49 protein-coding genes (2 of these 49 running past the window's edge) are annotated in these 57,070 nt (G+C 73.4%); 20 read left to right on the top strand and 29 right to left on the bottom strand.

Features of this window, described 5'->3' with window-relative positions; translation table 11 throughout:
- The 3 genes in view from OF819_RS11935 to OF819_RS11925 are tightly spaced (at most 28 nt apart) and all read left to right on the top strand, a layout consistent with a single transcriptional unit that may run on beyond the window.
- Positions 1-711, top strand: partial view of an ATP-binding protein gene (locus OF819_RS11935; RefSeq protein WP_267243425.1) — the end only. Its footprint begins 2,199 nt before the window's first position; 711 of the gene's 2,910 nt are visible here — the last part of the coding sequence; the start codon falls outside the window, past its left edge; its stop codon occupies positions 709-711.
- Positions 708-1,832 carry a trypsin-like peptidase domain-containing protein gene (locus OF819_RS11930; protein ID WP_267243424.1) on the top strand — a complete coding sequence of 375 codons (1,125 nt, stop codon included), beginning with the start codon at positions 708-710 and terminating at the stop codon, positions 1,830-1,832. The genes OF819_RS11935 and OF819_RS11930 overlap by 4 nt, the downstream gene beginning before the upstream one ends.
- A 28-nt stretch (positions 1,833-1,860) precedes the next feature.
- Positions 1,861-2,925: a trypsin-like serine peptidase gene (locus OF819_RS11925; protein ID WP_267243423.1), complete on the top strand. Its 1,065-nt coding sequence runs from the start codon at positions 1,861-1,863 to the stop codon at positions 2,923-2,925.
- A gap of 30 nt (positions 2,926-2,955) precedes the next feature.
- Here OF819_RS11925 and OF819_RS11920 read toward each other — a convergent pair whose 3' ends face one another.
- The 5 genes from OF819_RS11920 to OF819_RS11900 all read right to left on the bottom strand — a co-directional run bounded on the left by OF819_RS11920 (position 2,956) and on the right by OF819_RS11900 (position 10,520).
- The gene (locus OF819_RS11920; RefSeq protein WP_267243422.1) at positions 2,956-3,204 is read right to left on the bottom strand and encodes an SCO4226 family nickel-binding protein; all 249 of its coding nucleotides are present in this window, start codon (positions 3,202-3,204) and stop codon (positions 2,956-2,958) included.
- Positions 3,205-3,505: 301 nt separating this feature from the next.
- Positions 3,506-5,947 carry a SpoIIE family protein phosphatase gene (locus OF819_RS11915; protein ID WP_267243421.1) on the bottom strand — a complete coding sequence of 814 codons (2,442 nt, stop codon included), beginning with the start codon at positions 5,945-5,947 and terminating at the stop codon, positions 3,506-3,508.
- The gene (locus OF819_RS11910; protein ID WP_416370511.1) at positions 5,944-8,484 is read right to left on the bottom strand and encodes a SpoIIE family protein phosphatase; all 2,541 of its coding nucleotides are present in this window, start codon (positions 8,482-8,484) and stop codon (positions 5,944-5,946) included. The genes OF819_RS11915 and OF819_RS11910 overlap by 4 nt, the downstream gene beginning before the upstream one ends.
- Positions 8,485-8,605: 121 nt before the next feature.
- Positions 8,606-9,484, bottom strand: a complete 879-nt coding sequence (locus tag OF819_RS11905) for a CBS domain-containing protein (RefSeq protein WP_267243420.1) — start codon at positions 9,482-9,484, stop codon at positions 8,606-8,608.
- A 151-nt stretch (positions 9,485-9,635) separates the two neighbouring features.
- Positions 9,636-10,520, bottom strand: coding sequence for a universal stress protein (locus OF819_RS11900; protein ID WP_267243419.1), 885 nt, complete (start codon positions 10,518-10,520; stop codon positions 9,636-9,638).
- Positions 10,521-10,690: 170 nt separating this feature from the next.
- On the opposite strand from OF819_RS11900, the gene OF819_RS11895 reads away from it, so the two are divergent.
- A complete protein-coding gene (locus tag OF819_RS11895; protein ID WP_267243418.1) occupies positions 10,691-11,113 on the top strand; it encodes an Hsp20/alpha crystallin family protein in 423 nt (140 codons plus the stop codon).
- A 78-nt stretch (positions 11,114-11,191) separates the two neighbouring features.
- Here the strand turns inward: OF819_RS11895 and OF819_RS11890 are convergent, their stop codons facing one another.
- Both OF819_RS11890 and OF819_RS11885 read right to left on the bottom strand, forming a co-directional pair.
- The gene (locus OF819_RS11890) at positions 11,192-12,547 is read right to left on the bottom strand and encodes a phosphoribosyltransferase family protein (protein WP_267243417.1); all 1,356 of its coding nucleotides are present in this window, start codon (positions 12,545-12,547) and stop codon (positions 11,192-11,194) included.
- 150 nt (positions 12,548-12,697) lie between these two features.
- Positions 12,698-13,621: a universal stress protein gene (locus OF819_RS11885; protein WP_267243416.1), complete on the bottom strand. Its 924-nt coding sequence runs from the start codon at positions 13,619-13,621 to the stop codon at positions 12,698-12,700.
- 321 nt (positions 13,622-13,942) lie between these two features.
- On the opposite strand from OF819_RS11885, the gene OF819_RS11880 reads away from it, so the two are divergent.
- From OF819_RS11880 to OF819_RS11870, 3 genes are all read left to right on the top strand, one after another.
- Positions 13,943-14,611, top strand: coding sequence for an OsmC family protein (locus OF819_RS11880; protein ID WP_267243415.1), 669 nt, complete (start codon positions 13,943-13,945; stop codon positions 14,609-14,611).
- 35 nt (positions 14,612-14,646) lie between these two features.
- Positions 14,647-16,038, top strand: coding sequence for a nicotinate phosphoribosyltransferase (locus OF819_RS11875; RefSeq protein ID WP_267243486.1), 1,392 nt, complete (start codon positions 14,647-14,649; stop codon positions 16,036-16,038).
- 139 nt (positions 16,039-16,177) lie between these two features.
- Entirely contained in the window at positions 16,178-17,059 is an 882-nt protein-coding gene (locus OF819_RS11870) for a universal stress protein (RefSeq protein ID WP_267243414.1), read from the top strand.
- 44 nt (positions 17,060-17,103) lie between these two features.
- Here OF819_RS11870 and OF819_RS11865 read toward each other — a convergent pair whose 3' ends face one another.
- The gene (locus OF819_RS11865; protein ID WP_267243413.1) at positions 17,104-17,430 is read right to left on the bottom strand and encodes a DUF1876 domain-containing protein; all 327 of its coding nucleotides are present in this window, start codon (positions 17,428-17,430) and stop codon (positions 17,104-17,106) included.
- Positions 17,431-17,671: 241 nt separating this feature from the next.
- Here OF819_RS11865 and OF819_RS11860 point away from each other — a divergent pair, with 241 nt between their 5' ends.
- From OF819_RS11860 to OF819_RS11850, 3 genes are all read left to right on the top strand, one after another.
- Entirely contained in the window at positions 17,672-18,931 is a 1,260-nt protein-coding gene (locus OF819_RS11860) for a Tm-1-like ATP-binding domain-containing protein (RefSeq protein WP_267243412.1), read from the top strand.
- A gap of 106 nt (positions 18,932-19,037) precedes the next feature.
- Complete coding sequence (locus tag OF819_RS11855) at positions 19,038-20,741, top strand: serine/threonine-protein kinase (protein ID WP_267243411.1); 1,704 nt, start codon at positions 19,038-19,040, stop codon at positions 20,739-20,741.
- Positions 20,738-21,469: a hypothetical protein gene (locus tag OF819_RS11850; protein ID WP_267243410.1), complete on the top strand. Its 732-nt coding sequence runs from the start codon at positions 20,738-20,740 to the stop codon at positions 21,467-21,469. The genes OF819_RS11855 and OF819_RS11850 overlap by 4 nt, the downstream gene beginning before the upstream one ends.
- Before the next feature lie 261 nt (positions 21,470-21,730).
- Here the strand turns inward: OF819_RS11850 and OF819_RS11845 are convergent, their stop codons facing one another.
- Genes OF819_RS11845 through OF819_RS11830 form a run of 4 tightly spaced genes read right to left on the bottom strand, consistent with a single transcriptional unit; the run spans position 21,731 to position 25,972 of the window.
- Positions 21,731-22,918 carry an ABC transporter ATP-binding protein gene (locus OF819_RS11845; protein WP_267243409.1) on the bottom strand — a complete coding sequence of 396 codons (1,188 nt, stop codon included), beginning with the start codon at positions 22,916-22,918 and terminating at the stop codon, positions 21,731-21,733.
- Positions 22,919-22,956: 38 nt separating this feature from the next.
- Positions 22,957-23,790, bottom strand: a complete 834-nt coding sequence (locus OF819_RS11840) for a carbohydrate ABC transporter permease (RefSeq protein WP_267243408.1) — start codon at positions 23,788-23,790, stop codon at positions 22,957-22,959.
- Positions 23,790-24,734 carry a carbohydrate ABC transporter permease gene (locus tag OF819_RS11835; protein WP_267243407.1) on the bottom strand — a complete coding sequence of 315 codons (945 nt, stop codon included), beginning with the start codon at positions 24,732-24,734 and terminating at the stop codon, positions 23,790-23,792. Before OF819_RS11835 ends, OF819_RS11840 begins: the two co-directional genes overlap by 1 nt.
- Positions 24,731-25,972 (bottom strand): ABC transporter substrate-binding protein, encoded by a 1,242-nt coding sequence (locus OF819_RS11830; protein WP_416370518.1) that lies wholly within the window; start codon positions 25,970-25,972, stop codon positions 24,731-24,733. Before OF819_RS11830 ends, OF819_RS11835 begins: the two co-directional genes overlap by 4 nt.
- Positions 25,973-26,349: 377 nt before the next feature.
- On the opposite strand from OF819_RS11830, the gene OF819_RS11825 reads away from it, so the two are divergent.
- The 4 genes from OF819_RS11825 (at position 26,350) to OF819_RS11810 (ending at position 30,941) form a co-directional block, all read left to right on the top strand.
- Positions 26,350-29,001, top strand: coding sequence for a SpoIIE family protein phosphatase/ATP-binding protein (locus OF819_RS11825; protein WP_267243485.1), 2,652 nt, complete (start codon positions 26,350-26,352; stop codon positions 28,999-29,001).
- A gap of 219 nt (positions 29,002-29,220) precedes the next feature.
- Positions 29,221-29,886, top strand: a complete 666-nt coding sequence (locus OF819_RS11820; RefSeq protein ID WP_267243405.1) for a hypothetical protein — start codon at positions 29,221-29,223, stop codon at positions 29,884-29,886.
- A gap of 191 nt (positions 29,887-30,077) precedes the next feature.
- On the top strand, positions 30,078-30,488 hold the full coding sequence (locus tag OF819_RS11815) for a hypothetical protein (protein ID WP_267243404.1): 411 nt from the start codon (positions 30,078-30,080) through the stop codon (positions 30,486-30,488).
- A gap of 42 nt (positions 30,489-30,530) precedes the next feature.
- Positions 30,531-30,941: an SHOCT domain-containing protein gene (locus tag OF819_RS11810; protein ID WP_267243403.1), complete on the top strand. Its 411-nt coding sequence runs from the start codon at positions 30,531-30,533 to the stop codon at positions 30,939-30,941.
- A 159-nt stretch (positions 30,942-31,100) separates the two neighbouring features.
- On the opposite strand, the gene OF819_RS11805 is transcribed toward OF819_RS11810, so the two are convergent.
- Positions 31,101-31,301, bottom strand: a complete 201-nt coding sequence (locus tag OF819_RS11805; protein ID WP_267243402.1) for a hypothetical protein — start codon at positions 31,299-31,301, stop codon at positions 31,101-31,103.
- A 120-nt stretch (positions 31,302-31,421) separates the two neighbouring features.
- A complete protein-coding gene (locus OF819_RS11800) occupies positions 31,422-34,217 on the bottom strand; it encodes a LuxR C-terminal-related transcriptional regulator (protein ID WP_267243401.1) in 2,796 nt (931 codons plus the stop codon).
- 250 nt (positions 34,218-34,467) lie between these two features.
- Here OF819_RS11800 and OF819_RS11795 point away from each other — a divergent pair, with 250 nt between their 5' ends.
- Complete coding sequence (locus OF819_RS11795; RefSeq protein ID WP_267243400.1) at positions 34,468-35,394, top strand: glutamate ABC transporter substrate-binding protein; 927 nt, start codon at positions 34,468-34,470, stop codon at positions 35,392-35,394.
- Positions 35,395-35,461: 67 nt separating this feature from the next.
- Here the strand turns inward: OF819_RS11795 and OF819_RS11790 are convergent, their stop codons facing one another.
- The 6 genes from OF819_RS11790 to tkt form a co-directional block, all read right to left on the bottom strand.
- A complete protein-coding gene (locus OF819_RS11790) occupies positions 35,462-35,902 on the bottom strand; it encodes a PRC-barrel domain-containing protein (RefSeq protein WP_267243399.1) in 441 nt (146 codons plus the stop codon).
- Positions 35,902-36,462 (bottom strand): PRC-barrel domain-containing protein, encoded by a 561-nt coding sequence (locus tag OF819_RS11785; RefSeq protein WP_267243398.1) that lies wholly within the window; start codon positions 36,460-36,462, stop codon positions 35,902-35,904. Before OF819_RS11785 ends, OF819_RS11790 begins: the two co-directional genes overlap by 1 nt.
- On the bottom strand, positions 36,459-36,659 hold the full coding sequence (locus OF819_RS11780; RefSeq protein WP_267243397.1) for a hypothetical protein: 201 nt from the start codon (positions 36,657-36,659) through the stop codon (positions 36,459-36,461). Before OF819_RS11780 ends, OF819_RS11785 begins: the two co-directional genes overlap by 4 nt.
- Before the next feature lie 23 nt (positions 36,660-36,682).
- The gene (locus OF819_RS11775; RefSeq protein WP_267243396.1) at positions 36,683-39,151 is read right to left on the bottom strand and encodes a glycoside hydrolase family 65 protein; all 2,469 of its coding nucleotides are present in this window, start codon (positions 39,149-39,151) and stop codon (positions 36,683-36,685) included.
- Positions 39,152-39,227: 76 nt separating this feature from the next.
- Positions 39,228-39,971 (bottom strand): HAD family hydrolase, encoded by a 744-nt coding sequence (locus OF819_RS11770; protein ID WP_267243395.1) that lies wholly within the window; start codon positions 39,969-39,971, stop codon positions 39,228-39,230.
- Positions 39,972-40,137: 166 nt separating this feature from the next.
- Positions 40,138-42,213, bottom strand: coding sequence for a transketolase (tkt, locus tag OF819_RS11765; protein ID WP_267243394.1), 2,076 nt, complete (start codon positions 42,211-42,213; stop codon positions 40,138-40,140).
- A 160-nt stretch (positions 42,214-42,373) separates the two neighbouring features.
- On the opposite strand from tkt, the gene OF819_RS11760 reads away from it, so the two are divergent.
- Both OF819_RS11760 and OF819_RS11755 read left to right on the top strand, forming a co-directional pair.
- On the top strand, positions 42,374-42,982 hold the full coding sequence (locus OF819_RS11760; RefSeq protein WP_267243393.1) for a TetR/AcrR family transcriptional regulator: 609 nt from the start codon (positions 42,374-42,376) through the stop codon (positions 42,980-42,982).
- A 306-nt stretch (positions 42,983-43,288) separates the two neighbouring features.
- Positions 43,289-44,200 (top strand): AfsR/SARP family transcriptional regulator, encoded by a 912-nt coding sequence (locus OF819_RS11755; RefSeq protein ID WP_267243392.1) that lies wholly within the window; start codon positions 43,289-43,291, stop codon positions 44,198-44,200.
- Between the two features lie 144 nt (positions 44,201-44,344).
- Here OF819_RS11755 and OF819_RS11750 read toward each other — a convergent pair whose 3' ends face one another.
- From OF819_RS11750 to OF819_RS11715, 8 genes are all read right to left on the bottom strand, one after another.
- A complete protein-coding gene (locus OF819_RS11750) occupies positions 44,345-44,893 on the bottom strand; it encodes a flavin reductase family protein (protein WP_267243391.1) in 549 nt (182 codons plus the stop codon).
- A 12-nt stretch (positions 44,894-44,905) separates the two neighbouring features.
- Positions 44,906-47,059 (bottom strand): tetratricopeptide repeat protein, encoded by a 2,154-nt coding sequence (locus tag OF819_RS11745; protein ID WP_267243390.1) that lies wholly within the window; start codon positions 47,057-47,059, stop codon positions 44,906-44,908.
- 39 nt (positions 47,060-47,098) lie between these two features.
- Positions 47,099-48,322: a hypothetical protein gene (locus tag OF819_RS11740; RefSeq protein ID WP_267243389.1), complete on the bottom strand. Its 1,224-nt coding sequence runs from the start codon at positions 48,320-48,322 to the stop codon at positions 47,099-47,101.
- A 397-nt stretch (positions 48,323-48,719) separates the two neighbouring features.
- On the bottom strand, positions 48,720-49,361 hold the full coding sequence (locus tag OF819_RS11735) for a protein-L-isoaspartate(D-aspartate) O-methyltransferase (RefSeq protein ID WP_267243388.1): 642 nt from the start codon (positions 49,359-49,361) through the stop codon (positions 48,720-48,722).
- 103 nt (positions 49,362-49,464) lie between these two features.
- Positions 49,465-49,944 carry an NUDIX hydrolase gene (locus OF819_RS11730; RefSeq protein WP_267243387.1) on the bottom strand — a complete coding sequence of 160 codons (480 nt, stop codon included), beginning with the start codon at positions 49,942-49,944 and terminating at the stop codon, positions 49,465-49,467.
- 9 nt (positions 49,945-49,953) lie between these two features.
- The gene (gene lnt, locus OF819_RS11725) at positions 49,954-51,585 is read right to left on the bottom strand and encodes an apolipoprotein N-acyltransferase (protein WP_267243386.1); all 1,632 of its coding nucleotides are present in this window, start codon (positions 51,583-51,585) and stop codon (positions 49,954-49,956) included.
- Between the two features lie 211 nt (positions 51,586-51,796).
- Positions 51,797-52,345, bottom strand: a complete 549-nt coding sequence (locus OF819_RS11720) for a hypothetical protein (protein WP_267243385.1) — start codon at positions 52,343-52,345, stop codon at positions 51,797-51,799.
- A gap of 27 nt (positions 52,346-52,372) precedes the next feature.
- Positions 52,373-53,158 (bottom strand): glutamate racemase, encoded by a 786-nt coding sequence (locus OF819_RS11715; protein WP_267243384.1) that lies wholly within the window; start codon positions 53,156-53,158, stop codon positions 52,373-52,375.
- Between the two features lie 58 nt (positions 53,159-53,216).
- On the opposite strand from OF819_RS11715, the gene OF819_RS11710 reads away from it, so the two are divergent.
- The gene (locus OF819_RS11710) at positions 53,217-54,488 is read left to right on the top strand and encodes a glycosyltransferase (RefSeq protein WP_267243383.1); all 1,272 of its coding nucleotides are present in this window, start codon (positions 53,217-53,219) and stop codon (positions 54,486-54,488) included.
- Between the two features lie 45 nt (positions 54,489-54,533).
- Here OF819_RS11710 and OF819_RS11705 read toward each other — a convergent pair whose 3' ends face one another.
- Positions 54,534-55,817: a TerD family protein gene (locus OF819_RS11705; protein WP_267243382.1), complete on the bottom strand. Its 1,284-nt coding sequence runs from the start codon at positions 55,815-55,817 to the stop codon at positions 54,534-54,536.
- A 378-nt stretch (positions 55,818-56,195) separates the two neighbouring features.
- On the opposite strand from OF819_RS11705, the gene OF819_RS11700 reads away from it, so the two are divergent.
- Entirely contained in the window at positions 56,196-56,678 is a 483-nt protein-coding gene (locus tag OF819_RS11700) for a DUF6643 family protein (protein WP_267243381.1), read from the top strand.
- 171 nt (positions 56,679-56,849) lie between these two features.
- On the top strand, positions 56,850-57,070 hold the 5' end (the start) of the coding sequence (locus OF819_RS11695) for a right-handed parallel beta-helix repeat-containing protein (protein ID WP_267243380.1). It continues 2,248 nt past the right edge of the window; only the first 221 of its 2,469 coding nucleotides appear in the window; its start codon is at positions 56,850-56,852; the stop codon falls past the right edge of the window.

The following is a 57,070-nucleotide window of genomic DNA, read 5'->3' as shown; positions in this document are numbered from 1 at the left end:
GACGCCGCGGAGCGGACCCGGAGCGCGGGCTGCGCGGGGCGGCGGCTGGAGTTGCTGCTGCTGGCGGCGCGCCTGGACGAGGAGGCGGGGGAGGTGACGGGCGCGGACCGCAGGCTGCGTACGGCCGAGGACCTCGCCGTGAGTCTCGGCCAGGATCTGGAGGCGATGGGGGCGCTGCTGGCGCGGGCACGGCTGGCCGCCCGGGTCGCCGCGGGCGACCACGAGGCGGAGGGGCTGCTCGCCCGGCGGCTGCGGATGCTGCCGGACTCCGTGCTGGCCGGTCAGCCGGCGCTGGTGCGGGCCGTCGCCTCCCAGGTCTATCCGCAGGATCCCGGCGCGCTCGGCCACGCGGTGGGTCTGGTGGGGCTGCCCGAGGACGACGGGGCGCTGGAGCTGCTCGGCGGTGCGCTGCGGCGGGCCCTTGAGGCGCGGCCGGGGCTGCTGGGCGCCCTGATGGAGGCGCTGGAGGCGGCGGGGGCGGGCGGGACACGGCAGGCGGAGGGGGTGGAAGGACCGGAAGGGGCGGAAGGGGCGGCGCCGGCGGATGTGACGGACATCCTGCGGCTGGCCCGCGACCGGGGCGCGCTGAACGATCTGGCGCGGCGGCTGCTGGCGCTGCCCGACGACAGCGGGGAGATCGCGGCCGGGGTGGCGGCCGCGATGTGCTGGGGGAGCGAAGGGGACGGCCCAGCCGGGCCTGGTGGGCCATGACCGCGTATCTGTCCCCCGAGGCGCTGCTGCGGGTGCGGGACGCGGCGCTGGAGAGCGGGCTCGCCGACCCCTCGGTGCGGCCGCTGCTCTTCGACGGCATTCTGCCCCGCTACCGCGGCACGCTGCCGCTGCACGCCGCGCCGGGCCGTCAGGTGCACTCGGATCTGACGGAGATGAACCGGGTGGAGCGGCTGATCGACGGCTCGGTGCCGCTGGAGATCTGGCTGCGCAACGCCGTGGCGCAGACCGCGGAAGCGGGACCCGCGGCCGTGCTGCAGCAGGCGCTGGACGATGTCGCGCGGGACGCGGGCGGCGAGCCGGATGTGCTCGCGGGGCGGGCGGCGCCAGAGATCAAAGAGCAGATCATCCACCGCGACGACACCGTCCCGTTCGCGTTTCTGCGGAGCGGCGACCTGGCGGGCGCGGCCGTCGCCCGCGTCAGGGTCCCACCGTACGAGGGCGGGGCGCCGTTGCAGCCGGCCGGCCATCCGCACGCGGGCACGGGCTGGCTCATCGCCCCTGACCTGCTGGTCACCAACCACCATGTGGTCAACGCCCGCACCTCAAGCGGCGGCGCCCGGGTCCTGGCGACGCCGGACGACCTGGCCCTCCAGGCGCGGCACACGCATGCGCGGTTCGACTACGAGGGCGAGGACGGCGAGACCGAGGAGGCGCGGGCCGTCGGGCTGCTCGCCTCCGACCCGCAGCTGGACTACGCGGTGCTGCGGATGGCCCCTGGCCCCTCGCGGCCGGTGCTCTCACTGGCCGCGGCCCCGCTGAAGGTCGCCGCGGGGGAGGTGGCCGCCGTCAACATCATTCAGCATCCGGGCGGGCTGCCGAAGCGGGTCGCCCTGCGCAACAACCTCGTCTACGAGGCGGACGAGCGCGATGTGCGGTACTTCACCGACACACGCGGCGGCTCCTCCGGATCGCCCGTCATGACGGACGACTGGAAGGTCGTGGCCCTGCACCGGGGCACGCGGCGCGTCGAGAACGTCTCCTTCCAGGGCAGAAGCACCGCGTTTGTCAACGTAGGAACGCAGATCAGCGCGGTGCTCGCGCATCTGGCGCAGCACGCGCCGGACGTGCACGCCGAGATCCTGGCGGCACAGCGGAACTGAGCAGGCGGACGTGAGGAGGTCGAGGTCCATGGCCAGGAGAAGCAGATCGCCGGTGGCGGCGACAGCCCAGGAGATCTTCGCGGACCCGCGGGAGGTCGCGCGGCGGGTGCGGGAGCGGGTGCTGCAGGAGGTTCCCGAGTCCTCCCGGCAGCTGCACACCGACGACGCCCCCGCGGGGCAGATCGCCCACTTCGCGGAGCTGGAGCGGGCGCGGGTGCTGGAGGCGGGAGCGAGCGGCCTGGACAAGCTCGCCGCCGGGCGGGCCGACGAGATCGGCGACGACGAGTCGTTCGGCATCGAGGCCATCGTCCTGCTCGAAGGCAGGCCCGCGATTCTGGTGCAGGGCGGCGACTTCCCGGTGCAGCAGGGCGACTGGGCGGTCCTCGAAGACCACCGGGCCGCCATCCGCACCTCGCTGGCGCGCGTCGGCCGGGTGGAGGTGTCGGGCCATGTCAATCTGGACTGGGTCGGCACCGGGTTCCTCGTCGGCGCCGATGTGATCATGACGAATCGTCATGTCGCGGTGGAGTTCGTCCGGGGGGACGCCGCGGGGTGGACCTTCCAGCAGGGCGTGAGCGCCGAGCTGGACTTCGCCGAGGAGTTCGGCACACTGCCGGGCGCCGCCTCACCCACGTTCACGATCACCGAGGTGCTCGGCGTCCATCCGGAGGCGGACATGGCGCTGCTGCGCATCGCGCCCCCGGTGAACGGCACCGCACTGCCGACGCCGCTCGCCGTGGCGGCGGACGCGCCGGCCGATCTGCCAGGGCGTCCGGTGTACTGCGTGGGCTATCCCGCATGGGACGGCCGGCGCAATGAACCCGAATCGATGCGCAGGATCTTCATGGACGTCTACAACGTCAAACGCCTCCAGCCCGGGACCGCGACCGAACTCGTCCCCGGGCAGAATGTGATGAAGCACGACTGCTCGACCCTCGGCGGCAACAGCGGCTCGCCGGTCTTCGACCTGGCCGACCACCGGGTGCTCGGTCTCCACTTCGGCGGCCGCTACGGCTTCGGCAACTACGCCGTGCCGCTGTGGCAGCTGATGGACGATCCGCTGCTGAGCCGCGCGGGGATCAACTTCGTCTGAACGCCATGCGGGTGCGGGTGCGGGTGCGGGTCACACGGTGATCGGCACCGGGTGCACCTCGTCGGCCTTGTGCCCGGCGCGTTCGTGAACGCGCTGCACCGCCTCCGGGGAGGGGGCCTCGGACAGGCAGTACACCGTCCCCGACTCCGGGTCGGCCCAGGCCCGCTCGAAGTGCACGCCCTCGTCCTTCTCGACGGCGAGGTCGGCTTGGTGGGCGGCCTTCAGCTGTTCGGCGGTGATGCCCTTCATTCCGTGGTGGACGTCCATGTACTTGGCCATGGTGCAAACACCTCCGCGGTGTGCCGTGCGGGTTGCGGGGCGTTGCCTTCCCGAAACTGGGGGCTCCGCCCCCAGACCCCCGCGCCTCAAACGCCGGCGGGGCTGGATTGTGCTGGCCCTCGCGCCTCAAACGCCGGTGGGGCTGGGATTTGGCGCAGCCAAATGAAGCCCGTCCGGCGTTTGAGGACACGGCCGTCAGGCCGTACCTGGGGTCTGGGGGCGGAGCCCCCAGTACCGCCCGAAACGCCCCGGTTCTCCCTTCCATGCTGCACCCGTTCCGCCCGCCCCGCGCGACCGCGGCCTACAGCTGCTGCTCCGCCCAGATCGTCTTGCCCGTCGGCGTATAGCGCGTGCCCCACTGCTGCGTCAGCTGGGCGATCAGGAACAGCCCCCGGCCGCCCTCGTCCTCGCTGCCCGCGCGGCGCAGATGCGGTGAGGTGTGGCCGGTGTCGGAGACCTCGCAGATCAGTGTGCGGTCGCGGATGAGGCGTACCTGGATGGGGCCTCCGGCGTATCGGATGGCGTTGGTGACCAGCTCGCTGACCACCAGTTCGGTGGTGAACGCATGCTCGTCCAGGCCCCACTCGCGGATCTGGCGTCCGGCCTCGGCGCGGGCGAGGCCCACGACCTCGGGGTCGGCGGCGAGCTCCCATACGGCCACCTGGTGCCGGTCGAGGATGCGGGTGCGCACCAGCAGGAGCGCGGCGTCGTCGTCGACCGCGCCGTCGGGCAGCAGCCGGGCGACGGCGCGGTCGCACAGCGTCTCAAGGGGCTGTGCGACATCGGCGAGGGTGTCGCGCAGGGCGTCCAGGCCGGCGGCGGGGTCCCGGCCGCGGCCGCGGACGAGACCGTCGGTGAACAGTGCGAGGACGCTGCCCTCGGGGAGCTCCATCTCCATGGATTCAAACGGCAGGCCGCCCAGACCCAGCGGCGGGCCGGCGGGGATGTCGGGGAAGTCGACGGCGCCGGACGCGGGGTCGACGACCGCGGGCGGCGGATGGCCGGCCCGCGCCATGCGGCACAGCGCGGAGACCGGGTCGTAGACGGCGTACAGGCAGGTCACGCCGACCGCTTCGTCCTCGGTGGGCTCCTCCGGTGCCGGCTGCCGCGGTTCCCCGGCCTCGCGGAGGTGGTCGGGGATCTGCACCACGAGGTCGTCGAGGCGGGCCAGCAGCTCGTCGGGCGCGAGGTCGAGCTGGGCGAGCGCCCTGACGCTGGTGCGCAGCCGCCCCATGGTGGCGGCGGCCGTCAGCCCGTGGCCGACGACGTCGCCGACGACGAGGGCCACGCGGGTGCCCGACAGGGGGATGACGTCGAACCAGTCGCCGCCCACCCCGGCCTTGCTGTCCGCGGGCAGATAGCGGTAGGCGAGTTCGGCCGCGGTGAGCCGGGGCAGCCTGCGGGGCAGCAGGCTGCGCTGGAGCAGCAGGGCGGCGGAGTGCTCGCGGGTGTAGCGGCGGGCGTTGTCCAGACAGACCGCGGTCCGCGCCACCAGCTCATGTGCGACGGCCAGCTCGGCGGTGTCGAAGGGGTCGGGGTGCCGGGTCCGGGTGAAGGTGACCACCCCGAGGGTGACTCCTTCGGCGCGCAGCGGCACGGCCAGCAGGGACGCCGTCGCCGCCAAGGTCCCCGCGGCCCCTTCGGCGCCTTCGCCGGGGTGCTCCAGCACATGGTGGCCGGTGGCCAGGCTGCGTGCCTGGGGTGCGTCGGGCGGGTACGCGGTGTGTCGTCTGCCGGGGGGCCGTCCGGCCGGCGGCGGGGACGTCGTACGGCCACTGGTGTCCCACACCCGTACCAGGCCGGTGGCCGGGACCGGGCCGGGCGGGGGCAGTTCGCCGTCCAGGACGGCGGCGAGGACGTCGACGGCGGCCTCGTCGGCGAAGCCGGGGACCGCGACGGAGCACAGCTCCCGGGCGGTGCGGTCCATGTCCAGGGTGGTGCCCACGCGCCCTCCGGCCCGTACCAGCAGATCGAGGCGCTGCTGGGCGAGATAGCGGTCGGTGATGTCCACCGTCTCCTCGCAGACGCCGAGGGTGACGCCTGCCGCGTCCTGGAGCCGGTAGTAGGAGCAGGACCAGACGTGGTCGCGGTCGGGGTCGACGGGCGGGCGGCCGCGGTAGTGGAGCTCGATGACCGGCTCGCCGGTGGCGAGCACCTCCCGCATGGTCTCCTCCAGGGTGCCCGTGCGGCGGGCGGAGAGGATCTCGCCGTGGGTGACCATGTCGTCGGGGCCGACGCCGTGGTAGTCGGCCGGGCCCATCTCCTCGTACAGGGCGGCGTTGGTCCACACCACCTTCAGCCGGGTGTCGTAGATGGCCAGGCCGACGGGCGACTGGGTGGCGAGGCCCTTGAGCATCGACTGCAGCGCCTCCCACTGCTCGGTCTCGTCCGCGGCGGCGAGGGCGAGCAGCCGGGCGGGGCCCGCGCCGTGGTGGGCGAGGGCGAGCCGGGCGGCCGCGATGCGCAGGGGGTGGCCGTCGCGGTGCCGCAGCACCAGCACCCGGTGGCGGTGCGCGGCTTCGGCTGCCGGGTCGGCCAGGACGTCGCCGTGGGCGTTGCGGGAGGCCAGCAGCGCGGCGGCGGGGCGTCCGAGGATCTCCCCGGGCCCGTAGCCGAGCAGGCGCTCGGCGGCGGGGCTCCAGCCGACGATCACGCCGTCGGCGTCGAGCACGGCCGTGGCGGCCCGGGTGACGTCGAGAGGGCCGTGCACATCGACTTCTTCGGCCGGGTTGACCGTGCTCATGCGGCGTCCCCCTCGTCGGCGGGCGCGCCATCGTCCTGCCAGCGGGCGGCGAGCAGCAGCGCGATGTCGTCGGGCCGGTCCGCGGTCTGCCTGGCCTCGCGGATCACCCGGTCGGCGGTCTCGGCGAGCGACAGCGAGGCGGTCGCGGCCAGCGTGGCGCGCAGCCGCTCCACGCCGACGTCGATGTCGACGCCGGGCTGTTCGACGAGCCCGTCGGTGTAGAGGGCCAGCATGTCTCCCGGCGCCAGCCGCAGCTCGGTGACCGGATAGGACGCTTCGGGGTCGACGCCGAGGACCACCCCGCCCGGCAGGTCGAGGACGTCGGTGACGCCGTCGGGGCGGCGGAGCAGCGGCTGCGGGTGTCCGGCCCGCACCGCGCGGGCGCGGCCGCTCGCCGGGTCGAGGACGACGTAGCAGCAGCTGGCGAACTGGCCGGGGTCGAGGTCGATGAGCAGCCGGTTGACGCCGCTCATCACGGCCTGCGGCTCCTGCCCGCTGAGCGCGAAGGAGTGCACGGCGCTGCGGAGCTGTCCCATGGTGGCCGCCGCGGCGACGCCGTGGCCCTGGACGTCTCCGATGACCAGGGCGAGGCCCTGGTCGGTCTCGACGACGTCGTACCAGTCGCCGCCGACGTCCATGTCCTGGGTGCCGGGCAGATAGCGGCCGATGGTGTCGACGTGCCGGACGGCGGGCAGCCGGTGGGGCAGCAGGCCGTCCTGGAGTCCGCGGGCGAGCGCGGCCTCGGTGTCGTACCGGCGGGCCCGCTGGAGGGCCTGGGCGATCAGTCCGGCCAGCGCGGTGAGCACGGTGCGTTCTTCGGGGCTGAAGCCGCGGGGCTGGTCGAAGCCGAGGATGCAGGAGCCGACGGGGCGGCCGGAGGCGATCAGCGGCAGAAAGGCGCGGGCGCCGACGTTGGCGTCTATGGGGATGCCGGGGTAGGCGGTGGCCAGGCGCTGCATGGATTCGAAGAAGATGGGGCGGCCGGTGGTGAGCGTCTCGACGCCGGGCAGCCGGGCGTCGAGGCCGACGCCGTCGAAGCGGTCGAGGAAGCCCTGGGGGAAGCCGGTCTCCCAGGCGAGGTAGAGACGGCGGTCGCTCAGCAGGTAGATCGCGAGCTGGCGGCCGCCGAAGGCGGGCAGCAGCTCCTCGGTGACGACGGCGGAGACCTGGCGTGCGGTGACGGCCTCGGTGAGGGCGATGGCCAGGGCGACCGGGCGGTACAGCGCGGAGGCGCGGTCGGCCGGCGAGCCGAGGCCGGTGCCGGGGGCGGCGGCTGAGGTGGGCAGATAGGCGGGCCGCTCCGTCTGGGCAAGCATGGCGGTCAGCCCGTCGTGGCCGGGGTAGAGCGACACGGACAGCCAGCCGTCAAGGTCGCTGCGGGCCATGAAGTGCACGGGTTCCTGCGAGATCATGGCGGCCCGGCAGTGCTCCTCGTAGGCGGGGTGGGCGAACCAGGGCAGGACGTCCCACAGCACGTGCCCGGTCAGCTCGGCGCGCGGGCGGCCGAGCAGCGCCTCGGCCTCGTCGTTGACGTAGGTGATCCGGCCGAGCCTGTCCAGTGAGAACACGCCGTGCGGCATGCGGTCGGTGGCGTCGGCGACGATCGGGTAGGCCCCGAGGTCGACGAGGCGGCCGACGAGGCGTCCCGACGCGCCCTGCTTGGAGGGCGGGCGGGTGCCGTGTCCGGTCAGTTCGATGCGGTGGGGCCGGCCGTCCGGGCCGAGGAGCCGCATGGCGCGTGTCACGGGGCGGTCGGAGGCGGCGGTCTGCCGGGCGAGCGTCCACAGCCCGTAGACGTCTTCGGGCGCGAGCCGGACGGTGAGCGCTTCGATGGTGCCGGGGAAGTCCTCCGGGGCCACGCCGAGGACGGCGCAGACGTCGTCGTCGGCGGTGACCGCGCCGGTGTCGAGGTCCCAGTCGAGGCGACCGATGCGGACGGCGGGCAGGGCGGCGCCGGGGAGCTGGACGCCGACAGGTTCGCCGTCCCAGGCGACGTCCAGGCCGTCGGCGTGCAGGGCGCCGAGGCCCGCGCCCAGGCGGCGGGCCGCGATCTGCATACGGCGTCGGTCGGCGTGTCCGACGGGCCGGCCCGGGGTGGCGGCGCGCAGCACCACCAGCACGCCGAACCGCTCCTGGTCAGCGAAGACGGGGGCGTACAGCGATCCGAAGGGGAAGGGCAGCCCCGCCATGAGCTGCGGGAAGCGGCGCATGGCCTCCTCGGCGTCGGCGAGGTGGACGGGGTGCCCGGTGCTGAATGCCTCGGCCACGGGGAAGGGCCGGTTGACGTGCATCCGCCACCAGGGCCGGAACAGCGGCCCCGGCAGTCCGCCGAGCACGGCGAGCCGCAGCAGTCCCGGGGTGCGTGAGCGCAGATAGACGCCGCCCGCGTAGCCGCCGACGGCCTCGGTCGCTCCTACGGCGGCCTGTGCGAGCACCAGGGCCAGTTCGTCCGGGACGCGGCTGTCACTGCTGTCTCGGCCGGGCAGCGCCGTGCTCTCACTCGGCGGGATGTGCCCGGCCGAGCGGTACCGGGTCACAGTGCCAGGATGCTCCACGGCTCAGGGGAGGCGCACCTTGTGCGCATCACGCCCGCGGCGGCGCGGCCGCCGTGCGCCTGCGCGTACGACCGCGCTGCCCGTACGGCGCTTCACCGCCGTCTCACGCGGCGGTGAGGCGGTTGCGGACATCGATCACATCGTCGATGTCCTCGATCCGCACGATCAGTTGCTTGGCGTCGGCCTCGGCCATCCGGCCGCTGAGGTCGACCACGCCGTCGCGGACGGCGACGGTGACATGGCCGCGGGCGGCCGGGAAGTCCGCGGCGAGGATCTGGCTCTCGATCTCCCAGCGGATCTGGTCGTCGTCCCGCAGCAGGGCCTGGAGCAGCGCATTGCGGTGCACCACGCCGACCAGGCGTCCTTCATGGTCGGTGACCGGCATCCGCTTGAGGCGGGAGAGGGCGGCCAGCCATGCCGCCTCGGCGACCGGCGTGCCGGGGTACACCGCGATGGCGGGGCTGGTCATCAAGGCCTCCGCGGTCTGACCGCGGGCCTTTTCATGGAGCCTGCGCTCCCTGGCACGGCCGATGAGGGCCGGCCGCCGCCCGGATGCCGCGATCGCGGCCTTGGCGAGGAGATCGGACTCCGAGACGACGCCCATCACCCGGTCCTCCTCGTCGACGACGGCCACCAGCCCCGTCCGCTCCCGGCTGAGCACGCGGGCGATGTCCGGGAACCGCAGCTGCCCCGGAACGGAGGGCGCGGGCACGTCCATGACGTCGCGGACTTCGAGCGGGCCGGGCCCGGGGGGCTGCTGGGGCTGCTGCTCGGGCGGCTGTACGCCGGGCTCCTCGGCTGCCGGCTTCTTCGGCTCCGCCGTACGCGCCGGCGTGCGCTGGGCGGCCTGCTGGGCGGAGGCCGCGGTGACCGCGCCGAGGTAGCGCAGCAGCGAGTCCTGGTGCGGGGATGCGCCGGGCCGGGCCGCGGCGGCCGGCCGGCGGGCCGCGGCGCCTGCGGAGAAGTTCGAGTGTTCGTTCACCGTGGGCTCCTCACTCCGGCTGCTCGTGTGGTCTGCGTGGTCTGGGTGGTCTGTGTGGTCTGCGTATCCAGTCTTCGTCGCGCACGGCCGGATTCTCAGGGCCGGTCGGCCCCGTACCGTGCGGCGGTCGGCCCTGCCGGGGGAGAGGCGGTCAGATCTCGTCCTGGCCCTCCGGCGCCGGGACCGTGATCACCGGGCACTCCGCGCGCTGCAGCAGACCGTACGAGACGGAGCCGAGCAGCATGCCGCGGAAACCTCCGCTGCCGCGGCGGCCGACGACCAGGGCCAGCGCCCTGCCGGACTCCTCGGCCAGCACGTCGACGGGGTGGCCGCGTACGACGGCGTGGGTCAGCGGCACCTCGCGGAAGGCCCCGGCGCGGGCCGCGACGGCTTCCTCCAGCCGGGTGCGGCATTCCTCAAGCGCCGGGCGGTCGTCCTCCAGGAAGGCCAGCAGCGGCGGCTGCCAGACCCACAGGGCGCGGACCGAGGCCCCGCGCAGGGCTGCGGCTTCCAGAGCGTGGTCGAGGGCCGCCGTCCCGGACGCGCTGCCGTCGACTCCGGCCACCACATACGGCGGCTCTTCGACGGCCTGCTCCCCCTCGGGCACGACCGCGACCGGGCAGGCCGCGTGGGAGCTGACCGGTTCGGCCACCGAGTAGGCGCTCAGCTTCTGGGCGATCCTGCCCAGCCCCCGTGAGCCCACGACGACGAGACAGGCGTGCCGCGACTGCTGGACCAGGACCTGCGCCGGGGTGGCGTCCGTGATGTACGTCGACAGCTCCAGACCGGGATGGCGCTCCAGGGCGCGTGCCGTGGCCTTGTCGAGCGCCTCGTCGCCCAGCTCGCGCAGCGCCTTGTGGTGGGCCGTCTCCTCGACGCCGCGCACATGGTGGGTCATCGGGAGCACCGCGTGCACCAGGCGCAGCGAGGTTCTGCGGCGTGCGGCTTCGTCCGCGGCGTAGTCCGCGGCGGCGTCGGCTGGCTCCTGGGCGTCGACGCCGAAGACGACCGGGGGGTTCTCACTGGCGGAAGTCATGGCTCCTCCATGGCTGGTGACTGCACCGTAGGCCCGGCGGACGGCGTGTGTCGGGGGGACGTTCGGCCCCTGATGCGGACTGTTCGGCCCCTGCGCGCCGCCCGTGCGCGGCGCTGCACTGGAGGTGTCCGAAGCCCACCGTCCGGCTCGCTGCCGAGGAGGCAGGAATCATGGCGACACTGGCACGCAAGCAGAGGTTCCCGTTCCCGGATCTGCCCGAGTGGTTCGAGGCGTTCCCCTCCCGGTTCGCCATGCCGGCCATGGCCGATCTCTACACCGTGCGGATCGAGTCGTACACGGAGAACGACCGCTATGTGGTCCGCGCCGAGCTGCCCGGGATCGATGTGAAGGACCTGGACGTCACCGTCGAGGAGGGCATGCTGAGCATCAAGGCGGAGCGCACCGAGCGCGAGGTCGACAAGACCCACAGCGAGATCCGCTACGGGTCGTTCACCCGCAGTGTGGCGCTGCCCGCCGGTGCGAAGGAGGACGACGTCAAGGCCGAGTACGCCGACGGGATGCTGACGGTCAGCGTCGGTCTCGGCGAGGAGAAGCGCGAGGCCAGGCACGTCCAGATCAAGCACACCGCCTGACGGCCCTGACAGCCCTGACGGCACTGACGTCCCTGACAGCTCTGAGCCGCTCTCGGGCAGCCGGCCCGGCACCGGGTCTCACCGTCCGGACGCGGTGTGCGACAGCGCCGCGAAGTGGTCGGTGAACCAGTTCCCGGCCAGCTCGGTGACCGCTTCGAGGGCGCCCGGCTCCTCGAACAGATGCGTGGCGTCGGGCACCACCTCAAGCCGGTTCTCGCAGCGGAGCCGGGCCTGCGCCTGCCGGTTGAGGTCGAGCACCATCACATCCTCGCCGCCGACGATCAGCAGCGTGGGGGCGCTGACGCGCGGCAGCCGGGAGCCGGCGAGATCCGGCCTGCCGCCGCGGGAGACGACCGCGGCGATCGGCGCGTCGGTCTCCGTCTCGGCCCACAGGGCGGCGGCCGCGCCGGTGCTGGCGCCGAAGTAGCCGACGGCCAGCCGCTCCGCCTCCGGCTGCTCGCGCAGCCACGCCGTGGCGTCCGCCAGCCGGCGGGCCAGCAGCGGGGTGTCGAACACCTTGGCCCTGTCATGCGCCTCCTGCTCGGTGAGCAGGTCGAACAGCAGGGTGCCGAGCCCGGCCTCGTTCAGCCCCGCCGCGACGAACCGGTTGCGCGGGCTGTGCCGGCTGCTGCCGCTGCCGTGGGCGAACATCACGACGCCCACAGCGCCCTCGGGGATGGTCAGATGCCCTTGGAGCCGTACGGGCCCGGCGGTCACATCGGTCTCCCGGTCCACGGGTCCGGCGGAACCGCCCGTGTCCTGCCCGGCCCGCCCCCGCGGGTCGCCGCGTGCGCGCGAGCGCCTCTCGGCGGCCGCGAGACAGGCGAGGACCTCCTCGTCGCTCGTCTGGTCGAAGTCCGCGTAGAACTGCCCGATGGCGTAGAAGCCGGGCGGGGTGTCCAGACTGATCAGTTCGTCCGCGGCCGCCCCGAGCCGGTCGGTCCAGCCGGGCGGGGCCACGGGCACGGCCAGCACGACCCGGGCCGCGCCGCGCTGCCGGACGATCCGGCAGGCGGCGAGCGCGGTGGAGCCGGTCGCCACACCGTCGTCGATCACCACGGCCGTCCTGCCGTCAAGGGCGGCGGGGGCGTGGTCGCCCCGGTAGCGGCGGGCGCGCTCGTGCAGCACTCCGCGCTCATGCCGCTCGACCTCCGCGAGGTCCGCCGGGGAGACGCCCGCCCGGCCCATGACCTCGTCGTTGACGACGCGCGCGCCGTCCTCGCCGATGGCCCCCATGCCCAGCTCCGGCTGGTACGGCACGCCCAGCTTGCGGACCAGGCAGATGTCAAGCGGGGCGTCGAGCGCCTGGGCGACCTCGGCGGCGACCGGAACGCCGCCGCGGGGCAGCCCCAGCACGATCACGTCCTGGCTCTTGAGGTGCTCCAGCCGGGCGGCCAGCCGCCGTCCGGCGTCGACACGGTCCTGGAAGTACATGGTCCGACCTCCTGAAGGCCTGCTGTGCGGCCGCCGGTGCTTTCAGAGTGCCCCGATGCGGGCCGGGCAGTCGGGCGCGGCGGCCGGCGGGCCCGGCTGCCGAGGACCCGGCCACCGAGGACCCGGCTGCCGAGGACCCGGGCGGCGAGGTCAGCGGTGCGGGACCAGTGCGACGGGGCAGTCGGCGTGGTGCAGCACGGCGTGGTTGACCGGCCCGAGCTGCATGCCGATGTGTCCGCCGCGGCGGCGTGCGCCGACGACGAGCAGTCCGGCGCCCGCCGAGGCCCGCAGCAGGGCGTCGCGCGCATGGCCCTCGACGGTGCCGCGCTCCACCACCACGCCGGGGCGCCGGCGGCCGGCCGCGGCCAGCGCGTCCTCCAGCCTGGTCTCCTCCATGCCGCGCCGACTGCCGGTTTCGGCGTCCGCGAACTCCGGATGGTCGGACAGGTCCAGGGAGGGGGTCTGCCAGGCGTGCACCGCGCGTACGGCCGTGCCGCGCACCTCCGCCTCGCGCAGCGCGAAATCGAGGGCCGCGGCCGCCTCTTCGGGGTCGCCGACGCCGACGGTCACCACACCGTCGCCGGTCTGGCCGGGGCCGCGGGGCGGTTCGCCGCGGACGACGAAGACGGGGCTTTCCGCGTGCGCGGCGACGGAGAGGCCGGTGGAGCCCAGCAGCAGCCCCGCCAGCGCACCCCGGCCGCGGCTGCCGACCGCCACGGCGAAGGCGTCACGGCTGCGCCCGATCAGCGCGTGCGCCGCGTCCTCCTTCGCGATTTCGCTGGTCACTTCGGTGTCCGGGGCATCCGCGGCGTCCGCGGCGTCCGCGGCGTCCGCGATGTCCGCCGCGCGCCTTCTGGCGCGTTCGAGCGCCACGGCGGCGATGTTCTCGGTCAGGGTCCGTCCGGCGTCGCGCCGGACGTCGAACGCAGGCCGGCGTCCCTCGAACCGCTCCCGGCTCGACGCGTGGACGATATGCAGCGGCACCCGGTGCAGGACGGCCTCGTCCACCGCCCAGTCCAGCGCCTCAAGGCTGGGCCCGGATCCGTCGACCCCCACGACAAGCGGCTGGACCATCGTTCTCACTGCCTCTCGTGCTCGCAGCAGCGGTGCCTGACATGGGCGGCGGGGCGGGGCGGGCGAACAGCCTCCGCGGGCCCCGGCAGGCGGAAAGGGCCCATCCGCTTCTCGCGGATCCTGATTGCGCGGTGCGCGGCGGAAAGCCGCTTCTCCGCGCCCTCTCGTGGGCCCTTTCCGTCATCTCCAGGAAAGCACCCGGCCGCCGGCCGCGCCAGGGCCGACCGGTCCGGAAAGGCCCCCGCCCGGCCCTGTTCCGCGCGCGGTCCGGCCCGCAGGCTCGAAGTCTGGCGGACCGGGCGGACCGGGAGGATGAGAGCCGTGGCCCAGGACGATCAGACCGGGAACGGCAGCCGGGTGCACACCCGGTGCGGCCGCACCATCAGCGTTTCGCGCTTCGGCCATGAGCCGCTGCCGCCCGGAATGGGGCGCGTGGTGCTGGACACCGCCTGGGAGCCCTATGACCACGGTGAGGTGTGGGCCTCCCTGACGCCTGAGGAGGCGCGCCGCATCGCCGGGCTGCTGCTCTTCCACGCCGCGGCCGTCGAGCCGCCCGCACCGGGGCCGCCCGGCCGGGCCGAGGCCGTCCCGATCTGCGGCGACGCCTATGAGGTGAGCGTCCGCGGCCATGTGGTGACGGTCGATCAGCCGGTCGCGGACGGCGGGGCCGACACCGCCCCTTCCCCGGTCGAGCTGTTCGCGGCCGCGCTCGCCTCGTGCACCGCGCACTATGCGGGCCGGTTCCTCGACCGGCACGGCCTCAGCCGGGACGGGCTCCGGGTGCGCGCCGACTACACGATGGCCGGGGACCGCCCGGCCCGCGTCGCCTCGGTCGCCGTCCGGGTGGACGCTCCGCAGGTGCCGCCTTCCCGCGTCAAGGCCCTTGAGGCCGTGGCCGCGCACTGCACGGTTGCGAACACCCTGGAGACGCCGCCCGAGGTGACCTTCACCGTGCACGGGGAGCAGCAGGGCGACACAGACAGGGTGTGATCCGTATGTGCCCGGAAGGGACCGGCGAGCGCACGATGTCCGACGTCACCGTCACCGATCTGTACGAAGTGACCATGGCGCTGTCCTATGTGCGCGAGGACATGCGGCAGGACGCCACATTCAGCCTGTTCGTCCGGGATCTGCCGGCCGGCCGGGGCTTTCTGGTGGCCGCCGGGCTGGAGCCCGTCCTGGACTATCTCTCCGGCTTCCGGGTCGGCCCGCGGGAGGTGAGGGACTTCGCCGAGGCCCTGGGGCGGCCCGCCAGGGATGTGGAGCCGCTGCTCGGCCTGGAGTTCGACGGGGAGGTGCGCGCGGTTCCGGAAGGGCGGCTCGTCTTCGCCGACGAGCCGCTGCTGGAGGTCACCGCACCGCTGCCGCAGGCCCAGCTCGTCGAGACGTATCTGCTCAACCAGGTGTGCCATCAGACCGCCGTCGCCTCCAAGGCGGCGCGCTGTGTGCTGGCGGCCGCGGGCAAGCCGCTTGTCGACTTCTCGCTGCGGCGCACGCACGGCACGCAGGCGGGGCTGCAGGCGGCCCGGCTGTCCGCGCTGGCCGGCTTCGCGGGCACCAGCAACGTGGCGGCCGCCGTGCGGCTGGGCATCCCAGCCTCCGGCACGATGGCCCACTCCTACGTCGAGGCGTTCCCCGGGGAGGAGGAGGCGTTCCGGGCGTTCGCCCGCGCCCACCCGGGGCCGGTCACCTTCCTCGTCGACACCTACGACACCGAGGCGGGCGTCGCCGTGGCGGCCCGGGTCCTCGCAGAGCTGCGGCGCGGGCCGGGCTGCGCCGTCCGGCTGGACAGCGGCGATCTGGAGGCGCTGGCCCGCCGGGCGCGGAGCATCCTCGACGACGCCGGGCTCGGCGATGTGCGGATCATCGTGAGCGGCGGACTGGACGAGTACGGCGTGGACGCCCTGGTGCGGGCGGGCGCGCCGGTCGACGTCTACGCCGTCGGCACCCGCGTGGGCGTCGCCGCCGACGCCCCCTATCTCGACGCGGCGTACAAGCTCGTCGCGTACGACGGCCGACCGGTCATGAAGCTCTCGTCGGCGAAGGTGACCGCACCGGGCCGCAAGCAGGTCTTCCGCCGCCCCGGATGCGCCGATGTGATCGGGCTGTACGACGAGCCGGCCGGCGAGGACGCCGAACCGCTGCTGCGCACGGTGATGCGGGGCGGGCACAGAACCGGTCCCGCCGACACGCTCGCCGGCGCCCGCGCCCGCTTCGAGGCCGACCTCGCCGCCCTGCCGCCCGCCGCACGGCGCATCCGCGGCCCTGAGGCCCCGGCGCCCGGCTTCTCCCCCCGGCTGACCGCGCTCACCGACGAGGTGCGCGGCCGTCTCACCGCAGGCAACCGTGCCCCTCCGAGGGCCTCAACGCCCGACAAACCGCGGCCCGACCAGTCGCAGCCGCCGTCCCAGCCGTGACCGGGGCCGCCGCGGGGGCCGGAGGTCCGGAGAGGGGCTGTTCGGTCCCGCGGCGGGACTGTCGGCCCCTGCTGTCCCGCCCGTGCGGCGGCGACGCTGAGGGTGCGGCCGTATGGGCGGCCGGAAGGAGGTCCGTGCCATGGCACAGCATGTGGTCGCCGGTCTGGACGGCTCGCCGGAGAGTCTCGCCGCGGCCGAATGGGCCGCAGAGGAGGCTCTGCTGCGGCAGGCCGCGCTGCGTCTTGTGCACGCCGAGGAGGTCGCAGCCGGTTCCGCCGCCCCGATGGTGCGGCCCGACGTGGTGCGCGGCTGGGCCGACGGCATCCTCGCGGAGGCGGCACAGGAGCTGCGGCGACGCCACCCGGGGCTGGAGATCAGCACCCGTCGGCTGTCCGGCAGGCCGGCGGCGGCCCTCGCCGTCGACGCGCTGGACGCGGACCTGCTGGTCCTCGGCTCCCGCGGCCTGGGCGCGGTGCTGGGCTTTCTCGTCGGCTCGGTCGGCCTGGCCACGGTCGGCGCCACGGAGCGGCCGGTCGTGCTGGTGCGGGCCGACGACACGCGGGCGGGCGGTGCGGGCCGTGGCGGCTCGGGGCCGTACGGCGAAGTGCTCCTGGGCGTGGACATCCACCAGTCCTGCGAGCCGCTGCTGGCCTTCGCCTTCGAGGAGGCGGCGCGCCGGGGCTGCACCCTGCGCGTCGTGCATGCCTGGACGCTGCCGCCGGTCTTCAGCTACGCGCCCGTGCTCGACCCCGGCATCCAGCTGGAGGTCGGCGGGACCGTCGCCCAGTCGCTGAGCGACATGCTGGCCCCGTGGCGGATCAAGTTCCCCTCGGTGCGGATCACCGAACGCCCCGTCATCGGCCCGCCCGCCCGTGAGCTGGTGTACGCGGCGGACAACGCCGACCTCGTCATCGTCGGCCGCCGCATCCGCTCCTCCCCGCTCGGCGCCCACATCGGCCATGTCGCCCATGCCGTGATCCATCACTGCGTCGCGCCCGTGGCCGTCGTGGCGCACGACTGACCGCGCCGCCGTCAGGAGGCTCCCGTGTCCCACGCCGGCCGGCCCTATTCCGTGACATCGGGCCAGCCGTAGCCGGAGACGCCCGGCTTCGGCTGCGCGGCGTCCGCGGCCGTCTGCTCGCCCTCCCCGGCCCCCACCGCCTCCAGGCCGCGGTCGGCCAGCCGCATGAGCTGGTCCGCCAGATCGCTCATCGCGCGGCTCGCCGCGAGCTCGTCGCCGATTTCCGGCACATCGACGTCCTGGGGGTTGCAGCGGGCGACCCCGCGGCCAGTGAGCCGGGTGACGCCTGTGTCGAGCACGGCCTTGGCCTTCGTCGTACCGTCCTCCTCGGACAGGTAGACGCCTGCCTTCCACTCCAGCGTGCGTGTCATGTTCGCCTCCATGCCGTCATCTCACGCTCGCCCGGCTGCCGCGTCGCCGTCTTGAGGCGTTCAGTCCCCGCCGTGGGGCCGGTCGGCCCATCCGGTTCCGGCCGGTCGCCCGGCGGCTCGCCGGGGAGTCCGTCGCGGATGCCCTCGGCCGAGCTGTAGGTTGACCGGGGCTGCAGACGTTCTTATCAAGTTTTCAACGAACCACTTGTCGTTTTGTCGATTCTCATCAAGATTGCTGACCATGGCGACCGTTGTGCTGGTGGGGACGCTGGACACCAAGGGGACGGAGTACGGCTGGCTGCGCGAGCAGCTGCTGCGCGCCGGGGTCGAGGTGATCGTGGTCGACGCGGGGGTGATGGGCACGCCGCGCACGCCGCCCGACATCCCACGCGAGGAGGTGGCCCGGGCGGCCGGCGCGGACCTCGGCGCGCTGCGCGCGGAGGGCGACCGCGGCGCGGCGGTCACGGCGATGGCCGACGGCGCGGCCGAGACGCTGAAGCGGCTGTACGGGGAGGGCCGGCTGCACGCGGTGCTGGCCGTCGGCGGCAGCGGAGGCACGTCGATCGCCACCCGTGCGATGCGCGGACTGCCGCTGGGCGTGCCGAAGCTGATGGTCTCGTCGATGGCCGCGGGCGATGTGTCACCCTATGTCGGCTCCGCGGACATCGCGATGATGTACAGCGTCGTCGACATCGCCGGGATCAACAGCGTGTCCGCGCCGATCCTGGCGAACGCGGCGGACGCCGCCGCGGGGATGGCCAGGGGCTTCGCCGCGGCCTCCCGCGCCCTCGTTCCGGCCGAACTCGGCGCGGGCGGCAGACCGCTGGTCGCGGCCAGCATGGCGGGCGTGACCACGCCCGGCGTCGACGCCGCACGCGAGCGGCTCACCGAGCTGGGCTACGAGGTGCTGGTGTTCCACGCCAGCGGCACGGGCGGGCGCACCCTGGAGTTCCTCGCCGGACAGGGGCTGTTCGCGGGCGTGCTGGACCTCACCCTCTGCGAACTGGCCGACGACCTGGCGGGCGGCATCCTGACGGCCGGCCCCGACCGGCTCCGCGCGGCGGGACGCAGCGGCGTTCCGCAGGTGGTGAGCCTGGGGGCGCTGGACATGGTGAAGTTCGGCCCGCTCGACACCGTGCCGCGGCGATTCCGCCCCCGCGGTGTGCGGGTGCACAACCCCTCCATCTCGGTCGTCCGCACGACTGCCGCCGAGTGCGCGGAGCTCGGCGTCCGCATCGCCGCGAAGCTGCGGGAGGCCGCCGGGCCCGCCGTTGTGTGCCTGCCGCTGCGCGGCCTGTCCACCCTCGGCGCGCCGGGCGGCCCGTTCCACGACCCGCGGGCGGACGAGGCCCTGTTCGCGGCGGTACGCGGCGGACTGCGCGGCAGCGCGGTGGAACTGGCCGAGTACGACACCCACCTCAACGACCCGGCCTTCGGCCGCGCGGCCGCGGAGCTGCTGCACCGCCTGATCACCGGCTTCCGGACGGCGGACTGCGCATAGCCCGGTCGCCGTTGACGGGAACCGCTGTGTGGCGGAAATGTGTCTGTGGTGGCGACAGCGGATCCCTCGCAGCCGCCTCACGGTCCCCAGGGGGGAGAAACACGCTATGAGCGCATGGTCGGTCCCGGGTTACAGCGAGACCCGGGAGCTCGGCTCCGGCGGCAGCGGGCGCGTCGTGCTCGCCGTCCACGAGGCCACCGGCACCCCCGTGGCCGTCAAGTACCTCAATGAGCGGATGCGGCGCGACGAGGCGTTCCTCCAGGAGTTCCGGGCCGAGGCCCGGCTGCTCGGCGGGCTCGACTCGCCGTATGTGGTGCGTCTGTACGAGTATGTCGAGGCCCCGGACGGCGCGGCCATCGTCATGGAGCTGGTCGACGGGGTGGCGCTGCGTGCGCTGCTGGCCCGTGAGGGGAGCACCGGGCCGGAGGCGGCCCTCGCCGTCCTGAAGGGCTCGCTGCTGGGGCTCGCCGCGGCGCACCGCACGGGTGTCGTGCACCGCGACTACAAGCCGGAGAACGTGCTGGTCTCCGCGGACGGCTCGTCCAAGCTCGTCGACTTCGGCATCGCGGCAGGGCGCGGCACGACTCCCGGCGTCGCCGGCACGCCCGCGTATATGGCGCCCGAGCAGTGGAGCGGCGAGCCCGCCTCGCCGGCCGCCGACGTCTACGCCGCGACGGCGACGTTCTTCGAGTGTGTGACGGGCCGCAAGCCGTTCGCGGGCGAGAATTTCGCCGAGTTGGCGCTCGCGCACACCAGCGCGCCCGTCCCCGAGGAGGACGCGCCGGAGGAGGTGCGTCCGCTGATCCGGCGGGGGCTGGCCAAGGCCCCGGACGAGCGCCCGGAGAACGCCGAGGCGTTCGTGGCCGAGCTGGAGGAGGTGGCCTGCGCGGCCTACGGCCCGGACTGGGAGGAGCGAGGGCAGCGCAAACTGGCCGCGCTCGCCGCGCTGTTGCCGCTGCTGTTCCCCTCGGCGGGCGCGCCGCCCGCCGGGGCCACGGCCCTGGCCTCCACGTCGCTGGGGCAGGGGCACGGTCTGCGTGTGCTGTGGCCGGGCAAACAGGGCCTGCTCGCCGCCGCGCTCGCGCTCGTGCTGGGCGTGGTGCTGTCCATCGCCGCGCGGGCCGCGGGCGATGCGCCGCAGGACGCGGCCGTCCGGGCCGTCGCGACGACCAGCGCGTCGCCGCACGGGGAGCCGGCGGCGACGCCGCCGGGCGAGGGGCCGTCCGGCTCTCCCCCGGCGAGCACGGCCCCGGCGCACTCCCCGACCCCCTCCCCGGCCGCCTCGCTCACCCCGGCCCCGCCTCCGACGCCCGCGCCTTCCCTCACTCCCCCGGTCCCGCCGGGCCCGCCCACGACGCCCACGCCCCCGGCCAGCCCTGACCCGCCGGTCTCCCCGGATCCCCCCGAGAGTCCTGACCCGCCGGAAAGCCCGGACCCGCCGGAAAGCCCGGACCCGCCGGAGAGTCCGGACCCGCCGGCCGTGACCGTCACCTCCGTGTCCGTCACCTCGCTGCGGCGGCACGGGGACACGGCCACCGCCACCGCGACGGTCGAGGTCCGCACCCGGGGCGCCGGCCCCGTGACGATCACCGTGGACTGGGCCACGGCGTTCGCCAAAGGCGATGCGGGCGCCGCCGACGGGCCCGCCCAGGCGTTCGAACGCAGCGGGGGCACTTCGTACACGCTGACACTGACCCACACCTTCCGGGGCAAGGGCTGCTACTGGAGCGTCGCCGCCCGCACCGAGCCCGCCGCGGCCAACGGCTCGTCCGTGCAGCAGCTCCAGGCCAGGCGGTGCCCGGTCGGATGAAGGACCCCCGCGCCGCCTTCATGAAACCTCCCGAACCGGAGAGCGGAGAGCCCGACAGCGGACGGCCAGAGAGCGGCCGGCCCGAGGGTGAGCAGCCGGAGCGGGAGCAGCCCGCGGCCGACGGAGTCGAGCACAGCTACAGCGCCACCGTGCTCGCCAGCCACTGGGTCGAGCGGCCCGCCGTACAGCCCGACCGCGTCGAGGGCTCGGTGCTCCGCTTCGGCCCCGGCGTCACCGCCGCGGTCCGCCCGCGAGGCGGCGACCGGGACGTCACCGCCGTCCTCTGGCGCGGCGAGGCCGCGCCGCCTCCCGGGCGACCGCGCCCTTCCCGTCTCGCCACGGCCCTGCGGCGCTACACCCTGGCGCTGGTCGTCCTGCTCGCCGTACTCGGCTACCTGGCCTGGCAGCGGTACGGGGCGCCGCTCGCCGTCGAGAACGTGTCCGTCCGCACCGACCAGCCGGGCCCGCCGTGCGACGGCACCGCCGATGTCACGGCGCTGGTCACCACCAACGGGCGTCCCGGAACCCTGACGTACCGCTGGGTGCGCAACGACGGCACGGCGTCCGGCGAGCTGAGTGAGCGGCTGGCGCGGGGGCAGCGGGAGACGCGGCTGCGTCTGCTGTGGTCGTTCGAGGGCACGGGGGACTTCCGGGCGGAGGCAGAGCTGCGGATCGAGTCGCCGGAGCGGCGAAGCGCGGCGGTGGCCTTCGTCTACCGGTGCCCGTAGGCGGCCGGGGGTCTGCTCCCCCTTCCCCGCCCTCCCCCTGCGCCCGGGGCGTGGGGCCCCGGCCTGAAACGGGGCTCCGCCCCCGGCCCTCCCGCTGGGGAGGGGGATACGCCGGGCTCCGCCCGCAGCGCGGCAGCGTCCCCAAGGGGCGCGAGGCTGTATCGCTATGCGGCTCCGCCGCGTGGGTGCGATCCGCCACGCATGCCCGCACACGCCCGACAGCCGGCCGCGGCGCTCCCCATGGAGCATGGGGGCCCGGGCTCACCCGCCGCTGTTCTCGCGGCGGGTGAGGTTGACGCCCGTCTGCGGGTTGAAGACGTGCATCCCCGACACGTCCACGTACAGCTCCGCCGCGCTTCCCTCCCGGATGCGGGTGCCGGTGGACAGCCGGGTGACGATCTGGTGGCCGGCGCCGGCTTCGCTCGCGCCCGAGTCCGCGGCCAGTTCGTCGAGTTCCGCGCTGGACGCCGGCTCCCAGCCCTCCTCGGTGAAGTGGGCGTACACATCGGAGCCCAGCGACTCCAGCACCTCCACCGTGGCGGTGAAGCGGAGCCCTTCCCTTCCGGGGCCGACCAGCGCGGCGTCCTCGAACACCTCGGGCCGCAGGCCCACGATGAGGTCGCGCGGCGCGTTCTGCCGCTCCAGGGTCCGGCGGACCTCGGGGGTGAGCGGGAGCGCGCCGATCGCCGTGCGCAGGGTGTTCTCCTCCAGGGCGGCGTGGAGGAAGTTCATGGCGGGCGAACCGATGAACCCGGCGACGAAGAGGTTGCGCGGCTCGTCGTAGAGGTGCTGTGGGGTGCCGACCTGCTGGACGACGCCGCCGCGCATCACGACGACCCGGTCGCCCAGCGTCATGGCCTCGGTCTGGTCGTGGGTCACATACACGGTGGTGGTGCCCAGCCGCTGCTGGAGGCGGGAGATCTGGGTGCGCATCTGCACCCGCAGCTTGGCGTCGAGGTTGGACAGCGGCTCGTCCATGAGGAACGCCTTGGGGCTGCGTACGATGGCGCGTCCCATGGCGACGCGCTGCCGCTGGCCGCCGGAGAGGTTGGCCGGCTTGCGGTCGAGGTGTTCGGTGAGGTCGAGGATGCGGGCGGCCTCCTCCACCTTCTCCTTGATCACGGCCTTGTCGGTCTTGGCGAGCCGCAGCGCGAAGCCCATGTTCTCCCGCACGCTCATATGCGGATAGAGCGCATAGCTCTGGAAGACCATGGCGATGTCGCGGTCCTTGGGCGCTTTGTCGTTGACGACCTGGTCGCCGATGCGGAGCGTGCCGGCGGTGATGTCCTCCAGGCCGGCGATCATATTCAGGGTGGTGGACTTGCCGCAGCCGGAGGGGCCGACCAGGATGACGAACTCGCCGTCCGCCACCGTGAGGTTGACGTCCCGCACGGCCAGCGCGCCGTCGGGGTACCTCTTGGTGATGCCCTCGAGAACGATCTCGGCCACGGTCGGTGCTCCTTGAAAGCGTGGGGCCAGTGCGCGGGTCAGCCTTTGACGGCGCCGGACGTCAGTCCGGCGACGATGCGCCGCTGGAACAGCAGAACGAAAATCACGATCGGCACGGTGATCACCACCGCGGCGGCGGCGATCGAGCCGGTGGGCTGCTGGAACTGGCTGCTTCCGGTGAAGAACGCGATCGCCGCCGGGACCGTGCGCGCGGCCTCCGTGGAGGTCAGGGAGATCGCGAAGAGGAAGTCGTTCCAGCAGAAGATGAAGACCAGGATCGCGGTGGTGAACACACCGGGCGCGGCCAGCGGCGCGATGACCAGGCGGAACGCCTGGGCGGGGGTGGCGCCGTCGACCTTGGCGGCCTTCTCCAGGTCCCAGGGGATCTCCCGGAAGAACGCCGACAGCGTGTAGATCGCCAGCGGCAGCGAGAAGGTCATATAGGGGATGATCAGCCCGGGCCAGGTGTCGAAGATCCCGAGGATCCGCTCGATGTCGAACAGCGGGGAGACCAGCGAGATCGGCGGGAACATCGCGATGAGCAGCGAGATGCCGATCAGCAGCCGTTTGCCGGGAAAGCTCAGCCGGGCCACGGCGTAGGCGGCCATGATGCCGAGCAGCACGGCGATGGCGGTGGCGATGAGCGCGATGCCGATGGAGTTGACCAGCGCCCGGGTGAACTCGGAGGTCGCGAAGATTCCGCGGTAGTTCTCCCAGGTCCACTTGGCAGGGATGAAGTTGCCGTCGGTCAGGGTGGAGGGGTCCTTGAAGGACAGCGCCGCGATCCACCAGACGGGGAACAGCGCGTAGGCGACGACCACGATATTGGCGGCGGTCCACCCGGCGATGCGCCGCCTCTGTGCACCGGGCATCAGCGTCCCCCTTGCTGCGATCCGGGGGCGGCCGCCCCGAAGAGTCTGACGAAGACGAAGGCGAGCACCGCGACGCACAGGAAGATCAGCACCGACACCGCCGAGCCGATGCCGAGGTTGAGCGCGGTGAACAGGTTGTCGTAGCCCAGGATCGACAGCGAGCCGGTGCCGTGCGCGCCCCCGGTGAGCACGAAGATGCTGTCGAACACGCGGAAGGCGTCCAGGGTGCGGAAGAGCAGCGCCACCAGGATCGCCGGTTTCATCAGCGGCAGGGTGACCTTGATGAAGCGCTGCCAGCCGCCGGCTCCGTCGACCATGGCGGCGCGCAGCGTCTCCTCGGGGACCAGGGCGAGGCCGGCGAGCAGCAGCAGCGCCATGAAGGGGGTGGTCTTCCAGACCTCGGCGAGGATGATCAGCCCGAGGGCCGGCCACTGCTCCGTCAGCGGGGCCTCGCCCTGCGGGAGGAGGGCGGCGAGATAGCCGGTGCCGGGCGTCCAGGCGTACTGCCAGGAGAAGGCGGCGACGACGGTGACGATGCCGTACGGGATGAGGATGGCGGTGCGCACGGCGCCGCGGCCGAAGAGGGTGCGGTGCATCACCATGGCGAGCGCCAGGCCGAGGACGAGTTCCACGGCGACGGACACGGCGGTGATGAACAGCGTCACCCAGAAGGCCTCCCACCAGAACGGGGAGGACAGGACCGCGACGTAGTTGCTCAGGCCCACGAACTCCGCCTGGTCGGGGAAGCGCAGATCGTGGCGCTGCAGGGAGAGGTAGACCGCATAGCCGATGGGGTAGGCGGTGACGGCGGCCATGACCAGGACGGCGGGCGCGCACAGCAGCCAGGCGAGGCGTCGCTCCTGGCGTGCTCCCTCGGAGAGCCTGCCCGCGGTGACGGCGGCCGTCTCGCCGGCCTGCCGGGCGTCGAGGGTCGGTGGGTTCATGGGATCAGCCCCTTCGACTCCAGGGCGTCCTCGATCTGGGCGGAGATCTCGTCGACGGTGGATCGCGGGTCGATGGCGGAGGGCGGGGAGAGCGCATGGGCGATGACGATGGACACGTTCTGGTACGCCGGGGTCTGCGGGCGGACGCTGGCGTTCTCCAGGGCCTGGAGGATGGCGTCGGCGAAGGGGTAGCTCTCGATGAATTCCTTGTCGTGGTAGAGCGCTTCCAGCGTGGGCGGAAGTCCGCCCCGGACGGCGGCGGTGATCTGGTTTTCCCGGTTCCGCAGGCACAGCGCCGCCTCGAAGGCCAGGTCGGGGTAGCGGGAGTAGGCGCCGATCGCCAGGTCGATGCCGCCGATGGTGGGTCTGGCGGGGCGGCCGGCGTCCACGCGCGGGTAGGGGGCCCAGCGGAAGTGCTGGAACAGCTCCGGGTTGTTGGCCTGCATCGAGGGATAGACGAAGGGATAGTTGAGTTCAAAGGCGGCTGTGCCGGCCTCCATCGCCAGCCGGTTCTGGTCCTCCATCTGATTGGGGAGGGAGGGGTCGGCGGCGGGCGAGAGGGCCAGCTCGCGCATGATGGCGGCGGCCTTCACGGCGGGCGGCCCGAGGGAGGGCGCGGTGGCGTCGGCGTTGAGGACGGACCCGCCGGCGCTGGCGACGAGGGTGTTGAACCAGACCGTGAGCCCCTCGTACTGGGCGCCTTGGATCTCCACATAGTGCGGTCTGCCCTCGGCGGCCAGCTCGCGGGCGATGTCCAGCATCCCGGACCAGGTGCGCGGGGGTTCGGGCACCAGGTCGCTGCGGTACCACAGCAGCTGGGTGTTGGTGTTGTACGGGACGGCGTACAGCCGGTCCTTCCAGGTGCCGGTCTGCAGGGGGACCGCGAGGGTGCCGTCCATGGCCCGGGCGCGGTGCTCGCCGGTCCACGGCAGGATCCATCCGGCCTCGGCGAACTCCGGGGCCCAGGTCACGTCCAGGCCCATGATGTCGATGGAGTCGTCCTCGGCGGCCAGCCGCCGTACGAGCTGCTGGCGCTGGCCGTCGGCGGTGCGCGGCAGCTTGTGGTAGCTGATGCGGTAGCGGCCCCCGGACGCGCGGGTGCAGTTGTCCGCCGCGCTCTGCAGCGCCCCGGAGTCGTCGGGGAAGTTGTACCAGTTCAGGGTCGGCGGGCCGGTTTCCTCGCCGCCGCAGGAGCTGAGCAGCGCGGCCAGCAGGGGCAGCACGGTGAGGATGCGCAGCCGCCGCCGTGCGGTGTGCGGCCGGGCGCGCCGTGGCCGGGAATGTTCGCCCGCCGTGGGCGCCGCACCGGCGTCACGTTCGCCGGCCGGCCGTTTCCCTCCCGTCGTGCGACCCACCCTTCACCTCCCCGCGCCGTGATTCTCCGGCCGGTCGTGGCCTCGCCGTACGGCCTTGCGGCGGGTCCGGCGCAGCGTCGACCGTAGACCCGGCGCACGCGCGGGCCGCCGTGACGGGGCTGCCGGGTCGCCGCGGTCACCCGGATGGCCGGAAGTATTCGGAGCTCTCGGGCCGGGAAGATCGGGCAAGCCCGTGGCCCGCGACCCCGGCCGGTGCTACAAATGACGATGTGATCAGCCGCTTCGACCGACTCCGGGGCGTGTCGGCCCGGTCACTTTTCGGCGCGCGCCCCCGGACTGTCGCCGGGCAGGTCTTCGTCCTCCAAGTGGCGGTCGTGGTCCTGCTGGTCGTGGGTGCGATCCTGGCGCTCTTTCTGCAGAGCCGCGCGGACGCCGACACGGAGGCGAAGAACCGGTCCGTGGCCGTCGCGGAGACCTTCGCGCACTCTCCCGGGCTGATCGAGACGCTGAATCTGCCCGACCCCTCCGAGGTCCTCCAGCCGCTCGCGGAGGAGGCCCGCCGGGCGGCGGGCGTCGACTTCATCGTGGTGATGAACACCGAGGGCATCCGCTACTCGCATCCGCTGCCGGAGCGGATCGGGCAGCGCTTCGTCGGCACCATCGAGCCGTCTCTCCAGGGCGAGGTGCTGGTCGAGAGCGTGGACGGGCCGCTGGGCCAGGAGGTCCAGGCCGTGGTGCCGGTGACGGCTCCGAACGGCACGGTCGTGGCGCTGGTGTCCGCCGGGCTGAAGGTCGAGAACGTGACCGGGGAGGTCTATGACCAGCTTCCGCTGATCCTCGGCGCCGGGGCCGCGGGTCTTGCGGTGGCGATGACCGGCACGGCGCTGGCGACCAGACGGCTCAGGCGGCAGACGCACGGTCTGGGTCCTGAGGAGATGACCCGGATGTACGAGCACCATGACGCGGTGCTCCACGCGGTGCGGGAAGGGGTGCTCATCGTCGGCGGCGACGGGCGGCTGCTGCTGGCGAACGACGAGGCCAGGCGGCTGCTGGAGCTGCGCCCTGACGCCGAGGGACGCCGGATCGCGGATCTGCCGGGGCTCGACCCCTCGATGGCGGAGCTGCTCGCCTCCGGGCGCGCGGTCTCCGATGAGGTGCGGCTGGCCGGGGACCGGCTGCTGGCGGTGAACCAGCGGACCACCGACGGCCCCGGCGGGCCGCTGGGCACGGTGGCGACCATCCGCGACTCCACGGAGCTTCAGGCGCTCGCCGGACGTGCGGAGGTCGCCCGCAAGCGCCTCAAACTGCTGTACGACGCCGGGGTCGGCATCGGCACCACGCTCGATGTCACCCGGACGGCGGAAGAGCTGGCGGAGGTCGCCGTCCCCGGCTTCGCGGACTTCGTCACCGTCGATCTCGCCGACCCCGTGCTGCGGGGCGAGGAGCCCGGCGTGGGGGCGGGCATGCGCCGCACCGCCGTGTGCGGCATCCGGGAGGACCATCCGCTGTACCCGCGCGGCAGGCTGATCGAGTTTGTGGCCTCCACTCCGCAGGCGCGCGGGCTGGGCAGCGGTCAGGCGGAGGTGGTCCCCGAGCTGTCCAAGGCGGCGGGCTGGCAGGCCCAGGACCCCGAGCGGGCCGAGGCGATCGTCGAGTACGGCATCCACTCGCTGATCACGGTGCCGCTCCAGGCGCGCGGGGTGGTGCTGGGAGTGGCCAACTTCTGGCGCTCGGAGAAGCCGGGGCCGTTCGAGGAGGAGGATCTGTCGCTGGCCGAGGAGCTGGTCGCCCGTGCCGCCGTCTCCGTCGACAACGCGCGCCGCTACACCCGTGAGCACGCCATGGCCGTGACCCTGCAGCGCAGCCTGCTGCCGCGGGCGCTGCCCGAGCGCAGCGCGGTCGAGGCGGCGCACCGGTATATGCCCGCGCAGTCCGGGGTGGGCGGCGACTGGTTCGATGTGATTCCGCTGCCCGGCAGCCGGGTGGGCCTGGTGGTGGGCGATGTGGTCGGGCACGGGCTGCACGCCGCGGCGACGATGGGGCGGCTGCGTACCGCCGTGCACAACTTCTCGACGCTGGATCTGCCGCCCGACGAGCTGCTCGGACGCCTTGACGACCTGGTCGGCCGCATCGACCAGGACGAGGCCGAGGCGACGGGCGACGAGGGCCGGGCGATGACCGGCGCGACCTGTCTGTATGCGGTCTACGACCCGGTGGCGGCGCGCTGCACCATGGCGCGGGCGGGGCATCCGCTGCCGGCGCTGGTGCATCCGGACGGCCGGGTCGAGTTCCCCGAGCTGCCGGCCGGGCCGCCGCTGGGCCTGGGCGGCATGCCGTTCGAGGCGGCGGAGCTCCAGGTGGCCGAGGGCAGCCAGCTGGTGTTCTATACGGACGGTCTGATCGAGGACCGCAGCCGCGACATCGACGTCGGCATCGAGCTGCTGCGGCAGGCGCTTTCCCATCCCGACCGGCCCCCGGAGGAGAGCTGCCGTGCGGTGCTGGCCGCCCTGCTGCCCGAGCGGCCCAAGGACGATGTGGCGCTGCTGATCGCCCGCACCCGGGTGCTGGGGCGGGACCGGGTCGCCCAGTGGGAGGTGCCGAGCGACCCCAGCGCCGTGTCCGGGATGCGCGCCACGGTCGGGGAGAGGCTGGAGGAGTGGGGGCTGGCCGAGCTGGCGTTCAGCATGGAGCTGATCCTCAGCGAGCTGCTCACCAACGCGATCCGCTACGGCGTGGCGCCGATCCGGGTCCGGCTGCTGCACGATCAGGGACTGACCTGCGAGGTCGCCGACGGGAGCAGCACCTCGCCGCATCTGCGGTATGCCGCGACGATGGACGAGGGCGGGCGCGGGCTGTTCCTGGTGGCGCAGATCGCCGAGCGGTGGGGCACCCGCTACACCTCGGCCGGAAAGATCATCTGGGCGGAGCTCTCCACTCCGTCGGTTTCCTGAAACCTTTCTGACGCCTTATCAGGTAACTGGAAGGTCTCCTTCAGGTTTCGGAATCAACTACAACTTTACCTGCCTTTGGTGTAGCTGTGACCGCTGGTGAGCGAGTCTCGCAGGGACCAGGCGGCGATCACTCAACCAGCCCGCGGGACGCTCAAGTCCCGGACTCGGGGCTGGAGTTCGCCGACCCCCCAAGCACAGTGCGAGAGGTACCGCATGACGATGAACCCCATGAGGCGCGGCGGCAGGATGCTCGCCCTCGCGGCGGCGGCATTCGGCGTGATAGCCGCCACGGCCTCCCCCGCGGCGGCCGACGACGGGCCGACCCGGGAGCTGCTGATGGCGGACTGCCGTTCCGGCCTGGGCAAGTGCACCTTCAACGACCCGAAGCTGGGCGAGGCGTACCTCGGCTCGTTCCGGCAGGTGTCCGACTCCCTCTACAACTGCAGCACTTCGCCCGCGACCCAGTCGATGACCTGGACCGACACGGTGGGCTCCACCGACTCGTTCGGGGTGTCGGTCACCGCCGGCGGCAATATCGCGGGGCTGGTGGACCTCAGTGTGACGGCGAGCTACAACCACACCTGGTCGAGCACGCACTCCGAGAGCAGCTCGCTGAGCATGACCGTCGCTCCGGGCGAGGTGGGCTGGATCTCCCGCGCGCAGGTGATGCAGAAGGTGTACGGCACCTGGCAGACCCACTACGACAGCCCCAAGTGGGATCACTACTACTGGTTCTTCGGGGATGCCATCACCGGCCCCGCGAAGAACGGCACGGACGGCAAGAACAACGCGGTGATCGTCAAGACCCGCAAGATGACCCCCGCGGAGAAGAGGTCGTGCTCCGCCGAGGGGCACAGCGGCAAGACGTTCGTCGAGCGCCGGTGACACCGCGCTGACGCACTGACGAGCGGCGCAGACGCGGGCCGCGGCCGGTCAAGGCCGCGGCCCGCGTTGCCGTCCGCCGCGGGGCGGGGCACGGCTCACCCGCCGGGGGTGAGGCCACAGGCCCGCGGCGGCGTCATGCTCGGGAACGTACCGCAGCGAGCCGCTGCACGGTTCGTCAGGAGGGAAGAGCCATGGCGACCACCACTCCACAACGCTCGGGCGGATCCGCCACGGTTGCCAGGGGCCTGGTGGCCTTCGCGGCCGTGATGCTGTTCATCGCCGGGCTGCTCGACCTCTTCCGGGGCATCATGGCCATCGCCGAGGACGAGGTGTTCATCACCACGCCGGACTATGTCTTCGAGTTCGATCTGACGGGTTGGGGCTGGATCCATCTGATCCTCGGCGCCCTCGCCATCCTGGTGAGCCTCGGGCTCTTCACGGGCTCCGTCGCGGCCCGCGCCGCGGGGGTCGGACTGGCCGGGCTGCTGATCATCGCCAACTTCCTGACCATCCCGTACTACCCGCTCTGGTCCATCGTGGTGATCGCGCTGTACGCGTTCATCATCTGGGCCCTGTGCACGGTCAAGCCCGAGGAAACCTGAGCGCGCGGGGCGATGCCGTCCCTCTTACGGCAGGAGGTCGCGATGACCGACTTTCCCCTCCTCAATGTGTTCCTGACGATGCTGTGGTTCTTCCTGTGGATCCTGTGGCTGATGCTGCTGTTCCGGGTCATCGCCGACATCTTCCGCGACGACAGCATGGGCGGCTGGGGCAAGACGGGCTGGACCGTCTTCGTATGCCTCCTTCCCTTCCTGGGCGTCTTCGTCTATCTGGTCGCCCGCGGCCGCGACATGGGCGAGCGCGAGCTGCGCCATGCCCGGCGCCAGCAGGAGGCGTTCCGCAGCTACGTCAGGGAGGCGGCTGCCGAGGCGCCGCCGGGCGGTGCGGGGACGAGCCACGCGGATGAGCTGGCGAAGCTGGCCGGGCTGCGTGACAAGGGCGACCTCACGGCCGAGGAGTACGAGCGGGCCAAGGCGAAGGTCCTCGCGGGCTGACTTCCGGGCATTGAGCCCGGGCGGCGGGAGCGTGCCGGCATGCTCCCGCCGTCCGGGTTTGAGGCCCGGGCATGCCTCACCCGTGACGTGCCTCGCCCCGCGGCATGCATCACCCCGCGCCATGCCTTGCCCCACGCCGTGTCCCGACCACGGCATGCCTCACTCGGGCAGCCGGCGGAGTTCCACGACCCGCAGTCCCAGCGCCTGGCAGCGGCTCAGCAGGCCGTACAGATGGGCGTCATCGGTCACCTGACCGAACAGCAGCGTCTGCGACGGCACGACGACGCTGGCCAGTTCGGGGAACGCCTCGTGGCGTACGACCTCCGACACGGCGCCGGCGATGCGGATCTCGTAGCGCATGTGCGCACGCTTCTCCCGTCCATGCGTCCCCCGCTGCGGCCATCGTCTCCCCCGCCCTCCCCCGCGGCATCACCCTGCCGAGGTGACCCGCGGCGACCCGTGCGCGCACGGCGGCGGCCGTCACAGCAGACGGAGTTCCCTGGCGCGCCGTACGGCCTCGCCCCTGCGGCGTGCGGAGAGTTTGCGGTGGACGCTCTTGAGGTGGGTCTTGACGGTGTTCACCGACAGATGGAGCTCGTCGGCGATCTCCTGAGTGGAGAGCATCTGCGCCGCCCGTTCCAGGACCTGCCGTTCCCGCTCGCTGAGCGGCTCCAGGACGGGGGCCGGGGCGTCGCCGTCCCGCTGGGGCGCGGGGAGCCCTCCGAGGAGCGGCGGCCCGAGCCACGCGTGCGCGCGTGCGAGGTCCGGCCGCCGCAGCAGCAGCCGCAGGGACGGCCCGGACTCACGGAACGGAAGCCGCAGCCGGTCGGGGCGGGCCGCCGCGAGCGCCTGGGCCAGGACGCTGGCCGCACCGGCGGGATCGCCGAGGCGGTCCAGCGTCTCCGCCCGGGCCAGCAGCACCCGCACACGGACGCCGGGGCCCGTGCCCCGGCCGCCGTCCTGAGGGAGCGCGTCGAGGAGCGCGAGCGCCGCCTCGGCGTCCTGGACGGCCAGGCGGGCACGTGCCGAAGCGGCGGCGCCCAGCGGTTCATCCGGCGACACTCCGCCCAGCGCCCCGACCGCGGCGTGCGGATCGTCCAGGGCCAGCAGCGCCGCGGAACGGACCACGGCGGCATGGTCGAAGACCCAGGGCGACGGATGGGCGGTCCCCAGCGGCCGGGCCCCGTCGAGGGCGGCGAGCGCCGCGAGGGGGTCGCCCTCGGCGAGCAGCAGCCGGGAGCGCCAGAGGGCCGCCGCCGAGGCCGCGACCGGGTCGTGGTGCGCGCCGGACGACTCCGCCGCGCGGTCCAGCTCGTCCCGGGCGGCGGCGGTGTCAGCGCGGTCGAGGGCGACGGCGGCCAGGGCGAGATGGGCGACTCCGCTACGGGCGCGGGGCGCGAGCCCGCCCTGTTCGGCCACGGCGAGCGCCCGTCGCGCATACGCCTGGGCCGGACCCGGCAGGCCGCGCAGCACATCGACGAGGGCGAGCCCGCTGAGCGCCGCATAGCGGGGGTGGACCGTCTCCGGACCGCCCCCGGCCGCAATGGCCACATCGGGCGCACCGGCCACATCGGGTGCTCCGGGCGCACCGGCTCCGTCCGCCGCGTCGATCGCCTCGCCCGCGTCGAGCAGCGCCTGCCGGGCGGCGTCGAGGCTGCCTTCCCACAGCAGGGCGGAGCCGAGGGCGACGAGCGGCAGGGCGAACAGCTCGGGGCGGCGGACCCGAAGGTCCTCGGGGAGTCGCAGCGCGGCCCGCTCCACCTCGTACACGGCGGTCCGCGCCGTCCCGGCCGATCCGGTCAGCCGTCCCGCCAGCGCCCACAGGAGCGCCCGGCTGAGCAGTGCCCGGGCCGGCGCCGCGGCCGCGGGCTGCTGTGCGGAAACGGCGCGCAGCTGCTCCAGACCGGCGGGCAGGTCATAGCGGGCCAGGGCGCATCCGGCGCGGACCAGGCCTGCGGCGGGCCCCGGGACGCCGGGCGGCATGGCGGAGAACAGACCGGTCAGCCGGTCGGCGTCGAGGCCGGTGAAGAGCCGGCCCACGGCGAGGTCGTCGATGAAGCGGGACGCGGCCCACTCCCAGTCGTCCGCGGCCGCCGCGTGGGGCAGCGCCTCGGCGGTCCGCCCCGCGTCGCCCAGCCAGCGCGCCGCACGGCGGTGCAGCTCGGTGTCCAGGCCAGGATGCCCGGCCCGCAGATGGACGCGGAGGATCTCCGCGAACAGCGCGTGATGCCGGTACCAGCCATGGCCGATCGGCTCGACCAGGGCGTTCGCCCGCGCCAGGCCGGCGAGTATCCCCTCGGCGTCCCGGCGTCCGGTAAGCGTGTCGGCCAGGGCGGGGCAGGTCCGGTCCAGGACGCTGGTGCGCAGCAACAGGTCCTGGACGGCCTCGGGCTGTGCTTCGAGCACCTCGGCGAGCAGATAGTCGGCGATCGTGCTGTGCCCCGCCTCGAAGCCGGCGAGGAAGCCCGCCGGGTCCGGTGACTCCCGTGCGGCCAGTGCGCTCAGCCGCAGCCCGGCGGCCCAGCCTTCGGTTCGTGCGGTGAGCGCGTCGGCGGTCTCGGCCGGCAGGGACAGGCCGTGGCCGCGCAGCAGCCGGGCCGTCTCGTCCGGGGTGAAGGCCAGGTCCGCCCCGCGGATCTCGGTGATCTCGCCCGCGGCCCGGTAGCGGTGGAGCGGCAGGAGCGGCTCGCTCCGGCTGGTGAGGACGAGCCGCAGCCCCGGTGCGGCATGCCGCAGCACCCGGTGCAGTCCGGCGGCCACCTCCGGGGAGGTGATGTGGTCGTACGCGTCGAGCACAAGCACGACCGGTTCGGCGCGCCCGCTCAGCCGCGCGGCGAGCCGGGCCAGCAGGGAGGGGTCCACTTCCCCGGCGCGTACGGGGCTTCCCACGGCGTCGGGGCGGGCGGGCCCGTGGTCGCGCAGCGCGGTGAGGACGCCGGCCCAGAACACGCCCGGCGCGTTGTCCCCGGGCTCCAGCGTCAGCCAGGCCGGCTGCGCGGGCGGGGCGGACGACGCCGCCCAGTGGGCGGCGAGCAGGGTCTTGCCCGCGCCCGCGGGGCCGGTGATCAGCACCAGCGGTCCGGCCGCTCCCGCGGTCAGCCGCCGGGTGAGGCGCTGCCTGCGGACGAAGGCCGACGGCAGGGCCGGGACGGCGAACCGGGCCGCGTACGCCGGGTCGCCGCCGGAGAGGAGGGCGGCCCGGGGCCCGCGGCCCGGCCCGCGACCGTGGTCAGCGGCGTCGGGCGGGCGGCCGGGACGCCCTGCTGGCGGGGACATCACAGTGCTCCTTATTCGATCTTTACTCGCGGGACCGCGGTCCGCAACAGGCCGCCCGCTCCCGGCGGAGATGTCCGCCCGTAGCCGGACCGTGATGCTCAAGTTCCGCTCAGATCTGCTGACGCCGGCTCGACGGCGTCCCTACTGTCCTCTTCACCAATGAAGCGAGCGGAACGAACAGCCCTATAGCGGGCATTTCGCCACGGTCGTCGCACCACCGTGCGATCGCACGTATGAAGGATGTCCCACCATGAAGTCCTGCAAGTCCGCGGCGACCGCCGCGATCGCCGCCATTGCCGTCACCCTGGCCGCGAGCGGGTGCGGCGGCGGCTCGGAGGGCGCGGACGCCAAGCCGTCCGGCAGCGGTATGTCGAAGCAGGACGGGCCGCGGCTGCCCACCTACAAGGTGGCCAAGGACGTGGAGATCGACTCGCCGGTGCTGAAGCGGGCCCAGGCGGCCGGCAAGCTGGTCGTCGGCGCCAAGAACGACCAGCCGTTCCTGGGCTACGAGGACGCCGACGGCAACCGCTCCGGCTTCGACATCGAGATCGCCAAGATGATCGCCGCCGATCTCGGCTTCTCCCCTGAAAAGATCGAGTTCAAGACGGTCGACTCGAACAACCGGGAGGCCGCGATCACGAACGGCGAGGTCGACCTCTATGTCGGCACCTACACGATCAACGACGAGCGCAAGAAGCGCGTCGGGTTCGCGGGCCCGTACTACATGGCCGGCGCCGATCTGCTGGTGCGCAAGGACGACCGGTCGATCAGCGGTCCGTACTCGCTGGTGGGCAAGACGGTCTGCTCGGTGAAGGGCTCCACCGCGCTCAAGGAGATCAAGAGCCCGGAGTACAACACCAAGACCGTGGAGACCGCGAAGTACACCGAGTGCGTAGAGCAGCTGCTGGACGGGAAGGTCGACGCCGTCACCACGGACGACGCCATCCTCATGGGGTATGCGGCCCAGCGCCCCGGCGAACTGCGGGTCGTCGGCACCCCGTTCACCGAGGAGCCGTACGGCGTCGGCATGGACAGGGACGACAAGGCACTGCGCGAGGCGGTCTCCGACGCCATCGAGGCGCATGACGAGAACGGCGACCGCAAGCAGGCGTTCGACGCCACGCTGGGCCGGTCCGGCTCCAACTACGGCGGCACGACCCTGGTCGAGCGCTACTGACGCCCGCCCCGAGCGCCGCCGACGCCTGCCCGGCCGGCCGGGCAGGCATACGGCCGGCCGGGCGGCGTCAGCCGGGCGCGGACACGACGACGGCATAGGACCCCGCGCCCAGCAGCCGTTCGCCGGGGATCTCCTCGTCGTCCGTGATGAGCCGCCGGATGCTGCCGTCGCTCTCGTCGAAGTCGACGTCGGCGACCGCGCCCTTGAGCTCCCCTGCCTCCGTCAGCACGGGTTTGCCGACCGGGTCGTGGACCTTGTCGATCGGGTCGCCTGCCGCGATGTCCTTCTCGGCGACGATCAGGTCGAGGTCGCGGACGGTCACGGCGTCCGCTCCGATCGACCGGATGTCGTCCCAGGGCAGCACATGGCCGCCGTGGCCGCGGGTCTTCAGCCGCAGGGCGGTCACCCGCGCGGGGGACGGGGCGACGGCGCACGCGGTCACGGAGCCGACGGTCTCCGCGGTGGTGACGCTGACCACGGCGAAGCCGAGGATGTGGCTGAACAGCATCACTTCTCCTGTTCCAGTCGGTCCCGCAGCCCCGCCTCGGCGGCGGCGAGACCGGCGAGGTCCCCGGCGCTGAACTCCGCCGTCGCGTCCGGCACGATCACCAGTTCCCCGGAGACCGCGACCGGCCGGACCACGGGCGCCAGCACCCGCTGCCGGTCCGCCGCCTCGATCTCGTATCCGACGACACGCGGGGTCGTGCCCGCGGCCAGGACGGCGTCGGTGACCGTCCCCAGCACGGTGCCGCTCTCCGTCATCATCCGCGCGCCCAGCACATTCGCCCCGCCCCGCTCCGTGCGCTGCTCCCGGGCCGCCTTGTCGTCGCCCTCAAGCGCGGACGCGTCGCGGACCATGACGGCGTCCGGGCCCAGGGCGTGGACCTTCTCCCACAGCAGGGCGCGTTTCAGCGGGCCCGCGAACAGTCCCCGGCCGCTGAGCGTGAAGCAGCGCACCTCGCCGCGCTCGGGGTCAAAGACGATGTCCTTGACCTGCCCGATATCCTCACCCTCCAGAGTGACCACCGGTTTCGCGGCCACCTCCCGGGCCAGCAGATGCTCCGTCATCGCACACGCCGCCCGCCGTCGCGCCGGGGCCTGCCCCGGGCGATCACACCGCCCCTGCGGCGGCGCGCCTGTACCCAGACGGCGACCACGGTGCACACCAGCAGCGCCGCCAGAACGACGACGACCCAGACCCACCAGTCCATACGCGCGCGCCTCCATGATGTGATGCGGGTGACGGCCTTGAGGTGCTGCTCCATCTCCCAGCATGATCCGGCCCCCGTCAGGTGTCGACCGCAGACGGCCGCCGGTCGGCCGGGCGACGGCCCCGCGGCTGTTCCGGTTCCGCCGCCGCCGCGGACGGCGGAAGCGCAAGCTCGACCGGCTCGGACGCGGTGACGGTGACCGGCTCGCCGTGGTGCAGCAGCCGCAGCGGGCCGCCCTCCGCCAGGGTGTAGCGGGCGGCAGAGCGACGGATGTCCACCCGCAGCCGGCGGCCCCGCACCAGGACGGTGAAGGCCAGCCGCGACAGCGGCTCGGGCAGCCGGGGGGCGAAGCCGAGCCGAGCCCCGGCCGCCGACGGGTCCTCGCCGCCGGCGCCGCGGGATCCGCTGGCGGCCTCGCTGGCCGCCTCGCCGTCGGGTTCGCCGTCGGGTTCGCCGTCGGCCGGGCCGTCGTGGTGGCGCAGGCCGCCGAGCCCCATGACCAGGGCGATCCAGGTGCCCGCGAGGGAGGCCATATGCAGCCCGTCGCGGGTGTTGTGCTCCAGATTCTCCAGATCCATCAGCGCCGCCTCGCCCAGATAGGCGTAGGCCAGCCGCAGATGCCCGGTCTCGGCGGCCAGCACGGCCTGGCAGCAGGCCGAGAGGGAGGAGTCCCGCACGGTCAGCGGCTCGTAGTAGGCGAAGTTGCGGGCCTTCTCCTCGGCCGTGAAGGCATCCGGGCAGGTCAGCATGGCGAGCACCAGATCGGCCTGTTTGACCACCTGCTTGCGGTACAGGTCAAAGTACGGAAAGTGCAGCAGCAGCGGATAGCGCTCGGGCGACGTGGCGTCAAAGTCCCAGTGCTGGAGCCGGGTGAAGCCCTCCGACTGCTCGTGCACGCCGAGCGCGGCGTTGTACGGCACGGCGATGCGGGCGGCGGCGTCCCGCCAGGCGGCGCTCTCCTCGTCGTCGACGCCGAGTTCCGCCGCCCGCTCCGGGTGGCGGACGGCCGCCTCCGCGGCGGCGATGAGGTTCCGCCGGGCCATCAGATTGGTGTACAGGTTGTCGCGGGTGACTGCGCTGTACTCGTCGGGTCCGGTGACGCCGTCGATGTGGAACACGCCTTCGGCGTCGTGGTGGCCGAGCGAGCGCCACAGCCGGGCGGTCTCGACAAGCAGCTCGACCCCGGGACCCCGTTCGAACTCCGTGTCTCCGGCAGCGGCCACATAGCGGATGACGGCGTCGGCGATGTCGGCGTTCACATGGAAGGCGGCCGTGCCCGCCGGCCAGTAGGCGGAGCACTCCGGGCCGGTGATGGTCCGCCAGGGGAAGGCCGCCCCGGCGAGTCCGAGCTGCCGGGCCCGCTCCCGTGCCGCGGGCAGGGTGGCGTGCCGCCAGCGCAGCACCGGGGCCACCGTCTGCGGCGCCGTGGCGGTGAGCACCGGCAGGACGAAGGACTCGACGTCCCAGAACGAGTGGCCGTCGTATCCGGTGCCGGTCAGGCCCTTGGCGGGGATCGCCCGCTCCTCGCCGCGGGCCGCCGCCTGCAGCACATGGAACAGCGCGAAGCGGACGGCCTGCTGGATCTGGGCGTCGCCGTCCACCTCGACGTCCGCGCAGGACCAGAAGCGGTCCAGATACTCCCGCTGTTCGGCGGCCAGCCCGTCCCAGCCCGTGCTGCGCGCCGCCGCGACGGCCCCGTCCACCTGGTCGTGGACGGCGGGCAGCGACCGCTGGGCGGACCATCCGTAGGCCACGAACTTCACCAGCCGCAGCCGCTGCCCGGGCCGCAGCGTCGCGGTGACGGTGAGTCTGCTGACGTCCGGCTCGCTCTGAGCCGACCAGGCCGTCCCCTCGGGGCCCTCGATCAGATGGTCGGCCGCCGCCCCCACGCGCTGGCCGCTGCGCTCGGTGCGGTGCACCAGCCGCAGCCGGGTGTCCTGGGCGAAGTCCTCCTCGGGCCGCAGCGGACGCCCGATCGCCGCCGCCACCCTCGGGTCTCCCCCGGCGTCCGGCAGCTGCTCGTTGGCGACCAGCTCGGACTGCACGGCCACCGTGGCCGGGCCGTCCAGCGGGGTCACCTCGTATACGACGGCGGCCACCGCCCGCTGGGTGAAGGACACCAGACGGCTGGAGCTGATGCGCACGGCCCGGCCGCCGGGGGTGGTCCACTCGGCGGTGCGGTGCAGCACTCCGGTGCGGAAGTCCAGCACCCGCTCGTGCGCCGTCAGCTCGCCGTAGCGCAGATCGCAGGGGTGGTCGTTGACGAGCAGCCGGATGACCTTTCCGTCCGTGACGTTGATCATCGTCTGTCCGGACTCCGGGTAGCCGTACCCCGCCTCGGCGTACGGCAGCGGGCGCGTCTCGTGGACTCCGTTGAGATAGGCGCCGGGCAGTCCGTGCGGCTCGCCCTCGTCGAGGTTGCCGCGCCATCCGATATGGCCGTTGGACAGGGCGAACACCGACTCGCTCTGGGCCAGCACAGCAAGGCTCAGCTCGGTCTCGCGCAGCCGCCACGGTTCGACCGCATAGCTGGGATGAGTGATCACCGGGCCTCCGTCAGCTCTGCTTCATCAGCTCTTCCGTCAGCTCTTCCATCAGCTCTGGTCCTTTGGCTCTGGTCCATCAGCCCTGGTCCATCAGCTCGGCGAGGTCGCGCACCACGACGTCCGCGCCGTGCGCCCGCAGCTCGTCCGCCTGTCCGGTCCGGTCCACGCCGACGACGAGCCCGAACCCTCCCGCGCGTCCGGCCGCCACACCGGCCAGCGCGTCCTCGAACACGGCGGCGGCGCGCGGCTCGCCGCCCAGGGCACGGGCCGCGGCCAGATAGGTGTCGGGGGCGGGCTTCCCGCGCAGCCGCCGCTCCCGCGCGACGATGCCGTCGATCCGCTCGTCGAAGAGGTCCTCGATGCCCGCCGCGGCCAGCACATCGCGGCAGTTGGCGCTGGACGACACCACGGCGCGGCGCAGCCCCGCGTCCCGCACGGCCCGCACATAGGCGACCGACCCGTCGTACGCCTCCACGCCCTCCTGCCGGATCTTGCGCAGGACCAGTGCGTTCTTCCGGCTGCCCAGGCCGTTCACCGTCTCGGCGCCGGGCGGGTCGTCGGGCGTTCCCTCGGGCAGTTCGATGCCGCGCGAGGCGAGGAAGGTGCGCACCCCGTCGGCGCGGGGGCGGCCGTCCACATACGCGTCGTAGTCATGGACGGCGTCGAAGGGTGTGAACACGGCGCCCTCCCGGTCGGCGCGCTCACGCAGATAGGCGTCGAACATCTCTTTCCAGGCGGCCGCATGCACTGCCGCGGTGCGGGTGAGGACGCCGTCGAGGTCGAACAGACAGATGCGCACATGGTCCGGAAGCCCCAGCATGCCGCCGAGGCTAGGAGGCAGGGAGAGCCGCCGCCACGGCCTTCCCCGCCCGCCGCGCCGCGGGCAACCCTGCCGGATGAGCCGCCGTGCCATCCGGACCAACGCGGTGCGCGTCGCCGCGCCGGGTCCGGCCGTGCCGCCGCGCGCCGCGGCGTCGGCCGTGCTCTCATGGGCGGCCTGCCGCCGGCGCACCGTGCTGTGCGGCGACCAGTTCCCGTGCGGTCTGGGCCACCCTTTCGGGGGTGAAGCCGAATTTGGTCAGCAGCTGCTTCAGCGGGGCTGACGCGCCGTAGGTGTGCATGCCGATGACGGCCCCCGCGTCGCCCACATACCGGTCCCAGCCGAAGGTGGACGCCTGCTCGACGCCCACCCGCGCGGTGACGCCGGGCGGCAGCACCTGGTCCCGGTACTCCTTGGGCTGGCGGTCGAACAGTTCCCAGCAGGGCATGCTGACGACCCTGGCGGCGATGCCGTCGGCGGCCAGCTCCTCGCGGGCCGTCAGGGCGAGAAAGACCTCGGAGCCGGTGGCCAGCAGGATGACGTCCGGCTGCCCGTCGGATGCGTCGGCCAGGACGTACGCGCCGCGCGCGAGACCGGAGGCGGGGGCGAGCCGCGAGCGGTCGAGGGTCGGCAGGGCCTGGCGGGTCAGGACCAGCGCTGCTGGCTCGCGGCGCAGGGCCATGACGGTCCGCCAGGTCTCGGTCACCTCGCCCGCGTCGCAGGGGCGGAAGACCAGGAGACCGGGCATGGCGCGCAGTCCGGCCAGCTGTTCGACGGGCTGGTGGGTGGGTCCGTCCTCGCCCACGCCGATGGAGTCGTGGGTGAAGATGTGGATGACGGGGATCTCCATCAGCGCGGACAGCCGGATGGCCGCCTTGGCGTAGTCGGAGAAGATCAGGAATCCGGACCAGTATGGGCGGAGCTTGGTCAGCGCCATGCCGTTGGCGACGGCCGCCGCGGCGTGCTCGCGCACGCCGAGGTGGAGGTTGCGCCCGGACGGCTCGTCGGGCTGGAAGTCGCCCGCGCCGCCGAATGTGAGGCGGGTCTTGGTCGACGGCGACAGGTCGGCCGAGCCGCCGAGCAGCCAGGGCACGTTCTGGGCCAGGGCGTCCAGCACCTGCCCGGAGGAGTCACGGCTGGCGATCCCCTTGGGGTCCGCGGGGAAGCCGGGCAGACCGCGGTCCCAGCCGTCGGGCAGCTCGCGGCGCTGGATGCGGTCCAGCTCGCCGGCCAGGCCGGGCCAGGCGGCGCGGTAGGCGTCGAACCGCTTCTCCCAGGCGTCGCGCAGCTCCGCGCCGCGTGCGCCGATGCCTCGGTCGAACCAGTCGCGCACCCCGTCGGGGATGTGGAACGTCTCATCGGGCGGCATGCCGAGGAAGCGTTTGGTCTCCCGTACGCCCGCCGGTCCGAACGGCGCGCCGTGGGCCTTCGGGGAGTCCTCCACGGGGGAGCCGTAGCCGATGTGGCTGTGCACCAGGATCAGGGTGGGGCGCTCGGTCTCCGCGCGGAAGGCGTGGAAGGCGCGCGCCGCGGCGTCGAGGTCGTTGGCGTCGGCGACGGTGGTGACGTTCCAGCCGTAGGCGAGGAAGCGGGCGGCGACGTCCTCGGTGAAGGTGATGTCGGTGTGGCCTTCGATGGTCACCCGGTTGGAGTCGTAGATCCAGCAGAGGTTGGACAGCCGGTGGTGCCCGGCGAGGGAAGCGGCCTCGGAGGAGACGCCCTCCATCATGCAGCCGTCCCCGGCGAGCGCGTAGACGTCGTAGTCGAAGAGCTCGAAGCCCTCCTTGTTGTACCGGGCGGCGAGCCAGCGGCCGGCCATGGCCATGCCGACGGAGGTGGCGACGCCCTGGCCGAGCGGGCCCGTGGTGGTCTCGACCCCGCTGGTCCAGCGGTATTCGGGGTGCCCGGGGCAGCGGGAGTCGAGCTGGCGGAAGCTCTTGAGGTCGTCGAGCGTCACCGAGGCGCGCCCGAGGATCTCGTAGTCGGGGTCGACGGCCCGTACGCCGGTCAGATGCAGCAGGGACCACAGCAGCGCGGAGGCATGGCCTTCGGAGAGCACGAAGCGGTCGCGGTTGGGCCAGATGGGGTCCTGGGGGTCGAAGCGGAGGAATCTCTGCCAGAGCGTGTACGCGACGGGCGCGATCCCCATCGGGGTGCCCGGATGTCCGGACTCGGCCTGTTGGATCGCGTCCATGCAGAGGCCGCGGATGGTGTTCACCGACAGAGTGTCCAGGTCGGTCATGGGCGCTTTCCGTTGCTCGGCGTGCACGGGCATGTTCCAGTACACGCCGCCTCCCCCTCGCCCGCACCCGCACGCCGGACCGGGGCCGCCCGCGGATGCCGCCCGACGGGATGTCATAGAGTTCCCAGTCTCCAGGCCATGACCTCCACGGGACCGGACCATGTCACCGAAGCAGCAGCGCGCCGAGGCCACCGTCGACCGTCTGCTGGCCGCCGCGCTCCAGGTGTACGCCGCGTCGGGCCAGCAGGGCTTCACGGTGAACGCGGTCACCAGGGCGAGCGGGGTCAGCCTGGGCAGTCTGTACCACCACTTCGGCAGCTTCGACGGCCTGGCCGCCGCCCTCTATCTGCGGTGCATGGTCCAGCTGTGCGACGCCATGAGCGAGGCCCTGCTGCGCGCGCGCTCCGCGCGGACCGGCATCCGCGCCCTGGTCGCGGCGTATCTGCGGTTCACACAGGAGCACCCGGACGTCTCGCTGTTCATCCATGCCTCCGCGTACTCCGGCCGTGCCGCGGCCCAGCCCCAGGAGGTCCGCGCCGCCGACGCGGCCCGGTTCGCCGTCGTCTCCGACTGGCTGCGGCCGAGGGTCGTGGCGGGAGAGGTCGCCGCCCTCCCCGAGCCGGTGATCGGGGTGCTGGTCCTCGGCCCCGTCATGGAGACCGCGCGACGCTGGCTGGCAGGCACGTTCGACGTCGATCTCGGCCAGGCCGCACGTATCCTGCCCGACCGGATCTGGCGGTCCGTGCAGCCGGACGGGAGCGGGGTCTGACAGGCCGCCCGCGCCGGCGGCGGGCTCTTCGCCCCACCGCGACGGCCGGTGCGCGCGCCCGCGCCGGCTGGCTGGAGCCTTCCGTTCCGCCACCGCCTGGCTGGGGTTTTTGAGCGCCAACAGACATCTGATGCCTGTGAGTTGGCTGATTCGCGCCGGTGACACCCCTCGGCGGATCGCCTATCTATGGCATACGTATACGAGATCCCGACGACCAGTCGACCGACAGGGAAGCGCGCCCGTGGGCGCCGGCATCGCGGGGGTGGCAGATCAGTGTTGGCCAAGCGGACCAGACCTATGGGGGACTTGACTTCTCGTGAGGAGTGCGGTGCTCTGCCGGGCTGCGCGCAGGGCTCCGGCGGCGAGGCGGGACGGCCGTACGAGCCGATGTATCTGCTCCTGGGGCCCCTGGAGGTCCGGCGGGCGGGCATGCCGTGCACCCCTACGGCCCGCAAGCGGCGCGCCCTGCTGGCGCTGCTGCTGCTCCATGCCAACCGGACGCTCCCGGTGGACGCCCTGATCGACGAGTTGTGGGACGGCCGTCCGCCCCGGTCGGCGGTGGCGACGCTGCAGATGTACGTCTCGGGGCTGCGCCGCACGCTGGACCCCGGGCACAGCCGCGAGGGCCGCGACGCACGGCGGCACCCGCTGCTGCGCACCTCCGGCGCCGGTTATCTGCTGCGCGTACGACCGGGTGAGCTGGATCTGGACCGGTTCCGGACCATGGCCGTCCACGGCCGGGAGCTGATGGCCGCGGGGGACTGCCCGGCGGCCGCAGAATCGTTTCGGCAGGCGCTTGCCCTATGGCGTGGAACGCCCCTGGGCGATCTGGGGCAGTCCGGTCTCCCCGCCCACTACGCGGTGCGGCTGGAGGAGGAGCGGCTGGCGCTGGTCCGCGACCGGATCGGTGCGGACATCTGCCGGGGCAGGGCGCATGAGGTGGTCGGCGAGCTTGAGGAGCTGTGCGCACGCCACCCGCTGCGCGAGGGCTTCCACGAACAGCTGATGCTGGCCCTCGCCGCGACCGGACGCCTCGCGGAGGCCCTGGACGCCTATGCGCGGGCCCGGCGCACGGTGGTGGACAACACCGGCATCGAGCCGGGCCCGGGGCTGCGGAGCACCCAACGGGCCCTGCTCAGCGGCGACCTCCCGGCCAACACCGGCCACGACCGGTGCGGCGGCCTCCGTGCGCTCCAGCCGACGGCGTTCCACCGCTGAGGGCCCGGTCCGCCGGGGCCGGGCCACAGGGGCCCGGACCCGCGGAGGCCGCTCCGGCCCGGTGCGAGCCCCCTCAAGGCCTCAGGGGCGGCGCGGAGCGGAGCGCGGCGAACACGCCGGCGGACCGGGCAGGCGGGGGCCGGGTCAGTCCGGCGGGCCCGGCACGGCGCGGCCCAGGCACCAGTCCAGGCGGCGGTGGAAGTACACCAGCGGCTCGCCCTCCCGCAGTGCGCAGTGCTCCGCCCCGCCCACCACGATCATATGGTCGCCGTGCGGGAACACCGCGTCCGTCCGGCACTTGACGTAGACGGGCACGTCCGCGAGGCGCGGCACCTCCCCGTCCCACTCCCACAGCACATCGGCGAACTTGTCCTCGGCGCTGCCCGCGAAGACCCGCGCCAGGGCGGCGTCGGTGCGGGCCAGCAGATGGACGCCGAAGGCGGCGCCCGGCGCGGTCCCCAGCTCGCGGCAGGTGCGTGAGCTGCGGGCGAGTGCCATGAGCACCGAAGGCGGGTCCACGCTGTAGGAACAGAGCGACGACACCAGCAGCCCGGACGGCCTGCCGTCGGCCCGCCGCAGGGAGACCACCGCCACGCCCGACACCAGACGGGACATCGCCTCGGCGAAGCGTTCCGCCGGAACGGTCCGCTCACGGCGGCGGTCCAGACCCGTCTCCCGCTGCCCCAGCCCCATGCCGCCCCGCCCCTACGCCTGGACGCGCTCTGCGGCACGGCGCAGACAGGACTCCCGGCGGCTGCGCGCCTCGGGGTCGTCGGCGACCGCCAGGACCGCGTCAAAGTCGGCGACGGCCTGCTGGTAGCCGCCCGCGGCCTCGTGCACCACCCCGCGGTTGAACCGGAACTCGGGGCGGTCGCCGAGTTCCACGGCACGGTCGAAGTCGGACACGGCGGCCGTCAGATCGCCGTCCAGATAGGCCAACTCGCCCCTGACCGCCCAGGCCTCGGCCAGTTCCGGATCGCTGCGCAGCGCCGCCGCCAGCGCCTCGCGGGCCTCGCCGGGGCGGCCCTGCTCCGCCAGCAGGCGTCCCTTCAGACAGAGCAGATGGGCATGGCCTGGGTCCTGCCGCAGCCCCGCCGCCACGCTCTGCAGCGCCGCGTCGGGCTCCTTGAGGTCGGCGAGCAGCCCGGCACGCGCCAGCAGCGCCTCCACATGGCCGGGCTCCAGCTCCAGGGTGCGGTCGAAGTCGGCCAGCGCGCCTTCGGCGTCGCCGAGTTCCAGCCGGGCGTCGCCCCGGTTGTAGTACGCCTCGGGGAAGGGCGGTTCCAGGGCCAGCGCCCTTCCGAAGTCGGCGACGGCGTCCTCAAGCCGGCCCAGTCTGCGCAGGATGCTGCCCCGGTTGAAGTAGTGGTCGGCGAAGTCGCTGTCCGCGTCGATGATCTGGGCGTAGTCGGCGAGGGCGTCCTCGAACCGGCCGCTCATGCCGTTCACCTGCGCCCGGTTGTAGCGCAGGCCCACCCGGTGCCAGGTGCGCTCGCCGATGCCCAGTTCCCGGTCCAGCCGGGCCATTCCCTCGTCGAGCAGCCGCAGCGCCTCGTCGTGCCGCCCGGCCCTGACCTCCACCAGGGCGAGCCCATTGCGGTTGAACACCGAGTAGAAGGCGCGTTCCTTGGGGTCGGGCAGCAGGTCGGATATCGCGATGGCCTGGTTCACCCAGGCCCTGGCGCGGCGTTCGTCGCGCAGTTCGGGCGGGAAGTGGCGGGCGTAGAGCATCCCCGTCTCATAGGCCAGGCTCATATGGTGCAGGGGCACGACGGTCGCGGCGCGCGCCTCTTCCTGCACCGCCGCCGACTCCTTTGGGCGTCCCGCCGCGGCCAGGCACACACAGGTGTCGCGGGTGAAGGTCCACCACAGGTCGGGCTGTGCGGCGGGGTCCACCCGATGCCGGCCGTCCTCGCCGAGTTCCGCGGCGGCGTGGTAGAAGCCCAGATACTTGCAGCGGCCCTGGGCCCAGCGCAGGGCTTCGAGCCCGGCGTCGCGGTCGCTGCCGCGCAGCAGATGGTAGGGCAGGGCGCCCAGCTTCAGCGACGGTTCCCCGTCCGCCCGCGCGGCCAGGGTCCCGGCTCTGCGGTCGTGGAGGGCCATGCGTGCTTCGGCGGAGATGCGTTCGTACGCGGCGAGGAGCGCGGGGTCGTCACCGGTGCAGTCGCCCTCCACATACAGGGCGGCGGCCTCCCGGTCGTCGTTCTGCTCCGGCCCCGCGGCTGCCGCCGCTTGTGCTTCTGCTTGTGCTTCTGCTTCCGCGGCGGCTGCCGGGCCGGCGATCCGGGTGGTGTGCGCGGCGAGCGCCTCGGGCAGGGAGACCGAGACCATCCCCGGCGGTTCCGCCGGCGTCCCGGTGTCCGTGCACACCACAAGGGTGAGCAGCTCGGCGGGGATGCGCCGCAGCGCGGCCGCCAAAAACTCCTGGTCGGTGACATCGGCGTGCTGGACGTTCTCGACGACCAGGGTGCGCGGGGCCCCGTCCGCGTCGGGCAGCGCGGCGAGCAGGAAGTCCACCAGGCCGTGGGCGATCCGCAGCGAGTGCAGCCTGGCCGGGTATCTGCTGGCCTCCCCCGGCGCCTTGGCGTTCCGCTCCAGGGCCCGCACGATCGGCGGCACCAGGGGGCGCAGCTCGGGTGTGCTCTCCTGGAGTTCGATGTAGTGGCGGTCGGCCAGCTCCGGGCGGCGGCGCAGCGCCTCGGGGGCCACCAGGCGCAGCAGCGCCCCGGTCGCGGAGTACGGCCCGCGCAGCCGCCGGTGGGCGTCCGCCGCCGCCGACGGGGAGGGCAGTTCGACGCCGGCCCGCAGCCGGTCGCGCTCGCGGCGCCGGGGCGCCGATATCCAGTAGTGGCCGGTCATGAACCTGCCTTTCGCAGCGGGGCCGTTCGGGGGCGTCTGTCAGACGATGACGTGGTGGGGCCGGGACCGCCGTTCGCGGATGCGTTCTCTGACGGCGATCCAGACGGTGAGGGCGAGCTGTGCGAATGTCAGAAAGAGGAAGGCCGAGGAGTCCAGCAGCCCGACCCAGCTCGTCTGCCGCCCGTCGCCGAAGCGGTCGACCGCGCCCGACACCATCTGCACCAGGACCGGGGCGAGCGCCAGCACGAAGGTGCCGAGGCTGACCGTGTAGCCGACCACGATCAGCCAGGAGTACCAGCGGGCCGCCCGGCGGTCCACGGGGTGGAACAGCGACTCGTCCGCCAGCCGGCCGGTCCGCCCGAACAGCCGCAGAAGGCGGTTGCGCAGCAGGCGGATGGACGTGGTGTGCAGATCCACACAGCCGAGCATGGTGGTGATCAGCACATAGATGTCGGTGCGCAGATACAGGAAGAACTGCCACAGCAGCCGCAGCAGCGCCGCGAAGGCCAGCGCAAGGCACACCCGGCTGGTGAGGCTGTCCGCTCCGCCGGGGCCGCGCGTCGCGTCCGCGACCGTGATGAGCAGCGCGATCAGGACGCAGTCGGCGAGCATCCCGGCCATGATCGGCAGATAGCGCTTACGCCGTTCGACGGCGACCAGGCCGTCCAGCGCCGTCTCCACGACCAGGAAGTAGAACCGGTACGACATCCGGGTCTTCGACCGGACGCCGAGCCGGCGTGCGGCCAGCGCGTGAAAGGCCTCGTGGATGGCGATGAGCGGCACGGCGGCGATCAGCAGCACCACGCTGATCACCGCGTAGTAGTCGCTGAAGAGCAGGTGCTGGGCGGTGGGGATGAGATCCGGCGAGCGGATCATGCGCAGCACGGCCCAGGCGACGATCGCCGCGTAGCAGACCCAGGCGAGGGGCGAGAACAGCGCCCGGCCGAGGCGCTGCCAGCGTACGGGCTCCGAGGCGGCCGTCTCCTCTCCGCCCTCCCGGACGAACCCCAGTTCGCGCAGGGCGTCGATGACGTCCTGGACGTCGGCCCGCTCGCCGTACTCGGCGGCATACCAGTCGGAGGCCTGCGCCGGTGTGTCGCCCTGAGCGAGACGGCGTACCAGCCCGGCCCCGTCGGGCGGGAAGATCGCGTAGGAGTCGGTGTCGGGACGCCCGATGGTGACTTCCCCGCCGTCTTCCAGATAGACCAGCGGATGGAGCGTCAGCGGGGTGTCAGCATCGCCGCGGATGCCGTGCTCCGCCATGGAGTTCTCCCTCGGCTTGCGGTCCGGCCCGGGTCCCGGCGCCGGGCGGCTGCCCGCCGCGCCCGGTGGCGCCGTCGTGCCGCCGGGGCCCCGATCGCATGGGCTCCCGCGGACACGACGGCGCCGGGGCCCTGGCCAGCCAGCGGCCCGGAACTCAGCTGATCCGGGATCAGTTGGGGTTCGTGTACAGGCTGCAGGCCGAGGACGTCAGACGGACCGGGCCGGCCTTGCGGATCTGGATCTTCTTCATCAGAGCACCTCCTTCGCACGAGCAGGGGCTGCGGACGTCCTTCATCCTGGCGAGGGCCGCCATAGTCTCTCCATAAACCCGCCAAATTCCCTTCACGGCGTGGGCACATATCGCGGGGAGGGGGGCCGTATCGGCCGGCCGGTGTGCTCAGGAGGGGAAGCCGTACCGTCCCCGCAGCCGTACGAAGCGGGCCGCCGTCAGGACGCGGAGGCGCTCCAGGCCCGACTCCGTACGCCGGAAGCACACGACGTCCTCCCGCCCGCCCGGCCCGATGGGCTGCACCAGCAGACCGCCGGTCCGCACCTGCGCGGCGAGCGGGGCCGGCACCTCGGGAAACGCGGCCGACACGAGGATCGCGTCATACGGGGCCCGGTCCGGCACACCGGCGCTGCCGTCCCCGACGCGCAGATCGACAGTGCGGATACCCTGCCGGGCGAGGTTGCGCCTGGCCCGGGCCGCGATGTCCGGCAGCATCTCCACACTGACCACGTCGGCGGCGAGGCGGGCCAGCAGCGCGGTCTGGAATCCGAGACCCGTGCCGATCTCCAGAATGTGTTCGGCTCCGCCCAGGCCGAGGGCCTCGATCATCAGGGCTGACAGCGAGGGCTGCGTCGTCACCTGCTCGTGCCCGATCGGGACGGGCACATCCGCATAGGCGAGGCCGGCGTGCTCCGCGGGGACGAAGTCCCTCCGCGGTGTGGCGCGCACGGCCTGGAGCAGCAGCTCGTCGCGGATGCCGGCTGTGCGAAGGGCCCGCACGAGATCCTCGGGAGAGTGCGCCCCGGTCACTGTTCCCAGGCTAGCGCCGCGACCGGCAATGTCTGCCCGTCAAGGAGCGTCGTCCGGCGCTGGGAGGGGCACTGGCGCCCCCGGCGGAACCGGTGATCGTGCTTCAGCGCGCGGCGGGCTGGAACCAGGCCGGTCCCTCGGTCAGCGCCTGTTTGATCCGGAACAGGGCGAATTCCTGCAGCTTCGGAAGCGCGTCCACCGGGAACCACCCGACGTCGAGGGACTCCTCGTCGTTGACCCGTGCCTCGCCCCCGGTCGCGCGGCACCGGAAGGTGATGTCCATGAACTGGCACCGGTCGCCGTTGGGGTAGGTGATCGGCTTCTGGAACGCCTGGACGAGCACGACCCGTTCGGCGACACAGCGCACCGCGGTCTCCTCGTACACCTCGCGGACCGCCGTCGCGGCGGGCTCCTCGCCCGGCTCCGGGATTCCGCCGATGATCGACCAGTTGCCGGTGTCGGCGCGTCTGCCGAGCAGCACCCGGCCCGCGCCGTCGAAGACGACGACGCTGACGCCGGGGAGGAACAGCAGCTGATGCCCGGCGCTGGCCCGGATCGCGCGGATGAAGTCAGGGGTCGGCATGGCCCGAGACTAGCCGTCGGAGTGCTCGCGCCGGCGGGCCTTCAGCGCGTCGGCGGCGACCCAGCCGACCCCTCCCGCGGCTGCCAGAAGCAGGGCCGCCTCGGGCCAGACGCCGAGCCAGGTGGCGGGGGTCAGCGAGGAGCGCAGCGGCACCTCGGCGACCAGGGCGTCCGGGGTGAACATCTCGGTCCGCTGGACGACCTCGCCGTCCGGCATGATCACCGCGCTGACGCCGCTGGTCACGGGCACGACGACGGACCGGCCGTGTTCGACGGCCCGCACCCGGTCCATCGCGAGCTGCTGATAGGTCATCTCGCTGCGCCCGAAGGTGGCGTTGTTGCTGGGTACGGAGATCAGCTGAGCGCCGTGGACGACGGTGTCCCTGGCGGCGTCGTCAAAGGCCGCCTCGTAGCAGGTGACCAGCCCGACCTTGGCGCCCGCCAGATCGAAGACGCCGACCTTCTGGCCGGGCCCGAAGTCACGGCGCACCCGGTCCACGTCCTCACTGAAGATCCGTACGATGGAGCGCAGCGGGATGTACTCGCCGAACGGCTGCACATGCCGCTTGTCATAGGTGTCGACGGGGCCGCGTCCGGGCTCCCACTCGATGAGGGTGTTGCGGAGCTTGCCGGTCTCGGGGCTGACCACGGCGCCCACGACGGTCGGCACGCCGATCGCCTTCACCGCCTTGTCGATGACGGCGCGGGCGTCGGGATTGCGGTACGGGTCGAGGTCGGAGGAGTTCTCCGGCCACAGCACGAAGTCGGGCTGCGGGACCTTGCCCTCCGCCACGTCCTTCGCCAGCTGCTCGGTGCGGTGCGCGTGGTTGTCGAGGACCGCGCGGCGCTGTGCGTTGAAGTCCAGGCCCAGCCGGGGCACATTGCCCTGGATCGCTGCGACGGTCGCCGTGCCGTCCTCCGCGGAGTCGTCGACCAGGGGCAGCGACGCGAAGGCGGCGGCGATCGGGGCGAGCAGCGACAGCAGCGCGGCGGTGGCGGCGGCGCGGGGCAGCAGCCCGGTGCGGCGGAAGGCGAGGCTCCTGCGCAGGGTCTCGTACAGGCCGAAGCCGCAGAGTACGACGGCGAAGCCGAGCAGGGGTGTGCCGCCGAGGGCCGCGAGCGGAAGGAACACGCCGTCCGCCTGGCCGAAGGCGATCTTCCCCCAGGGGAAGCCGCCGAACGGCACGCGCGCGCGGAGGGCCTCCCCCGCGATCCAGGCGGCCGCGCCCCACAGCGGCCAGGCGGGCAGCCGGGTGACGGCCGCGATGCCCATGCAGGCGACCGCGATGAACAGCGCCTCCACCGCGGCGAGCGCCAGCCAGGGGAAGGGGCCGACCTCCTCGCCTGTCCAGCTCAGCAGCGGGAGCAGAAAGCCCAGCCCGGCGAGGTAGCCGAGGCCCAGTCCTGCGCGCAGCCGCCGTCCGTGCAGCACCCAGCCGAGCAGGGCGAACGCGAGCGGCGCGAGCCACCACAGGGGGCGGGGCGGGAAGCTGGCGTACAGCAGAAACCCGGAGAGCGCGGCGGCGCCGGGCCTGGCGAGCCGCCGCAGCGGCCGCGGCACGCGCGCCAGGAGGGTGTCCGCGGGGGCGGGCCGGGGGCCGGGGGGCGGGGGTGTCTCGACGGGGGTCACTGTGGCGCTCACGTGGCGGAGTCTACGGCCGGTGGACCGGGGGCGGGGTATGTCCCCCTCCCCGCCCCTTCCCGTAACTGGGGGCTCCGCCCCCAGACCCCCGTACGGCCTTCGGCCGTGTCCTCAATCGCCGGACGGGCTCATCTGAGCCCCGCCGGGGGGTACCCCCAGCGGTAGCTGGGGGAGATTGAGGCGCGGGGGTACGGGGGCGGGGCCCCCGGGGTCAGGGCTCCGTGGGCGGGGCCAGCCGCGCGCGGATCACGCGGACCGCGGTCGCCGCGTCGTCGACCGTCACCGTGAACGTTCTGCCGTCGCCGAGCGTGAGGGCCATGCCCTCGCCTCTGCGGACGACCACGGCCGTGCCCATCTCCGGACGCCAGCGGTAGCCCCATCCGCCCCACTGGCGTGGGGTGACCTTGGGCACGAAGTCCGCGCCGACCACCTGGGTGAGCGGGATACGGCGGCGCGGCAGGCCCATGTGACCGCATCGCACCTCAAGCGACTCGTGGTCGACGGTGACCGCGACATGGACGAAGGCGAGCGTCCCGTACATGATCAGCAGGCCGACGGTCACGCACCCGACCACGGACATCAGCAGCGGGGCGGTGCCGGAGGTCCAGTTCGAGACCACGGCGAGCACGACGCCGAGTGCCACACACGCCGCGCCCGCCGCGGAGAGCAGCCACTGCACACGGTTGGTCGCGCGGCCGGTCCAGATCGCGGGAAGGGGCGGCTCTGCGGCGCGCCCCGCGCCATGGGGGTGGTCCCTCATGGCAAGCAGGTTACTCAGGATCGCGAGTCAGTGCGCATGCGTGACCGTCTGCAGCAGACGGCCTTCGGCATAGCCGAGAGCGGCTTCCGGGAGAGCTGCTTCCCGGCCGTTGAGCAGCATGGTCAGGGAGGCTGCGCCGCGCGCGCCGGGGTCGGGTTCCGCGCCGATGCGGCGCAGCGCCTGCGCGGCCACGGCGCCCGCCGAGCCGTGCAGGACCAGCGGCGGACCGGGCTCGGGCCGTACCGCCGAACGGATGTGCTCGGCGACCAGCTCGTAGTGGGTGCAGCCGAGGACGACGGCGCTCACGTCGTCGGGCGTGAGCGCGGCCGCCGCGGCCACGGCCCGTTCGACGGCGGTCTCGTCCGCCTGCTCCACGGCGTCTGCCAGGCCGGGGCAGGGCACCTCGGTCACCTCGACGCCGTCGGCGAAGTCGCGGATGAGGCCCCGCTGGTAAGGGCTGCCCGTGGTGGCGGGCGTGGCCCAGATGGCGACGGGGCCGCCGCCGGCCGCCGCGGGCTTGATCGCGGGGACGGTTCCGATGACGGGGATGTCCGGCTCCAGCTCGGCTCGCAGCGTGGGCAGCGCGTGCACGGAGGCGGTGTTGCAGGCGACGATCAGCGCATCGGGGCGGTGCGCGGCGGCCGCGCGGGCCACGGTCAGCGCGCGCTCGGTCAGATCGTCGGCAGTGCGCGGCCCCCAGGGCATGCCGTCGGGGTCACAGGACAGCACGAGATCCGCGTCGGGCCGCAGCCGACGCACCGCGGCGGCCGCCGGCAGCAGGCCGATTCCGGAGTCCAAAAGCGCGATCTTCACCCGGTCACCTTAGTCGACGGCCCTTGCGGGAGCGGCCCTGTGGGGCACACTGCGACGGGTGAGCGCCCTCGCATGGACCGCCGTCGTCTCACTGGCCGCCTGGCTGTGGCTGCTGCTCGGCCATGGCTTCTTCTGGCGCACGGACCAGCGGCTGCCGCCCCGTGAGCCGCCCGCCGACTGGCCGGCGGTGGCCGTCGTCGTACCGGCCCGCGACGAGGCGGAGGTGCTGCCGGTGACGCTGCCGACGCTGCTGGCGCAGGACTATCCGGGCAGGGCGGAGATCGTTCTCGTGGACGACGGCAGCTCCGACGGCACGGGCGAGCTGGCCCGTGCGCTGGCGGAGCGGTACGGCGGGCTGCCGCTGCGGGTGGTGTCCCCCGGTGAGCCTCCGCGGGGCTGGACGGGAAAGCTGTGGGCGCTGCGGCACGGCATCGAGACGGCCCGTGCGGGCAGACGGTCCGGCGACGGGCCGGACGGGCCGGACGGACCAGAGCGGCCAGGCGGGCCGGGCGCCGGCTGTTCGGTCACCGACGGCACGGTCGCCGAGGGGCCGGAGTATCTGCTGCTCACCGACGCGGACATCGCGCACGGTCCCGACAGCCTGCGGGAGCTGACCGCCGCCGCACGCGCCGGACGCCTCGATCTGGTGTCGCAGATGGCACGGCTGCGCGTCGCCTGCGGCTGGGAGCGGCTGACCGTTCCCGCTTTTGTGTACTTCTTCGCGCAGCTCTATCCCTTCCGGTGGGTCAACCGGCCGCGGGCGCGGACGGCCGCCGCGGCCGGGGGCTGTGTGCTGCTGCGGACGGAGGCGGCCGAGCGGGCGGGCGTCCCGGAGTCCGTCCGGCAGGCGGTGATCGACGATGTGTCGCTGGCGCGGGCGGTGCAGCGCTCCGGCGGGCGGATCTGGCTGGGGCTTGCGGAGCGGGTGGACAGCGTACGGCCGTATCCGCGGCTGGCCGATGTGTGGCGGATGGTGTCGCGCAGCGCCTATGCCCAACTGCGCCACAGCCCGCTGCTGCTGGCGGGCACGGCGGCCGGGCTCACCGTGGTGTATCTGATCCCGCCGGCGGCCCTGTGCGCCGGTCTGCTGCTCGGCGACGCCCCCGCCGCCTGGGCCGGTGGCGCGGCCTGGGCGGTGATGGCGGGCAGCTATCTGCCGATGCTCCGCTACTACGGCCAGTCGCCGCTGTGGGCGCTGCTGCTGCCGTGCACGGCGCTGCTGTATCTGCTGATGACACTCGACTCGGCCGTGGCGCACCGCAAGGGCCGCGGCGCGGCGTGGAAGGGGCGGACCTACCCCCGCCCCGGACCCGCCGCGCCGGACCGCTGAAATCCCGGCGGCGGCAACCCGCTTGCGGCCGCCCGGCACACAGCCCTATTTGCGGCCCGGCGTCCAGTTCATACCCCAGCCGTACGCGTAGTCGACGGTGCGCTGCGGGCTGACGCCGCGGTCGGGGACGAGGAAGCGCGCCTCCCGCTGGACGACGAGGTCGGAGCCGGTGTTGGTGATCAGGGCGAGGGCGCAGACGGGCGAGGGCACGGTGCACTCGCCGAGGGAGAAGTCGATGGGCGCGCCGTGCTGCGGCTGGAGTGTGACATGGGCGTCGAGATCGGCGAAGCTCCGTGCCCCCTCATAGATGGTGACGAAGATGAGGACCCGGCGGAGCTTGTCCTTGTGGTCCAGGTTGACGGTGAGGTTCTCGCCGGATGTGCCGCCGGTGCGGTCGTCGCCGTCGAGGTGGATGTACGGGGGCCGGTGAAGTGCGCCGAAGGCGTTGCCGAGGGCCTGGACGACGCCCTTGCGGCCGTCGGTGAGTTCGTACAGGGCGCACAGGTCCAGATCGAGGTCGGAGTGCATGGCGACCGCGCGCCCCAGTTTCGCGCCCCACCCGCGGAACTGCTTGCGCATCTGCCAGCTGAGGTTGACGCGCATCGCGCCGGCGGTGCCGCCCTGTTTGGTCAGGGAGACGGACGGGGCGTCCTTGGTGAGCGTCACCTTGGTGAGCCGTACGGGGGCGGCGGGCGCCGCGGGGGCGCCGGGCGCGGGCGGCGGAGGCGGCGCGGCAGAGGCGGCCGTAGCCACGGGCGGGGCGGGCGCGGGCGCGGCCATCGGGGCGGCGGCAGCGGGGGACTGCGGCTGGTCCACGGTGATGCCGAAGTCCATGGCGAGCCCCTCCAGGCCCGAGCTGTAGCCCTGTCCCACCGCACGGAACTTCCAAGCGCCCTGCCGCCGGTAGAGCTCTCCGAGGACGAAGGCCGTCTCGACGGTCGCGTCCTGGCTGTCGTAGCGCGCGAGTTCCGCGCCGGAGGCGGAGTCCAGCACCCTGATGAAGAGCCCCGGCACCCGCCCGAAGCTGCCGCCGTCCGCCGAGGCGGCGAGGACCACCCGCTCGATCTCGGGCTCGACACGCTGGAGGTCGACCGCGATCCGGTCGAGCGCATCACCGCCCGCCGTCGCCTTCCCTTCGTGCCGTACCGCTCCGGAAGGGTGCGACGGCTGGTTGTAGAAGACGAAGTCCGCGTCGGAGCGGACCTTTCCGGATGCCAGAAGGAGGGCGGAGGCGTCGATGTCCGGAATGCCCGGACCCGCACGCCAGCCCAGTTCTATGCGCACCCGCTGGGCAGGCACTGGAGTATTGGCTCCCTTGAGCATGGACATGCTTCTCTCGCCCCCATACCGAATCGGGCGCCCCGCGGCTCTATGCGTGCCGGCGGCGCCGCCTGTCGTCGCTGTCGCAGTCGCTGTCGCAGTCGTGCTCTGTCGCCGCTGTCGCCGCTGTCGTCGTCTGTGCGGCCAGCCTATTGTGCGAAAGCCCTCGCCCCCTGGGGCAGCCCCCGCTGTGAGGATGCTTCCCGTCTCCCGGATACATCCGCCGATAACCCTCTCTCAACTCACCCTTTACACGATCCGCACGTGCCCAGGCGACCGTTTTTCCCACGTTCGCTCGCATTGGGGATCCGCCGTCACGCGGAGCCACCGAAACAACCCTCTTATCGGGCTCCCCAACCAGCACATCGTGGGCTTAACTTATGTTCCATGACCTCCCCCCGCTCCACCTATGGCGGCGGTTACTACTCCGCGCCGCCGTTCCCCGACACCCCGATCTACGACTCGCTGGTCGCGGAGCGGGGCACGCCTCAGATCGCCCCTATCCGAGTGCCCGCCGCATACGACTCCGTCAGCACGGGCCACACCCATCTGCCGGCGCTCCCCGCGGCCCTCCCCGCCCTGCCGTCAGCGCCCTCCCACCCCCAGCCCGCCCCCGCGTACGGCTATCCGCAGCCCATGCCGCAGCCCGTTCCGCTGCAGCACGCGACCGCGCCCCATATCCCCCAGCAGCAATCGGCCCCACGTGGCTACCCCGGCCCCCAGCAGCCCATGCCTGCGCCGCAGCAGCATCAGCGCCCCATGGCCACCGGCTATGAGGCGATGCGCCCGGCCGCGGCCCCCCGGCCCGCCCCCGCCCCCTCCCCGTACGAGGACCCCTACCAGCGCCCGTACCAGAACCGCGGGTACTGAGCGGTTACGGGGCGGGGGCGGGTCGGCCGAACCCCGCCCCCGGCCGTCACGTCTCGTCAACTCCCCTGCCCTTCGCGCGCTACGGTGGTGCGACCCCCAGCGGGGGCCTTCGGGGGCGTCCCCCTCAGAGACGCGTGGAACGGGATCACGAGGTGGGGGCAGAACAGCGCCATGGCACAGGGCACGGTCCAGGTGACGCACACCAGCACATCCCGGTGGCGACGCCGCACGGGTGAGTACGCCTCCCTCGCCGCCGCTCTGGAAGCCGCGGCCGACGGCGACGTCCTCACCGTCTCTCCGGGCACCTACCGCGAGAACCTCGTCGTCCAGCGCGCGGTCACCCTGCGGGGCGCCGAGGGCGCGGTCGGCTCGGTGCGCATCGCACCGGCCGA

It is taken from the genome of Streptomyces sp. PR69 (assembly GCF_026420845.1).
Classification (GTDB): Bacteria; Actinomycetota; Actinomycetes; order Streptomycetales; family Streptomycetaceae; genus Streptomyces.
This window is presented reverse-complemented; position numbering and strand designations above follow the sequence as displayed.

Coding starts and splice junctions, on each gene's coding strand:
- OF819_RS11720 (WP_267243385.1), bottom strand. CDS start 52,345: ATGAGGGACCACCCCCATGGCGCGGGGCGCGCCGCAGAGCCGCCCCTT.
- OF819_RS11835 (WP_267243407.1), bottom strand. CDS start 24,734: ATGAACCCACCGACCCTCGACGCCCGGCAGGCCGGCGAGACGGCCGCC.
- OF819_RS11750 (WP_267243391.1), bottom strand. CDS start 44,893: ATGGGGCTGGGGCAGCGGGAGACGGGTCTGGACCGCCGCCGTGAGCGG.
- OF819_RS11860 (WP_267243412.1), top strand. CDS start 17,672: ATGGCGACCGTTGTGCTGGTGGGGACGCTGGACACCAAGGGGACGGAG.
- OF819_RS11700 (WP_267243381.1), top strand. CDS start 56,196: ATGACCTCCCCCCGCTCCACCTATGGCGGCGGTTACTACTCCGCGCCG.
- OF819_RS11790 (WP_267243399.1), bottom strand. CDS start 35,902: ATGCTGTTCAGCCACATCCTCGGCTTCGCCGTGGTCAGCGTCACCACC.
- OF819_RS11855 (WP_267243411.1), top strand. CDS start 19,038: ATGAGCGCATGGTCGGTCCCGGGTTACAGCGAGACCCGGGAGCTCGGC.
- OF819_RS11925 (WP_267243423.1), top strand. CDS start 1,861: ATGGCCAGGAGAAGCAGATCGCCGGTGGCGGCGACAGCCCAGGAGATC.
- OF819_RS11785 (WP_267243398.1), bottom strand. CDS start 36,462: ATGACGGAGCATCTGCTGGCCCGGGAGGTGGCCGCGAAACCGGTGGTC.
- OF819_RS11805 (WP_267243402.1), bottom strand. CDS start 31,301: ATGCGCTACGAGATCCGCATCGCCGGCGCCGTGTCGGAGGTCGTACGC.
- OF819_RS11815 (WP_267243404.1), top strand. CDS start 30,078: ATGGCGACCACCACTCCACAACGCTCGGGCGGATCCGCCACGGTTGCC.
- OF819_RS11900 (WP_267243419.1), bottom strand. CDS start 10,520: ATGACTTCCGCCAGTGAGAACCCCCCGGTCGTCTTCGGCGTCGACGCC.
- OF819_RS11915 (WP_267243421.1), bottom strand. CDS start 5,947: ATGAGCACGGTCAACCCGGCCGAAGAAGTCGATGTGCACGGCCCTCTC.
- OF819_RS11730 (WP_267243387.1), bottom strand. CDS start 49,944: ATGCCGACCCCTGACTTCATCCGCGCGATCCGGGCCAGCGCCGGGCAT.
- OF819_RS11930 (WP_267243424.1), top strand. CDS start 708: ATGACCGCGTATCTGTCCCCCGAGGCGCTGCTGCGGGTGCGGGACGCG.
- OF819_RS11745 (WP_267243390.1), bottom strand. CDS start 47,059: ATGACCGGCCACTACTGGATATCGGCGCCCCGGCGCCGCGAGCGCGAC.
- OF819_RS11885 (WP_267243416.1), bottom strand. CDS start 13,621: ATGGTCCAGCCGCTTGTCGTGGGGGTCGACGGATCCGGGCCCAGCCTT.
- OF819_RS11840 (WP_267243408.1), bottom strand. CDS start 23,790: ATGCCCGGTGCACAGAGGCGGCGCATCGCCGGGTGGACCGCCGCCAAT.
- OF819_RS11705 (WP_267243382.1), bottom strand. CDS start 55,817: ATGTCCATGCTCAAGGGAGCCAATACTCCAGTGCCTGCCCAGCGGGTG.
- OF819_RS11820 (WP_267243405.1), top strand. CDS start 29,221: ATGAACCCCATGAGGCGCGGCGGCAGGATGCTCGCCCTCGCGGCGGCG.
- OF819_RS11740 (WP_267243389.1), bottom strand. CDS start 48,322: ATGGCGGAGCACGGCATCCGCGGCGATGCTGACACCCCGCTGACGCTC.
- OF819_RS11875 (WP_267243486.1), top strand. CDS start 14,647: ATGTCCGACGTCACCGTCACCGATCTGTACGAAGTGACCATGGCGCTG.
- OF819_RS11760 (WP_267243393.1), top strand. CDS start 42,374: ATGTCACCGAAGCAGCAGCGCGCCGAGGCCACCGTCGACCGTCTGCTG.
- OF819_RS11890 (WP_267243417.1), bottom strand. CDS start 12,547: ATGTACTTCCAGGACCGTGTCGACGCCGGACGGCGGCTGGCCGCCCGG.
- OF819_RS11865 (WP_267243413.1), bottom strand. CDS start 17,430: ATGACACGCACGCTGGAGTGGAAGGCAGGCGTCTACCTGTCCGAGGAG.
- OF819_RS11780 (WP_267243397.1), bottom strand. CDS start 36,659: ATGGAGCAGCACCTCAAGGCCGTCACCCGCATCACATCATGGAGGCGC.
- OF819_RS11810 (WP_267243403.1), top strand. CDS start 30,531: ATGACCGACTTTCCCCTCCTCAATGTGTTCCTGACGATGCTGTGGTTC.
- OF819_RS11800 (WP_267243401.1), bottom strand. CDS start 34,217: ATGTCCCCGCCAGCAGGGCGTCCCGGCCGCCCGCCCGACGCCGCTGAC.
- tkt (WP_267243394.1), bottom strand. CDS start 42,213: ATGACCGACCTGGACACTCTGTCGGTGAACACCATCCGCGGCCTCTGC.
- OF819_RS11795 (WP_267243400.1), top strand. CDS start 34,468: ATGAAGTCCTGCAAGTCCGCGGCGACCGCCGCGATCGCCGCCATTGCC.
- OF819_RS11920 (WP_267243422.1), bottom strand. CDS start 3,204: ATGGCCAAGTACATGGACGTCCACCACGGAATGAAGGGCATCACCGCC.
- OF819_RS11895 (WP_267243418.1), top strand. CDS start 10,691: ATGGCGACACTGGCACGCAAGCAGAGGTTCCCGTTCCCGGATCTGCCC.
- OF819_RS11870 (WP_267243414.1), top strand. CDS start 16,178: ATGGCACAGCATGTGGTCGCCGGTCTGGACGGCTCGCCGGAGAGTCTC.
- OF819_RS11850 (WP_267243410.1), top strand. CDS start 20,738: ATGAAGGACCCCCGCGCCGCCTTCATGAAACCTCCCGAACCGGAGAGC.
- OF819_RS11770 (WP_267243395.1), bottom strand. CDS start 39,971: ATGCTGGGGCTTCCGGACCATGTGCGCATCTGTCTGTTCGACCTCGAC.